This is a genomic window from Leisingera sp. ABM4_103, from assembly GCF_056158685.1.
On sequence record NZ_JBSWTU010000005.1, the window covers coordinates 905,001 to 961,296 of the forward strand.

At 60.4% G+C, this 56,296-nt stretch carries 56 protein-coding genes, 2 tRNA genes and 1 riboswitch (1 of these 59 running past the window's edge); of the genes, 22 read left to right on the forward strand and 36 right to left on the reverse strand.

The genetic code is table 11. The features are described 5' to 3' along the window. Positions 1-347: 347 nt before the first annotated feature. Both ACXAED_RS05955 and ACXAED_RS05960 read right to left on the reverse strand, forming a co-directional pair. Entirely contained in the window at positions 348-1,082 is a 735-nt protein-coding gene (locus tag ACXAED_RS05955; RefSeq protein WP_475047686.1) for an NAD(P)-binding domain-containing protein, read from the reverse strand. A gap of 1 nt (position 1,083) precedes the next feature. Then, positions 1,084-3,129, reverse strand: a complete 2,046-nt coding sequence (locus tag ACXAED_RS05960) for an oxidoreductase (RefSeq protein WP_475047689.1) — start codon at positions 3,127-3,129, stop codon at positions 1,084-1,086. A gap of 128 nt (positions 3,130-3,257) precedes the next feature. Between ACXAED_RS05960 and ACXAED_RS05965 the strand changes: the two genes are divergently transcribed. Continuing rightward, positions 3,258-3,872 carry a TetR/AcrR family transcriptional regulator gene (locus ACXAED_RS05965; RefSeq protein ID WP_475047692.1) on the forward strand — a complete coding sequence of 205 codons (615 nt, stop codon included), beginning with the start codon at positions 3,258-3,260 and terminating at the stop codon, positions 3,870-3,872. Between the two features lie 289 nt (positions 3,873-4,161). On the opposite strand, the gene fdhF is transcribed toward ACXAED_RS05965, so the two are convergent. The 8 genes from fdhF to ACXAED_RS06005 form a co-directional block, all read right to left on the reverse strand. Further along, positions 4,162-6,936: a formate dehydrogenase subunit alpha gene (fdhF, locus tag ACXAED_RS05970; RefSeq protein WP_475047694.1), complete on the reverse strand. Its 2,775-nt coding sequence runs from the start codon at positions 6,934-6,936 to the stop codon at positions 4,162-4,164. 3 nt (positions 6,937-6,939) lie between these two features. Continuing rightward, the gene (locus ACXAED_RS05975) at positions 6,940-8,628 is read right to left on the reverse strand and encodes an NAD(P)H-dependent oxidoreductase subunit E (RefSeq protein ID WP_475047696.1); all 1,689 of its coding nucleotides are present in this window, start codon (positions 8,626-8,628) and stop codon (positions 6,940-6,942) included. 95 nt (positions 8,629-8,723) lie between these two features. Next, positions 8,724-9,632, reverse strand: a complete 909-nt coding sequence (locus ACXAED_RS05980) for a LysR family transcriptional regulator (RefSeq protein WP_475047699.1) — start codon at positions 9,630-9,632, stop codon at positions 8,724-8,726. 53 nt (positions 9,633-9,685) lie between these two features. Next, positions 9,686-10,081, reverse strand: coding sequence for a winged helix DNA-binding protein (locus ACXAED_RS05985; RefSeq protein WP_475047702.1), 396 nt, complete (start codon positions 10,079-10,081; stop codon positions 9,686-9,688). A 414-nt stretch (positions 10,082-10,495) separates the two neighbouring features. Next, complete coding sequence (locus ACXAED_RS05990; protein ID WP_475047705.1) at positions 10,496-12,148, reverse strand: FAD/NAD(P)-binding protein; 1,653 nt, start codon at positions 12,146-12,148, stop codon at positions 10,496-10,498. 279 nt (positions 12,149-12,427) lie between these two features. Then, complete coding sequence (locus tag ACXAED_RS05995; RefSeq protein ID WP_475047707.1) at positions 12,428-13,177, reverse strand: amino acid ABC transporter ATP-binding protein; 750 nt, start codon at positions 13,175-13,177, stop codon at positions 12,428-12,430. Beyond that, positions 13,174-13,848 (reverse strand): amino acid ABC transporter permease, encoded by a 675-nt coding sequence (locus ACXAED_RS06000; RefSeq protein ID WP_475047710.1) that lies wholly within the window; start codon positions 13,846-13,848, stop codon positions 13,174-13,176. Before ACXAED_RS06000 ends, ACXAED_RS05995 begins: the two co-directional genes overlap by 4 nt. An 8-nt stretch (positions 13,849-13,856) precedes the next feature. Then, positions 13,857-14,612, reverse strand: coding sequence for an amino acid ABC transporter substrate-binding protein (locus ACXAED_RS06005; RefSeq protein ID WP_475047712.1), 756 nt, complete (start codon positions 14,610-14,612; stop codon positions 13,857-13,859). A 452-nt stretch (positions 14,613-15,064) separates the two neighbouring features. Between ACXAED_RS06005 and ACXAED_RS06010 the strand changes: the two genes are divergently transcribed. From ACXAED_RS06010 to ACXAED_RS06020, 3 genes are read left to right on the forward strand one after another with little or no spacing between them, the layout of a single operon-like run. Continuing rightward, positions 15,065-16,834, forward strand: a complete 1,770-nt coding sequence (locus ACXAED_RS06010; protein WP_475047715.1) for a S8 family peptidase — start codon at positions 15,065-15,067, stop codon at positions 16,832-16,834. Positions 16,835-16,867: 33 nt separating this feature from the next. Then, complete coding sequence (locus tag ACXAED_RS06015; protein WP_475047718.1) at positions 16,868-17,575, forward strand: hypothetical protein; 708 nt, start codon at positions 16,868-16,870, stop codon at positions 17,573-17,575. 24 nt (positions 17,576-17,599) lie between these two features. Next, positions 17,600-18,064, forward strand: coding sequence for a hypothetical protein (locus tag ACXAED_RS06020; RefSeq protein WP_475047721.1), 465 nt, complete (start codon positions 17,600-17,602; stop codon positions 18,062-18,064). A gap of 188 nt (positions 18,065-18,252) precedes the next feature. Here ACXAED_RS06020 and ACXAED_RS06025 read toward each other — a convergent pair whose 3' ends face one another. From ACXAED_RS06025 to ACXAED_RS06050, 6 genes are all read right to left on the reverse strand, one after another. Next, on the reverse strand, positions 18,253-18,933 hold the full coding sequence (locus ACXAED_RS06025) for an energy-coupling factor ABC transporter ATP-binding protein (protein WP_475047723.1): 681 nt from the start codon (positions 18,931-18,933) through the stop codon (positions 18,253-18,255). Beyond that, entirely contained in the window at positions 18,920-19,708 is a 789-nt protein-coding gene (gene cbiQ, locus ACXAED_RS06030) for a cobalt ECF transporter T component CbiQ (RefSeq protein ID WP_475047726.1), read from the reverse strand. Before cbiQ ends, ACXAED_RS06025 begins: the two co-directional genes overlap by 14 nt. Beyond that, a complete protein-coding gene (locus ACXAED_RS06035; protein ID WP_475047728.1) occupies positions 19,705-20,289 on the reverse strand; it encodes a cobalt ABC transporter permease in 585 nt (194 codons plus the stop codon). Before ACXAED_RS06035 ends, cbiQ begins: the two co-directional genes overlap by 4 nt. Beyond that, a complete protein-coding gene (gene cbiM, locus ACXAED_RS06040) occupies positions 20,286-20,903 on the reverse strand; it encodes a cobalt transporter CbiM (RefSeq protein ID WP_475047730.1) in 618 nt (205 codons plus the stop codon). Before cbiM ends, ACXAED_RS06035 begins: the two co-directional genes overlap by 4 nt. A 10-nt stretch (positions 20,904-20,913) precedes the next feature. Next, the gene (locus ACXAED_RS06045) at positions 20,914-21,699 is read right to left on the reverse strand and encodes a DUF4198 domain-containing protein (protein ID WP_475047733.1); all 786 of its coding nucleotides are present in this window, start codon (positions 21,697-21,699) and stop codon (positions 20,914-20,916) included. Between the two features lie 143 nt (positions 21,700-21,842). Beyond that, positions 21,843-22,057, reverse strand: a riboswitch (cobalamin riboswitch). Positions 22,058-22,626: 569 nt separating this feature from the next. Next, positions 22,627-22,703, reverse strand: a tRNA-Arg gene (locus tag ACXAED_RS06050). A 260-nt stretch (positions 22,704-22,963) separates the two neighbouring features. Between ACXAED_RS06050 and ACXAED_RS06055 the strand changes: the two genes are divergently transcribed. Next, entirely contained in the window at positions 22,964-23,614 is a 651-nt protein-coding gene (locus ACXAED_RS06055; protein ID WP_475047735.1) for a GNAT family N-acetyltransferase, read from the forward strand. Between the two features lie 49 nt (positions 23,615-23,663). Continuing rightward, positions 23,664-25,433: an adenylate/guanylate cyclase domain-containing protein gene (locus tag ACXAED_RS06060; protein WP_475047738.1), complete on the forward strand. Its 1,770-nt coding sequence runs from the start codon at positions 23,664-23,666 to the stop codon at positions 25,431-25,433. A gap of 88 nt (positions 25,434-25,521) precedes the next feature. On the opposite strand, the gene ACXAED_RS06065 is transcribed toward ACXAED_RS06060, so the two are convergent. The 5 genes from ACXAED_RS06065 to torT form a co-directional block, all read right to left on the reverse strand. Beyond that, positions 25,522-26,376 (reverse strand): hypothetical protein, encoded by an 855-nt coding sequence (locus ACXAED_RS06065; protein WP_475047741.1) that lies wholly within the window; start codon positions 26,374-26,376, stop codon positions 25,522-25,524. Positions 26,377-26,522: 146 nt separating this feature from the next. After that, positions 26,523-27,821 carry a gluzincin family metallopeptidase gene (locus ACXAED_RS06070; RefSeq protein WP_475047744.1) on the reverse strand — a complete coding sequence of 433 codons (1,299 nt, stop codon included), beginning with the start codon at positions 27,819-27,821 and terminating at the stop codon, positions 26,523-26,525. A 41-nt stretch (positions 27,822-27,862) separates the two neighbouring features. Further along, positions 27,863-29,209: a TfuA-like protein gene (locus tag ACXAED_RS06075; RefSeq protein WP_475047747.1), complete on the reverse strand. Its 1,347-nt coding sequence runs from the start codon at positions 29,207-29,209 to the stop codon at positions 27,863-27,865. Next, the gene (locus tag ACXAED_RS06080; protein WP_475047749.1) at positions 29,206-30,411 is read right to left on the reverse strand and encodes a YcaO-like family protein; all 1,206 of its coding nucleotides are present in this window, start codon (positions 30,409-30,411) and stop codon (positions 29,206-29,208) included. Before ACXAED_RS06080 ends, ACXAED_RS06075 begins: the two co-directional genes overlap by 4 nt. A gap of 144 nt (positions 30,412-30,555) precedes the next feature. Continuing rightward, positions 30,556-31,608 (reverse strand): TMAO reductase system periplasmic protein TorT, encoded by a 1,053-nt coding sequence (gene torT, locus ACXAED_RS06085; protein ID WP_475047752.1) that lies wholly within the window; start codon positions 31,606-31,608, stop codon positions 30,556-30,558. 122 nt (positions 31,609-31,730) lie between these two features. On the opposite strand from torT, the gene torS reads away from it, so the two are divergent. Next, positions 31,731-34,628: a TMAO reductase system sensor histidine kinase/response regulator TorS gene (torS, locus tag ACXAED_RS06090; protein WP_475047755.1), complete on the forward strand. Its 2,898-nt coding sequence runs from the start codon at positions 31,731-31,733 to the stop codon at positions 34,626-34,628. Here torS and ACXAED_RS06095 read toward each other — a convergent pair. Continuing rightward, entirely contained in the window at positions 34,609-35,301 is a 693-nt protein-coding gene (locus tag ACXAED_RS06095) for a response regulator (protein ID WP_475047758.1), read from the reverse strand. The genes torS and ACXAED_RS06095 overlap by 20 nt on opposite strands. A 190-nt stretch (positions 35,302-35,491) precedes the next feature. Between ACXAED_RS06095 and ACXAED_RS06100 the strand changes: the two genes are divergently transcribed. The 10 genes from ACXAED_RS06100 to ACXAED_RS06145 all read left to right on the forward strand — a co-directional run bounded on the left by ACXAED_RS06100 (position 35,492) and on the right by ACXAED_RS06145 (position 44,094). After that, on the forward strand, positions 35,492-36,439 hold the full coding sequence (locus tag ACXAED_RS06100) for an ABC transporter substrate-binding protein (RefSeq protein WP_475047760.1): 948 nt from the start codon (positions 35,492-35,494) through the stop codon (positions 36,437-36,439). 70 nt (positions 36,440-36,509) lie between these two features. After that, positions 36,510-37,541, forward strand: coding sequence for a quaternary amine ABC transporter ATP-binding protein (locus ACXAED_RS06105; protein WP_475047762.1), 1,032 nt, complete (start codon positions 36,510-36,512; stop codon positions 37,539-37,541). Then, positions 37,538-39,502, forward strand: a complete 1,965-nt coding sequence (locus tag ACXAED_RS06110; RefSeq protein WP_475047765.1) for an ABC transporter permease — start codon at positions 37,538-37,540, stop codon at positions 39,500-39,502. Before ACXAED_RS06105 ends, ACXAED_RS06110 begins: the two co-directional genes overlap by 4 nt. Before the next feature lie 4 nt (positions 39,503-39,506). Continuing rightward, positions 39,507-40,499, forward strand: a complete 993-nt coding sequence (locus tag ACXAED_RS06115) for a GlxA family transcriptional regulator (RefSeq protein WP_475047768.1) — start codon at positions 39,507-39,509, stop codon at positions 40,497-40,499. 240 nt (positions 40,500-40,739) lie between these two features. After that, the gene (locus ACXAED_RS06120) at positions 40,740-41,273 is read left to right on the forward strand and encodes a maleate cis-trans isomerase family protein (protein WP_475047771.1); all 534 of its coding nucleotides are present in this window, start codon (positions 40,740-40,742) and stop codon (positions 41,271-41,273) included. 106 nt (positions 41,274-41,379) lie between these two features. Then, positions 41,380-41,799: a MarR family winged helix-turn-helix transcriptional regulator gene (locus ACXAED_RS06125; protein ID WP_475047774.1), complete on the forward strand. Its 420-nt coding sequence runs from the start codon at positions 41,380-41,382 to the stop codon at positions 41,797-41,799. A gap of 211 nt (positions 41,800-42,010) precedes the next feature. Next, positions 42,011-42,331, forward strand: a complete 321-nt coding sequence (locus ACXAED_RS06130; RefSeq protein WP_475047777.1) for a DMT family transporter — start codon at positions 42,011-42,013, stop codon at positions 42,329-42,331. A 47-nt stretch (positions 42,332-42,378) separates the two neighbouring features. Beyond that, complete coding sequence (locus tag ACXAED_RS06135) at positions 42,379-42,759, forward strand: DMT family transporter (RefSeq protein WP_475047780.1); 381 nt, start codon at positions 42,379-42,381, stop codon at positions 42,757-42,759. Positions 42,760-43,304: 545 nt separating this feature from the next. Continuing rightward, on the forward strand, positions 43,305-43,646 hold the full coding sequence (locus ACXAED_RS06140) for a hypothetical protein (protein ID WP_475047783.1): 342 nt from the start codon (positions 43,305-43,307) through the stop codon (positions 43,644-43,646). Further along, positions 43,639-44,094 (forward strand): helix-turn-helix domain-containing protein, encoded by a 456-nt coding sequence (locus ACXAED_RS06145; RefSeq protein ID WP_475047786.1) that lies wholly within the window; start codon positions 43,639-43,641, stop codon positions 44,092-44,094. The genes ACXAED_RS06140 and ACXAED_RS06145 overlap by 8 nt, the downstream gene beginning before the upstream one ends. A gap of 104 nt (positions 44,095-44,198) precedes the next feature. On the opposite strand, the gene istB is transcribed toward ACXAED_RS06145, so the two are convergent. Together istB and istA are read right to left on the reverse strand one after the other, a co-directional pair. Next, positions 44,199-44,930, reverse strand: a complete 732-nt coding sequence (istB, locus tag ACXAED_RS06150; RefSeq protein ID WP_027234437.1) for an IS21-like element helper ATPase IstB — start codon at positions 44,928-44,930, stop codon at positions 44,199-44,201. Next, the gene (gene istA / locus ACXAED_RS06155) at positions 44,927-46,426 is read right to left on the reverse strand and encodes an IS21 family transposase (protein WP_475046390.1); all 1,500 of its coding nucleotides are present in this window, start codon (positions 46,424-46,426) and stop codon (positions 44,927-44,929) included. The genes istB and istA overlap by 4 nt, the downstream gene beginning before the upstream one ends. A gap of 133 nt (positions 46,427-46,559) precedes the next feature. Here istA and ACXAED_RS06160 point away from each other — a divergent pair, with 133 nt between their 5' ends. Both ACXAED_RS06160 and ACXAED_RS06165 read left to right on the forward strand, forming a co-directional pair. Beyond that, positions 46,560-46,994, forward strand: coding sequence for a toll/interleukin-1 receptor domain-containing protein (locus ACXAED_RS06160; protein ID WP_475047789.1), 435 nt, complete (start codon positions 46,560-46,562; stop codon positions 46,992-46,994). A gap of 552 nt (positions 46,995-47,546) precedes the next feature. Beyond that, the gene (locus ACXAED_RS06165) at positions 47,547-47,831 is read left to right on the forward strand and encodes a hypothetical protein (RefSeq protein ID WP_475047791.1); all 285 of its coding nucleotides are present in this window, start codon (positions 47,547-47,549) and stop codon (positions 47,829-47,831) included. A gap of 43 nt (positions 47,832-47,874) precedes the next feature. On the opposite strand, the gene ACXAED_RS06170 is transcribed toward ACXAED_RS06165, so the two are convergent. Together ACXAED_RS06170 and ACXAED_RS06175 are read right to left on the reverse strand one after the other, a co-directional pair. Continuing rightward, the gene (locus tag ACXAED_RS06170) at positions 47,875-48,162 is read right to left on the reverse strand and encodes a type II toxin-antitoxin system RelB/DinJ family antitoxin (RefSeq protein WP_475047793.1); all 288 of its coding nucleotides are present in this window, start codon (positions 48,160-48,162) and stop codon (positions 47,875-47,877) included. 782 nt (positions 48,163-48,944) lie between these two features. Next, positions 48,945-49,367 (reverse strand): helix-turn-helix domain-containing protein, encoded by a 423-nt coding sequence (locus ACXAED_RS06175; protein ID WP_475047796.1) that lies wholly within the window; start codon positions 49,365-49,367, stop codon positions 48,945-48,947. Positions 49,368-49,506: 139 nt separating this feature from the next. On the opposite strand from ACXAED_RS06175, the gene ACXAED_RS06180 reads away from it, so the two are divergent. The 3 genes from ACXAED_RS06180 to ACXAED_RS06190 are packed head-to-tail and all read left to right on the forward strand — an operon-like array spanning position 49,507 to position 51,094. Next, positions 49,507-49,731, forward strand: coding sequence for a hypothetical protein (locus ACXAED_RS06180; protein WP_475047799.1), 225 nt, complete (start codon positions 49,507-49,509; stop codon positions 49,729-49,731). A 14-nt stretch (positions 49,732-49,745) separates the two neighbouring features. Continuing rightward, on the forward strand, positions 49,746-49,982 hold the full coding sequence (locus tag ACXAED_RS06185; RefSeq protein WP_475047801.1) for a hypothetical protein: 237 nt from the start codon (positions 49,746-49,748) through the stop codon (positions 49,980-49,982). Continuing rightward, the gene (locus ACXAED_RS06190) at positions 49,982-51,094 is read left to right on the forward strand and encodes a tyrosine-type recombinase/integrase (RefSeq protein WP_475047803.1); all 1,113 of its coding nucleotides are present in this window, start codon (positions 49,982-49,984) and stop codon (positions 51,092-51,094) included. The genes ACXAED_RS06185 and ACXAED_RS06190 overlap by 1 nt, the downstream gene beginning before the upstream one ends. A gap of 31 nt (positions 51,095-51,125) precedes the next feature. Here ACXAED_RS06190 and ACXAED_RS06195 read toward each other — a convergent pair. The 10 genes from ACXAED_RS06195 to ACXAED_RS06240 all read right to left on the reverse strand — a co-directional run. Then, a tRNA-Phe gene (locus tag ACXAED_RS06195) sits at positions 51,126-51,200 on the reverse strand. An 80-nt stretch (positions 51,201-51,280) separates the two neighbouring features. Further along, entirely contained in the window at positions 51,281-51,484 is a 204-nt protein-coding gene (locus ACXAED_RS06200) for a DNA gyrase inhibitor YacG (protein WP_475047804.1), read from the reverse strand. Further along, complete coding sequence (locus ACXAED_RS06205; RefSeq protein WP_475047807.1) at positions 51,481-52,503, reverse strand: ribonuclease E/G; 1,023 nt, start codon at positions 52,501-52,503, stop codon at positions 51,481-51,483. The genes ACXAED_RS06200 and ACXAED_RS06205 overlap by 4 nt, the downstream gene beginning before the upstream one ends. After that, on the reverse strand, positions 52,500-53,081 hold the full coding sequence (locus ACXAED_RS06210) for a Maf family protein (RefSeq protein WP_475047810.1): 582 nt from the start codon (positions 53,079-53,081) through the stop codon (positions 52,500-52,502). The genes ACXAED_RS06205 and ACXAED_RS06210 overlap by 4 nt, the downstream gene beginning before the upstream one ends. Positions 53,082-53,258: 177 nt before the next feature. Further along, positions 53,259-53,477, reverse strand: coding sequence for a translation initiation factor IF-1 (infA, locus tag ACXAED_RS06215; RefSeq protein ID WP_005620785.1), 219 nt, complete (start codon positions 53,475-53,477; stop codon positions 53,259-53,261). An 83-nt stretch (positions 53,478-53,560) separates the two neighbouring features. Next, on the reverse strand, positions 53,561-54,439 hold the full coding sequence (locus ACXAED_RS06220) for a carbon-nitrogen hydrolase family protein (protein ID WP_475047814.1): 879 nt from the start codon (positions 54,437-54,439) through the stop codon (positions 53,561-53,563). 164 nt (positions 54,440-54,603) lie between these two features. After that, complete coding sequence (locus ACXAED_RS06225) at positions 54,604-55,191, reverse strand: GNAT family N-acetyltransferase (protein WP_475047817.1); 588 nt, start codon at positions 55,189-55,191, stop codon at positions 54,604-54,606. After that, entirely contained in the window at positions 55,188-55,586 is a 399-nt protein-coding gene (locus ACXAED_RS06230; protein WP_475047819.1) for a ketosteroid isomerase-related protein, read from the reverse strand. Before ACXAED_RS06230 ends, ACXAED_RS06225 begins: the two co-directional genes overlap by 4 nt. Beyond that, positions 55,583-56,041, reverse strand: a complete 459-nt coding sequence (locus tag ACXAED_RS06235; protein ID WP_475047821.1) for an arsenate-mycothiol transferase ArsC — start codon at positions 56,039-56,041, stop codon at positions 55,583-55,585. The genes ACXAED_RS06230 and ACXAED_RS06235 overlap by 4 nt, the downstream gene beginning before the upstream one ends. Before the next feature lie 3 nt (positions 56,042-56,044). After that, on the reverse strand, positions 56,045-56,296 hold the 3' portion of the coding sequence (locus tag ACXAED_RS06240; protein WP_475047824.1) for a UPF0262 family protein. 228 nt of this gene lie beyond the right edge of the window; only the last 252 of its 480 coding nucleotides appear in the window; its start codon lies off the right edge, out of view; the stop codon is at positions 56,045-56,047.

Here is a 56,296-nt window from a genome sequence, read left to right on the forward strand (position 1 = left end):
TTACGGATAGCCCCCAGAACCCGCAACCCCAAAATTCAGAAAATCACCAAAATCCGCTCAGAAAAATGACAGTCACAACAAAATCAATGGCTTACGATAAAACAAAGTCAGCACCCCTGACCTGTCTCACCCCTCCTCCCCGCACCGCAAACCGCCCCGGACACCGCAAATCCGCGCCCCAGGCAGCTTACCCCCAGACTCACCGACCTTATCCACAAACTCAACCGCACAGGAATCGCAAACCGCCCCCTTCCTCCTGCCCGAAATACCCCGGGGGAAATTTGGCCAAAGGACAAAGGGGGCAGAGCCACAAACAAATAGGACGGCCAAACGGCCGCCTGATCGCTTTACCGTTTGCCGCACTCAAGCATGTCCAAACCCGCAACGAGATCCCGCCCAATACCGGCGTCTTCCATATGGAGGCGCAGACGCTGGTTGTAGCCGCCGGGCGTATTCAAGGCTTCAATCAATTCTGCACAGCCAGACTTCTGCAGGCTGCTGGTGATCAGCATGCGCAGAAAAGCTTCTCCTTGCTGCCGGTCCTCGGCCCGGCCGCCCAGCCATTCGGCGGCGTCGTTCACCATGCGCGCAACCGGCGAAAGTACTGCCTGGGCACACAGGTAGGCATCAAGCTCTGCCTGGTCCTTCAGGGCAAATACAGTGTTCTCAGGACCGAATATCTGCGAGACCAAGCCAGTGTCTCCCAGAGCTATGATAGGAGAGCCGCCCTGCGCAATCCCTGGAAAGGGCATCATCACAGCCGCCGCGCGCGCCGGTGCGGCCAATTGTGCGACCCTAGCCAAACCGGCACCGGCCATGAAAGAGATCACCTGCTGATCTTCGCGAAACTCCAGCCCGGACAGGATGTCATCAGCCGCCTCTGCCATCAGACCCAGAAAAACAACTTCGCTGGCATCTGCCACCGCCTGGTTGGCAGCAGCAGTGACGTCGCCGAATTCCGCCGCCAATGCTGCCGATTGGGACCGGCTGCGCTCTGACACCGTAATCCGGTGACCCTTTCCAGCGAGTCCCCGCACCACTGCAGAGGCAATGGTGCCGCATCCGAGAAAACCAAGGCGCATGTCAGATGTCCTTCATAAGCCGCAGCGCGTCATAGATCGCCGCATGTGTGTTGCGCGCGGAAACCGCATCACCGATCCGGAACAGCAGGAACCGGCCCGCCGGGTTGGACATAGCGGCCTGCGGACGGCCTGCAATCAGTGCATCATAGACCACTTCGCCGCGGTTGGCTGACTGATCCTTCAGCGCGAAGTACAGGTCGTCCAGCGGAAGCGTGCCATAATTGACCACCACCTGATCATACTCTTCGCTATAGGTGTGACCGCTATAGTCGGTGCCGATGGCGGCAGTCAGCCTGTTGCCGCTGCGGCTGATGCCCAGCAGGCGGCGGGCGACAGTGAACCTTACGTCCTTGTCCTGCAGGGACCGCATATAGGGCACAAGGTTCATGCCCATAATGTCAGGCGCAAACGTCCGGTCGGGTGTCATCACCTCTACCCGGGCTCCAGCACCAGCCGCGGTTTCTGCCGCCATCAACCCCGGATGATCGCCGCTTTCGTCATAGATCAGGACATGCCCTGCGGGTTTCACATCGCCAGAAATGATGTCCCAGCTGGACACAGCATGCGGCACGTCTTCCCGGGCTTCATGCAGCGCCATATTCGGCATCCCGCCGGTCGCCACGATCACCACATCGGGGTCCAGGGCCATCACATCCTCCGCCTCTGCCCAAGTATTGAAGCGGAACGCAACATCCCGGGCCGCGCATTGCGCCATGCGCCAGTCGATGATGCCGATCATCTCAGCCCGGCGCGGGTTTTGCGCCGTCAGCCGCACCTGGCCGCCCGGTTCAGCAGCCGCTTCGAAGACAGTCACATCATGGCCTCGCTCTGCGGCCACCCGCGCTGCCTCCAATCCGCCGGGACCGGCGCCGACGATCACCACTTTCTTGCGCGTCTCTGCCGCTGGGATTTCGTGGGGCATCGTGAGTTCGCGCCCGGTGGCGGCGTTGTGGATGCACAGGGCCTCCCCGGCTTGGTAGATCCGGTCGAGACAGTACGTAGCGCCGACGCAGGGGCGGATGTCATCTTCCCGCCCCTCAATGATCTTCCGCACCACATGCGGATCCGCCATATGGGCGCGGGTCATGCCAACCATGTCCAGCAGGCCGCTGGCAACCGCATGGCGGGCAGTGGCCACATCGGGAATGCGGGCGGCGTGAAATGTTGGCATGCCGGTGGCCCTCTTCACTTCCCCGGCGAAATCCAGATGCGGCGCCGACTTCATGCCCTGCACCGGGATCACGTCGGTCATCGCAGGATCGGTGTGGATACGTCCTCGGATCACGTTTAGGAAATCCACCATCCCGCTGTCCGCCAGGCGCTTGGAGATTTCGATCCCTTCTTCAGGGCTGATCCCGCCTTTCTGCGCCTCATCCGCGGTGTACCGCAGGCCGACGATGAAATCCTCCCCGACGCGGTCCCGGACTGCGCGCAGGACATCGAGCGGCATGCGCATCCGGCTGTCCAGCGATTGACCGCCGTAAGGCCCGTCCAGATCATTGGTCAGCGGGGACCAGAACTGATCCAGCAAGTGGCCATAGACCTGCAGCTCGATCCCGTCCATGCCGCCCTCTTTCATCCGCTCTGCTGCATCAGCGAAATCGGAAATAATGCGGGCGATGTCCCAATCCTCGGCCAGTTTGGGAAAGGACCGGTGCGCAGGTTCGCGGTGCCGTGAAGAGCTGACGGACGGCAGCCAGTCCCCCTTATGCCAGCCTGTGCGGCGGCCCAGGTGGGTGAGCTGGATCATCACCGCTGCGCCGTGCTCATGCACCTGATCCGTCAGGTTGCGGATCCAAGGCACAACTTCGTCCTTGTAGGCCAGGATATTGTTGAACACCGGCGGGCTGTCGCGGCTGACAGCAGCCGAGCCGGCGGTCATAGTCAGCGCCACTCCGGCCTTGGCACGCTCCGCGTGATAGGCGGCATAGCGTTCCTTGGGCATGCCGCCTTCCGGATAGGCCGGTTCATGGCTGGTGGTCATGATCCGGTTGCGAAGCGTCAGATGCTTCAGCTGATAGGGCTGCAGCAGCGGGTCCTTGGACATGGCTGAATCTCCTGGAACGATGTCTGGGCTAGCCATGATACGACACCATCATGACACATGTGTCAATTTAACGATCACACCTGTCCGGAAAAGTTGCTCCCGCGCCGGGCTCTTGCTAATGCTTACGCATGACCACACAGGACATCTCCCGAGCGCGGCTGAGTGAAGAAGACTGGCTTGCCACGGCATACGACGTGCTGACCGAAAGCGGCGTGGAAGCCGTCAAAGTTATGCCGCTGGCCAAACGGCTTGCTGTGTCGCGCACCAGTTTCTACTGGCATTTCAAGGACCGCGAAGCACTGCTGGACGCGATGATCCGCCGCTGGGAGGAAAAGAACACCGGCAATCTCGTGGCCCGGACCGAAGCCTATGCCGAAACCATTGCAGAAGCGCTGTTCAACCTGTTCGACTGCTGGATTGACCCGGAGCTGTTTGATGCCCGGCTGGATCTCGCGATCCGCAACTGGGCACGCAATGACGCCGGGCTGCAGGCGCGGCTGGACAAGGCCGATGCACGTCGCGAGCAGGCAGTAAAACAGATGTTCCTGCGCTTCGGGTACAATGCGCAGGACGCGCTGATCCGCGCCCGGGCCATGATCTATACCCAGATCGGCTATATCTCGATGCAGGTTCGGGAAAGCACCGAGTACCGGATCTCGCTGATGCCAGGCTATATCGAGGTTTTCTCAGGCCAGCCGCCTGCCCAGCATGACTTGGACCGGTTTCTGGCCCGCCACAGCTGATCACTGGATGCTGCTTCAGTGCCCGCCTCTTGCCATATGGGTGTACTCCCGCCCGCCGCCCAGGCATCCAATATGCCTGCCGGACAGTTGGGCCAAGCGCCGCGCCCAAGGCGCGCAGCGCAGATCGCTTATGGCTGCGCCCGAAGCGAATAGCATCAGCAACGCTTCTGCTGAAAACTGACGAACGTTTTTTGCCACTGCCGCGCCGCGCGTCAGCGCGGCGCCACCAAAAGCACGGGCGCGGAACCAAAGGTTCCGCGCCCGCCCTGTTCAGCCTTACCTGACCGCCTTATTCCGCGGCGATCTGGCCTTCAATCTTTTCGACCTTCACCGCCGAGAACTTGAACTCGGGGATCTTGCCGTAAGGGTCCAGCGCCGGGTTGGTCAGGATGTTGGCGGCGGCCTCCACATAGGCAAAAGGCACAAACACCATGTCCTCGGCAATCGCCCGGTCGGCGCGCGCCATGATCTCGATCGAGCCGCGGCGGGTGGACAGGCGGATCATCTCACCCGGCTCGATCCCCATCAGCTTGAGCGTGCGCGGGTTGAGCGAGCAGTTCGCCTCCGGCTCCACCGCGTCCAGAACCTTGGAGCGGCGGGTCATCGACCCGGTGTGCCAATGCTCCAGCTGGCGGCCGGTGGTCATGATCATCGGGTACTCCGCATCCGGTGCCTCATCCGGCGGGATGACCGATGCCGGGGTGAAGCGGGCGCGGCCCTCGGGGCGCGGGAAGCCGTCACCGAACACAATCGCCTGACCGGGGTCGGTCTCATGCAGCGACGGGTAGGTGATGGTCTCGGTCTCCAGACGCTCCCAGGTGATGTTGTTCAGCGACTTCATGTTCAGCTTCATCTCCGCAAAGACTTCGCTGACATCCTTGTAATCCCACGGCAGACCGATGCGCTGCGCCAGCTCGACAGTGACCTGCCAGTCCTCGCGCGCCTCGCCCGGGGGCGGAACAGCCGGACGCACACGCTGCACCTGGCGGTTGGTGTTGGACACGGTGCCGTTCTTTTCATACAGCGCCGAGGCCGGCAGGATGATGTCCGCATAGTTCGCCGTCTCGGTCAGGAAGATGTCCTGAACGATCATCAGTTCCAGCTTGGCAAAGGCATCGCGTGCGTGGTCAGCATCAGGGTCGGACATCGCCGGGTTTTCACCTTGGATGTACATGCCCTTGATGTTGCCGGCATAGGCCTCGTCCACGATCTCGGTCACGGTCAGGCCCTTCTCGTTCGAGAAGTCGCCGCCGCCCCAGACATCGGTGAAGCTCTTGCGGACATCATCCGAGGTTACGGTCTGGTAGTCCGGCAGGAACATCGGGATCAAGCCTGCGTCGGAGGCACCCTGCACGTTGTTCTGGCCGCGCAGCGGGTGCAGGCCGGCACCCGGCTTGCCCACGTTGCCGGTCATCAGCGCCAGCGAGATCAGGCAGCGCGAGTTGTCGGTGCCGTGGATGTGCTGGGAAACGCCCATGCCCCAGAAGATCAGACCCGCCTTGCCGCCCGCAAAGATGCGCGCGACGCTGCGCAGCTGCTCAGGCGAGACACCGCAGATTTCCGACATCTTTTCAGGCGTGAACTGCGCCAGATGCTGCTTTTCCGCTTCCCAGTTCTCGGTGTATTTGTCGATGTATTCCTGGTCGTACAGGCCTTCCTCGACAATCACGCTCATAATCGCGTTCAGCATCGACACGTCCGCGCCGGGACGGAACTGCACCATTTCGGTGGCGAACCGGCGCAGGCCGACGCCGCGGGGGTCCATCACAATCAGCTTGCCGCCGCGCTTGGTGAACTGCTTGAAATAAGTCGCAGCCACCGGGTGGTTCTCGATCGGGTTGGAGCCGATCACAATGGCCACATCCGCGTTTTCGATCTCGTTGAAGGTCGCGGTCACAGCGCCGGAGCCAACGTTTTCGATCAGCGCCGCAACAGACGACGCGTGGCACAGACGGGTGCAGTGGTCGACGTTGTTGTGCTTGAAACCCTGGCGGATGAACTTTTGGAAGAGGTAGGCCTCTTCGTTGGTGCATTTCGCCGAGCCAAAGCCCGCAACCGATTTCGGGTTCTCATCCCGCAGCTTCATCAGGCCCTTGGCGGCCAGATCCATCGCCTCTTCCCAGGTTGCTTCGCGGAAATGGGTCGCCAGGTTGCCCGGATCGACGTTCAGCCCTTTTGCGGGCGCGTCGTCGCGGCGGATCAGCGGCTTGGTCAGGCGGTGCGGGTGGTGGATGTAGTCAAAGCCGAAACGGCCCTTAACGCACAGGCGGCCTTCGTTTGCCGGGCCGTTGATGCCCTCGACATGCTTGACTTTGCCGTCCTTGACCTTGAGCGAGACCTTGCAGCCGACACCGCAGAACGGGCAGACGCTTTCGGTTTCAGAATCATAGTCCTTGCTGTCGCCGACCTGGTTTTCGTCCAGCACGGTGGCAGGCATCAGTGCACCGGTCGGGCAGGCCTGCACGCACTCACCGCATGCGACGCAGGTGGACTGGCCCATCGGGTCGGCGATATCAAAGGTCGGGAAGGCGTTATGGCCGCGGCCAGCCATGCCGATCACGTCGTTCACCTGCACTTCGCGGCAGGCACGCACGCACAGGCCGCAGGAGATACAGGCGTCCAGGTTCACCTTCATGGCAACGTGGGAATCGTCCAGCAGCGGGATGCGACCCTCTTCCAGCTTCGGGAAGCGGCTCTCGGTGACGCCGTTCAGCTCTGCCATGTCCCACATGTGGGAGGATTTGTCGTGTGCCTCTTCCCGCTTGGGCTGGTCGGCCACCAGCAGTTCCATCACCATCTTGCGGGCATTTTCGGCGCGCGCGTTGTTGGTGGTGACAACCATGCCCTCGGAGGGTTCGCGGATACAGGAGGCCGCCAGCGTGCGCTCGCCTTCAATCTCCACCATGCAGGCGCGGCAGTTGCCGTCAGGGCGGTAGCCCGGCTGCGGCTTGTGGCACAGGTGCGGGATCTTCAGCCCGCGGCCGTTGGCGACTTCCCAAATGGTCAGACCCTTGTCCGCCGTGACCTGTTCGCCATCGAGTGTGAATGTGACTTTATCGCTCATGGCTCAGACCTCATCCGGAAAATGTTTCATGGTCAGGCGGATCGGGTTCGGCGCGGCCTGGCCCAGCCCGCAGATCGAGGCGTCCACCATTGCGGTGCTCAGCTCTTCCAACAGGCTCTGATCCCACTTCTTCTCGCTCATCAGCTTGACGGCTTTTTCGCAGCCCACCCGGCAGGGGGTGCACTGGCCGCAGCTTTCGTCCTCGAAGAAGCGCAGCATGTTCAGCGCTGCGTCACGGGCCGAGTCCTGGTCGGACAGCACCACCACGGCAGCGGACCCGATGAAGGTGCCATGCGGCTGCAGCGTGTCGAAGTCGAGCGGAATGTCATTCATCGACGCAGGCAGCAGGCCGGAGGACGGGCCGCCCGGCTGATACGCTTTGAACGCGTGACCATCCAGCATGCCGCCGCAGGCTTCGATGATGTCGGTGATGGTGGAACCGGCGGGCAGCAGATGCACGCCCGGGTTCTTCACCCGGCCCGACACCGAGTAGCTGCGCAGGCCCTTGCGGCCGTTCTTCTCAACTGAGTTCAGGCATTCTGGGCCTTCACGGCAGATCTTGGCGACCCAGTACAGGGTCTCGACATTATGGACCAAAGTCGGACGACCGAAGACACCCACCTGCGCCACAAACGGCGGACGGTGGCGCGGCTCGCCGCGCTTGCCCTCGATCGACTCGATCATCGCGCTTTCTTCACCGCAGATATAGGCCCCTGCCCCGCGGCGCAGGTCGATGTAGCCTTCCTCGACGATGCCGGCGACTTCCAGCGCCTTGATCTCGCGGCGGAGGATCTCAAGCACTGCCGGGTATTCGTCGCGCATGTAGATAAAGGCTTTCTCGGCCTCGACCGCCCAAGCGGCGATCAGCATGCCTTCGAGGAAGACGTGCGGGGTGCGCTCCAGATAGTAGCGGTCTTTGAAGGTGCCGGGCTCGCCTTCGTCGCCGTTCACGGCGAGGTAGCGCGAGCCTTGGTTGGCGCGCACAAAGCCCCATTTGGTGCCGGAGGGAAAACCAGCGCCGCCAAGGCCGCGCAGGCCTGCTTCTTTGACTTCCGCTTGAACCGCTTCCCAATCGCCGCCCACACGCAGGTCTTTCAGCGTGGCATAGCCGCCTTCTGCTTCATAGGCTGCGAAGGTTTCGTACTCGGGGATGTGCGCGTGGGTATCATCTGCCGCAATCGCCGCTTCCGCCTTCTCGACGGTCGCATGGTCGATGTGGTTGTGGCCGATTTCCAGCACTGGTGCGGTGTCGCAGCGGCCCATGCACGGCGCGCGTAAAACGCGAACCTGGGAGGCATCCAAACCGTCTTCCAGCGCCTTCTGCAGCTGCTGGGCGCCTGCCAATTCGCAGGACAGCGAGTTGCAGACGCGGATGGTCAGGGCCGGCGGCGGGGTCTCGCCTTCTTTCACCACATCGAAATGGGCATAGAAGGTGGCCACCTCATAGATCTCTGCCTGACCGGTCCGCATCTCCTCGGCCAGCGCCCGGATATGCGCGGCGCTGAGGCAGCCGTATTTGTCCTGAATCAGGTGCAGAAACTCAATCAAGAGGTCACGGTTGCGCGGGCGGTCCCCCAGCAATTCCTGAACCTCGCTCAGCGCGATGTCGTCGACCTGGCGGCCTTTGGGCGTCTTGCGGCCCTTGCCTTTGCCGGACTTCCATACGCCCTTGCTATCATCCAATGGTGCCATGGGGTCCTCCAGTCAGCACGTAATTCACTCCGAAATGCCATCAAGAATGAATATCGTCAAATCTGGAAATTGGATTGCACGATAAGCAACGCTTATCACGCCATTTGCGGCATCCCTTCGTCCACAAACGTCGCAATTACCTCTTTCAAGGCCTGAACCGTGGTCAATTCCGGTGTCCGGTCCAGAGTTGCAATGCAAATCGGCCGAGATTGCTCCGGCTCGATCAGCGAGAGAACCCGGGTTCCCCCCAGCTCTCCCAAGGCCTGCATCAATGCCCGCGGCAGAATTGTCGCCGCGGAGCCTTCGCGCGCCAGCACCATCGACGCCATAAAGCCATTGGACTCCGACACGATATCCGGCCTCAGTTCCAGGTCGGCGAATATCCGGTCCAGAATACGGCGGTTCTGCATCTGCTGGTCCAGCAGGCTCAGCGGCAATTCAGCGGCCTCGGCCCAGCTGATCGTCCCGCCACGGTCCGCCACCATCTCTTCGGGCGCCAGCAGCACATAGCTCTCTTCATACAGCGGCTGCACTGACACCAGATCCCGCCCCATGCTCTCGGCGTAGGTAATACCGGCATCAATTGTACCATCATAGAGGCGCTGCTGGATAGCCAGCGATGTCGTCACCTCGACCTGGGCCAAAATCCGCGGATAAGCCTGGTGCACCTGATCCACCAGCTGCGCGGCCCAAGCGGTGGCGGTCGGCACCACCCCCAGCACCAGCGTCCCGGTCACCTCGCCGCGCGATGCTGCGATCTCTTGTTCCAGGGCCTTGGCATCATCCAGGATAGAACGCGCCCGGCGCACGATCATCATGCCCTCTTCGGTCAGCCCCTGAAACCGGTTAGCGCGGCGCACAATGGACAGACCCAGCCGTTCCTCCAGATTGCGGATCCGCATGGAAAACGCCGGTTGCGACATACCGCAATCAGCCGCTGCCTTGGCAAAATGCTGGTGGCGGGCCAAAGCGGTCAGCAGCTGAAGATCCTTGAGCTCGATCATGCCAGCACCTTACGCCGCGGCCGTCGGCCCCTGCAATGGGCCCCGCTGAAATGTCAGCCCTTGCCGGACGTTTCTGCCTGCTGCGCGGCTTCTCCGTAGAGTTCCACCAGCTCTTCCAGCACTTCGGCCGCTCCTTGCAACCGCCCTGCTAGCTCAGTGCGCCCTTCGAGCGCCTGCATCAGCATGCGGTCTCGCAGTGAATTGAGCTCCTCCACCAGCACACGGCCCTCGTCAGTCAGGTCATAAGTAACACCCGAACGGCCAGCTCCCTGTTTGCGGGTCAGCCCCGCCGCCGCCAGCTTGCGCAGGGAATACTGAATGTTGGGTATATCGACACGGTTTGTAGAACGGGCCAGCTCCTTAATTGATTTGGACCGCCGGCCGCCGCCAATCAGACGCAACAAGGTGATCTCAGCTCCGGCCAGAGACACGTTTCCGGCCAGTTCCATACACCCGGCCTGCCACCGGATCAGGCCCTCACCGGCTCGCTGCACAGCGATTTCCAGCCGGTGAAGCCGGTCAGCAGCCGTTTCTTCAGTCAGGTATGAAAACGAGGATGAGTCCAATCTGTTATCCAAGAAACAGCTCCGATAAAAAGTTTTGGCGGCCCCAAGGGCACAGAAAACAGCAGATCAAAATTCAGGAGTTTCCAATACACCCCCGCCCAGCACCAGAAAGCGCACGGTACAAGGAGGCGCAGGCTCCTTCTTGAAAATCCATCTCAAATTACCCTCAACTTATCCTGCCAATTCCTCCGGACTTCAATACCCGGAAACTCAATATGTTAACCAAACGGAAACCGTGCAACCGTCCGCCTGCTGCTCACCCGCTGCTCTGCAAGCCGCTGAGTGGAATAGCGCGGTTCAGGATCGCTGCGCGGAAGCCGCAGCAAGAACTGCCTGCGCCCACCTGTCAGAAATGCTGCCGAAACAATCATGAATTGAGTCAGTGGCAATTGCGCTGCCCTGTGCCAGCCTGCCTGTCAGCGCGAGCCCTGCAACCGGTTCGCCGTCAGCTCCGGCCAGCGCTGCGTCCGGTGCACAGTTTGCACCCAAACCGCTGCCAAGGGGGTTCAATGCCAAGTCTTGCCGCAGCCTTGCCACAAGCGGCTCCGTCACAGATTCCACCGCGGGCTGAGGCAGAACGGCGTCAATCATGACATCGGCGGTCACCGCGTGACCGCCGGATTGCAGCCGCCAGCCCTGCGGCGTGAGCGTGATATCAGGATCATCTGCCGCACGCGGATCTACCAGCCCGATCTCAATGAGGATCTGCAGCTGACGGGCGGTTTCTACTGGCGCCCCGTAGGAATAACGCTTGAGACCGCCATCAAACTCAACAAAGTCCCGCGCAGTGCCGGCAGACACCGGGGAACTGTCAAAGACGCGGCGCAGCAACGGCTGCCACTTTCGCCAAAGCTGGCCGACCGTGTAGCCGATGGCGGGCGGCGCTTCCCCCTCGGCTTGGGCGATGCCTGCGCGCAGGGCGTCCAGAGTCCCCCGCTCTTCCTGGCTTCCCGGATGGTCCCGTTCCAGCTTCAGCCATTCCCGGACCTCGGCGGGCTGCGCTGCCCTTCCACCGGCGCGGATTATGCGCAGCGCTGCGGCCTCAAGAACGCGGCAAAGCGGTGTCAGACCGGTATCAGGCTGTTCAAACAGCCCGGCACGCATGGCTTTTTCAAATGCCGCGGTCTCTTCGTCCAGCGGATCAAAGCGCGCGTCGAGCAATGCATTGAGGGGTTTCGGGGCGGGTGCATGCCCATCCAGCGAAAAAGGCACGATCCGGGACGGTTCCCGCCCGGACGCGATATAGCGGTCACCTTCGAACCGTCCGCCAAGACCCAATGTCAGCATGCGGACAACATCAAGCGCCGAAAGCGCCATGCCGCGAATACCAACAATCTGGCCCGCCCAGCCTTGGGCCGCACTTATCAAGTCTGTCCCAGGGTAGGCCGGCATTAGGGGCAATAAATTTCGGTCCGCATGATCTTGCCAGCGCGACAGCTGCTCATCGCTCGCTGTTTCAGGCTGCCCTAGGGACAGCAGCACGTTATCGTAGGGGCCGCGGGTCAAACCCTGCGCACGCAGTTGCCAGCCCGCCTTACCGCGCTCCGCCCTGGTGACCCGCGCCGCGCAATGTCGCACCGCAATTGAGTCTGGCAGATCAGCGAGCAGTGCATTGAACCTGGCGTTCAGGTAAGCACCGAGTTTGGCCCGCGGCAGAAACGCCTCTCCATCCCCGGCGGCCTGGCCCATCCATTCGGCGAAACTGCTTTCTGCCCCGCGCGCCAGCGGCGGCGGCGGCAGGTCGATGCTGCGCAACGGCAGGTTCAGCAGGCAAGTTTCACTTTCACTTGGGTCGAAACTTGGGCCCGCCGCTGGATAGCTGGAGGGGTCGAAAACATCCACCTCCAGTGCCCTGCCTTCTTCAGAGGCACGGCGCACCAGCGCCTCCAGCGCACCAAGGCCGCGCGGCCCGAACCCAACAATGGCAACCCGGCGCAAGTCTCGCCCCATTTATGCGCTCCCTTACCCAGCACAGCCCTGCCACCTTGAGCCGCTAGCGTCCCGCGGCGCAAGCCATTTCCGCGAAAAACCGCTGAGCCGGGCGCCCCACTGTAAGTTTACTTCTTTTTGCCCCTGCGCGGACTTTATCGCGTGCCACCTGCAGAGGTACGGATTTTGTTACCGTGCCGGTTTCCAAGCGAAAATTGCGGTTGGCCTTACCGATGGCATACCGGCAGGAGATACTCAGGACATGTGGCTCACCGTTAGAACGCCCGTGCCGGATTTCACCTATCCGGATTGCTCCTCGCGGCTCACGCGTTTCAAAAACCGCTTGAGCCGATCATCCCGTGGCGCATCGAAAATCTGCCGCGGCGGGCCGGATTCGACGATCTTGCCGCCATCCATGAACACGATCCGGTCCGCGATTTCACGTGCGAACTGCATCTCGTGGGTGACGATAATCATGGTCTGGCTTTTCTCGGCAACCCGCCGCATCAGGTCCAGCACCTCGCCCACCCACTCCGGGTCCAGCGCCGACGTCGGCTCGTCGAACAGCAAGACGTCTGCACCAAGCGCCATTGCACGGCCGATACCCACGCGCTGCTGCTGCCCCCCGGACAAGGCCGCCGGGTAGCTGTCCGCCTTCTCTGCCAGCCCGGTTTCACGCAGCACCGAAAGCGCGCGCTCCTCGGCCTCGGCGCGGGGCCGTTTCTGGACGGTGACGAGTGCTTCCATGATGTTCTCTTTCGCCGTCTTGTTGGCAAAGAGCGCATAGTTCTGAAATACAAATCCCGTGCGGCGGCGCAGAGCCAGGATTTCGGATTTCGACGCCCGCGCGGCATCAATGGTCAGATCGCCAACCTTGATTTGCCCCGCATCGGGCACATCAAGGAAGTTGAGGCTCCGCAAGAGAGTCGATTTCCCTGTGCCGGACGGACCGATCACAACGACCTTTTCGCCGTCTTCGATGTCAAGGTCGATCTCGCGCAGCACCGGTGCGCCGCGGAACGACTTGGTAAGTCCCCGGATAGAAATCATCGCGCAAAAGCCTTGTTCAAACGGGTTTCCAGCAGGCCCTGGACCTGGCTCAGCGCCTCGACCATCACCCAGTAGATGACCGCGACAACCAGAAACGCTTCGAAATAGAGGAAGCTGCCAGCCGCCTCCTTCTGCGCTGCGCCCATCATTTCGGTGACCCCAAGCGTAAAGGCCAGCGACGTGCCTTTAATCATATCGATGAAGTAATTCACCAGCGTCGGCGCCGCGATCCGCGTCGCTTGCGGGAGTATGATGCGGCGCATCATCTGGACCTGCGTCATACCGATGGACTGCGCCGCCTCCCATTGGCTGCGGTCGACCCCGGCGATTGCGGCGCGGATGCTCTCAGCCATGTAGGCGGCGAAATGAAGCGTAAGCCCCATGATCGCGGCGGTCACGCCGTTGATATTGGCAAGCGCGGGCAACAGCTGCGGCAGGCCGAAATAGAACAGAAACAGCTGTACCAGCAGAGGGGTGCCGCGAAAAAAGCTGATGAACAGGACAACCAGATTGTCCAGCACCGGCACCTTGATGACCCGTTCCACAGCAAGGAAGGAAGCCAGGATCAGCGCCAGCACCATGGACGCGACGGCCATGGCCAGGGTAATCGGAACGTAGGACAGGATGACGGGCACCAGCCCGAGCATGTAATCGAAGTCAAGCGCCCGCATCGTCAATCCTATTGTGCAACAGTGATGTCAGAACCGAACCACTTCGTGGAGATTTCGGTCAAAGTACCATCAGCCCGCAGCGTGTCCAGTGCCGCATCGATACGGTCGCGCAGCTCGCGCCCTTCCTCGGTATCAGCAAAAGGCAGAGCATTGCGGATCTCAGAAAACGGTGCTCCTGCCAGCTGCAGCGGCAGCGGGCTTTCTTTGATGAGCTGGACCGAAGACACGCGGTCCATCACGAATGCATCGACGCGGCCAAGCGCAGTGTCCTGGGCGATATTGCTCTCGTAGGTGCGGATGTCGATCTCTGAAGCGTATGGCAGCTCGTGCAGCAACTGCTCGAAATTCGACCCGAGGTTGACCGCGACCGACCGGCCGCGCAGATCTTCGACCGATCCAACCTCTTCGTTGCCCTTGCGCACAACAACTTGCGCTCCGTCGATCACATACGGCTGGCTGAAAGCGAACTTTTCCTCGCGCTCAGGCGTGATCGTGATCTGGTTCGCAATAGTGTCGATCCTTCCGGATTCCAGCGCCCCGACCAGCCCTGAAAAAGTCATGGTCTCATAAATGATGTCCAGACCGGCCACGTCTCCGACCGCGTCCATCACATCGACTTCGAACCCTTGCAGCTGGTCCTGCTTCACAAAGGTGAAGGGGAAATAGCCTCCTGACATGCCAACCCGCAGCTCTTCAGTCTCGGCAATGGCGGCGGTACCCAGCACGGCGGCGGCAAACGCGCCAAGAGTAAGGGATTTTAGCATAAGTCTGTTCCTGTCTGATTGGTCCGCCCTAAAGTGAGGGTCCTAAAGAATGTTTCAACCATTTGGTCAAATGAAAAACAGCTCTTGGACGTGGGGAGCAAACGGGAAACCAGCATTCTAAGGCAAGCCGAGACCCGCGAAAACATTTTGTGCAGCATGCGCTTCAAGGAACATCCTCCTCCCAATGCAGCCGTTCTTCAGGGCCAGGTGCAGGAATCTGCAATGGCGTCACCACCCCGTCATGGTGACAGAGCCGGCAAGACTCCGCTTCAGGCGATCCCTAGCCGGTTAGCTGCGTGTGACCCGGGCCTCGGGCAGTTTTCCAATCCCGCGGCAGTGGTTCGGCCTTTCTATTTTTCGCAACTCAAGTGCCTGTGCTAAAGTGACGTATGGTAAAGGTAGAGTACTTTGCGGGAGGAAAACTGCGCGCAGGGAAACGTCTGAGAACAGCCATGGTTGTCCCCGTCGATCCCGAACGCGGCGCGGTGTCGCTGCCAGGGTGGCGCAATGTGCCGCTGGGCAGCAACCGGTTCCAATTGGTCGTCAACGGTGAACTTATCGATGAACGTGCCACAGAGCTGCGGCGGATCGAGGACCTGATCCCCGCTCTGCGCGAGGCAGAGGCTATACTCGGGGCAGAGGACGAAAACCGTGCAGAGCGCTCGCTTCGGGCAGTGTTCGGCGAACGCGCCTTCCCGGCGGTGCTGGACGAGTCAGGCGCGCTTTTGCTGCCTACCGGTGAGGTCGCGGTAGGGTTTGAAACGGACATCTCCGAAGACACCGCCCTGGCCGTTCTGGCTGGCTATAGCGCCAAGATACTGCGCCGGCTGCCGCTTTCGGCACCAAGCTGGCTCATCACAGTACCTGAAGAGGACGGCATTGCGCTTGCTTTGAGTCTGGCCGGCGAGCCCGGTGTGCGCTTTGCGTCACCCAATTTCATCGAAGAGGTTCCCGAACGCCGTGCCGAAGCACCACCCAACGCCCTCTTCACCGAACAATGGCACCTTGAAAACACTGGCCAAGGTGGCGGTCTGCCTGGCGCCGACATAAATGCACGTGCCGCTTGGTGTATCACTCGCGGCTCGCCGGAAATCATCGTTTGCGTAATCGACAGCGGTGTCGAGCTTGCTCATCCGTCGTTTTCGGCTCCGGGAAAAATCGTGGCGCCCTTTGACGCGGCCGATGGCGATGATGTTCCAGCGCCCACGGTATCCTCCCACGGAACCTCCTGCGCGGGTGTGGCGGTGGCCGGATGGGGCACAGGCGACGTTGTCGGTGTCGCGCCCAATTGCCGGTTGATGCCAATACGCCGGGCGGATATCAGCGAACACGTCAGGATGGCCGAGGCCTTTTCCTGGGCCTGGCAGCAGGGCGCAGATGTGATTTCTTGCAGTTTTGGCTACGATGGGCGGCCCTGGATCTTGCCCGACGTGGTCCGCGCAGCAATGGAAGAAGCCATCACACTCGGCCGGCAAGGGCGTGGCGCAGTGATCGTCTGGGCAGCGGGCAATGGCAATGAGGCCGTCTCGGACGATGAATGGGCGAGCCACCCCGAGACGCTTGCCGTTGCCGCCTCTACCGATAGCGACAGGCGCGCCGGTTACAGCGATTTCGGCCCCGAGATCGACGTCTGCGCACCCAGCAGCGGAGGCTTCCGGTCGATCACCACCTCGTCTAACGGGGGCTACACCAGCTTCTTTGGCGGAACCTCTTCGGCTGCGCCGCTGGTGGCGGGTGTCGCCGCGCTTATGCTGTCCGTCTGTCCGTCGCTGACCGGAGCCGAGGTGCGCGCCATCCTGAGGTCAACCGCCCTCCAGATCGATTTTGAAGAAGGAGAATACGACAATACCGGTCATAGCCGGTTCTACGGGTACGGACGGGTCGACGCGGCCCGGGCGCTTGAGGGTATTTCGCCTCTTATCGAAGCGCTGCGCGACAGCCCTGCCTTGGCCGACATCGAACAGATCGACGCCTTTACCGCCGCCTATCTTGCGTCCAGTTCCGCGGGTCAGGCCATCATCTCATTTCTCAGCACACGGCGTTTCATAATCCTGGCGCTGCTAAAAAGCGATATCGCGTTCCGGCAAAGGGCGCAGACCGTCCTCGAAACCATCATTCAATTCATGAAAGGAGGAGAACATCCTGGCGACATCACCGACGCCGCAGTGCTTGCTCTGACAGGTGCAGCGCAAGACCTCATCGATGCGTCCATATCTAGTTGAAGTTTTAAGTTCCTTAAAAAAGGAGGTCTATTCATGTCCCGCACATATTCTGACCCGCGCGGTAAGCGCAGTTCGAAAACCAAGACATCCTCAGGCGAAAGATCGCAATCGGGCGAACGCTCGGTCGAGGACGTTTTGTCAGAATTGGTCGCCATGCTGGAAAACTCCGGTGCTACTTCGGGCTCAGGCACAGGCAGCAACAGCGCGCCAGCTACGCCGGGAACCGGAAATGGCACGCCCTCGTCCGCGACTGCATCAGCAAACCGGTCCAGCCGGTCGCTGGGCGATACAAAGGCGCCGCCGCTTGATGCGTTCTCCATGATTGATCTCGACCGCGGGTGCATTCTTCTGCCCGATTGGCTGAAGAACCTTAAGAAGATGCCTTATGCACAAGGGCAGATCGACAAGGCCATCGCAGGTGCCGGCGAGCCCGGGAGCTCCACCAACGATGATGAGCGCGCGGTCTGGTTTCTGGCCCCCTGGGTGGTTGCCGGCGGTGTTTGGCTGGCCGGAGAGCTGATCGAGGACGACGAGGACGACGATCGCGCCATCCTTCCGCCATTGCCCATTATCCTGCCGATCATCATCCAGAATGCCATCATCGAAAAGCTGATCGACAAATTCTCTTCCGACGACGGCGAACGCTTCGTCCCTGCGTTCATCGCCGTCACCGGCCTTTTTGCGGCGGGCCTCGCCACGGGAAGCACCGGCAAGAAGCTGTGGAAAAAATACGTCGACTAATTCATTCCGATCCGGAGAAAAGCAATGTCTGCGAAACTCGATCCGACCAAGACAATCTTCTTCCCTCCTCCCACCTTTCCACCCGTTCCCGGCCCGTTCGATCCCTGGCCCGGCGGCCCATTCGGTCCGCCGCCGATCACGACCTCGCCGCGCACGACCCACGGCCCCGGCGAACGCACCGCCGGCGATCCTGCCGCACTCGACGCGCTGTTAGCCCGGCTCGTCGAACTGCTGTCCGATGCGCTTGAGCGGCAAGATTACGATGCCGTCATCAAGGCCTATGGCCCGGTGATTCAGAAGCAGCTCGAAAGCGACCCTGACGCCATGGCCGCTTTTCGCGCTCTGTTCGAACGCTACGGGATCGACCTCGATCAATTCAACCTGCCCGCCACTGATGAGCGCGAACCCGTAACAATCGGGATTTCCGTGACTGTGGCGCTGATCGCATTTGGCAGCGGTGCAGTGATCGGCTGGTTAGCCGAAGACTGAGCACTGTCCAAATTGGGCCGCGGAACTTCCCGGCCCAATCAGCTACCGCAGAAACAACCAAGAGATAACGCAGCATGGGTTGCTGAACAGGCCGAGTGATCCGGGCTGCGGCAAGTCAGGTCGCTAAGGAAAACCCACCGGCACGCCAGGTTCCCAGCCCCCGGAAGGCTAATTGCTGCCAAGCAAGCTCACTGCCTTGCCCGGCCCGGAATGCGGCCTGGCACCCTTGTGAGTTTCCGCTCACTCAATTGATACCCTTCCGGAGCAATCCGTTCACGGAACTCAGGATCATGGCTGACCAGAAGAACCGCCTGATCCAGCCCCTCCAGGATCTCTGCCAGCCGCGTGTAATTTTCGGGGTCCAGCGCGTTGGTCGGCTCATCAAGGATGAGCACGTCCGGCTCCATCGCCAGCACCGTGGCCAGTGTCACCAGCCGCTTCTCACCACCCGAAAGCTTGTGCGTGACCCGCTCGCGCAGATGCATCAGCCCCAGACGGTTCAGCACGCTGTCGACGATGGCCAGCGCCTCCTGTTTAGTTTTTCCCAGGTTGAGCGGGCCAAAGGCCACATCCTCGGCCACAGTCGGGCAAAAAAGCTGGTCGTCAGCGTCCTGGAAGACGAAGCCGACGCGGCGGCGCATTTCGTGGAAATCCGCTTCCTCAGCGCAGGTTTTGCCAAAGGCTTTGACCGTACCTCTGGTGGGGGTCAGCAGCCCCATGATAACTTTCAGGAGTGTCGACTTCCCGGCGCCGTTTGGCCCGACAATCGACAGACGTTCACCCGCGTTAAGCTGCATCGACGCGCCTTCCAGAACCGGATCAAGTCCGGGGTAGGAGAAGTGAATGTTATTCAAGTCAAGAAGCTGCATAGATGGCCTCAGCCCAAATCAAGGCGGCAAGGGCGGCGGTAACGGCCGCGGCAAAAAACAGGTCGGCCCTGCTAAAGCGGAAGTCTTCCAGCAGAATAATGCGGCCGGAGAACCCCCGGCATTTCATCGCAGCCAGAATGCGTTCCGACCGTTCGATAGCACGCACCAGCATCATGCCGACCAGATAGCCATAACTGCGGTAGGTGTGCCAATTGGTCCCGGGACGGAATCCGCGCAGCTTCATCGAGGTGCGCAGGCGCTGGTATTCCTCGCGCAGGACGTCGATGTAGCGGATTGTGAACATCATCAGATGCACCAGCCGTTCAGGGGTTTTGAGCGCAAACAGCGCGTGTCCCATCGTCACAGGTTCCATGGACCCAACCAGCGTCATGACCGCAAGAATGACTGCATTTGCGGTGAGGGCGATTTCTACCGCACGCCACAGTCCCTCCCAACTCGCCTCTAGGCCCCAAATGGAAAAGACAGGAGTTCCCGGGACAGTGAAGGGCAGCAGTACCAGCATGAAGACGATGAAACTGTCCATCATCGCCATTCTTTTCAGTGTTTTCCGGGGCGGCAAACCGGAAAACGCCAAGAGTGACATTGACAAGCCCAGCGCAACCGACAGCACCCAGAGATTGCTGAGAGAGACAACGACAACGGCATAAGCCGCGCTCATCACGATGCGCATCCGAGGATCAAGCGTGGTGACCTTGGCGCGGAAAACGCCGATGCCGCTGAGCGGTTTTTCAGCGCCGGTCAGAACATAGGTCATGAGCTGCCGCCAATCTTGCGCTGCGCGGCGATGTAGAAGCCCAGCCCGAACAAGCCAAAGATATAGCCGATGCCGCCAAGGATAGACTGAAAGTCCGACTTGTTCTTGAACGCGGTCAGTTCCTGCCGGAGCGGGCGCAGTTCGTTGCAAATCATGGCGGCCAGCTCAGCGCGGGCCTCACCGGACAGGCCGGCAGCCGCGGCGGATGAGGGGGCTTCAGTTGTGCCGCCGGCCGCAGGCATTAGCCTGCGCGGGTTTTGACCCAGGATCTGCGCGACCTCTGCCGCATCCATGATCACTTCCGCAACGTGGCCAGCGCCAAGGTCGCCGCGAAACACATGCGTTACCGGCTCCGACGGTGTGAACAGGAAAAAGCCGTCGGAGTCCGTATTGGTTTCACCCAGCTTGCTCCCAGCTTCGTCAAAGACTTCGATCAGCAAGTCCGGAGCCATTGCACCATTGGAAAAGCCAACCTCGCCCTCGATATCCGAGCCGGAGGGGAATACTGCAGAGATCACATTGTGGGCCAATGCCGGCAGTGGTGCGAGAAGAGCAAGAATCAGAACACAGGACCGGATCACGTCAGGCTGCCTTTCGTGTCAAAGAACAGCTCAGGTTTCACCCGCCGGGCCAGGAAGATTGCGGCGCCTGACAGAAGCGCTTCGATAACCATCACAGGTATATGCGAGAAGAAGACAAGCTTGGCGGCTAGAATGAACTCATCGCCGGACAGCATTAGCGAGAAGGCTACGGCCAATGTCGTTGCCGCTATCGCAGCTCCGCCTCCGATACCGCCCCAGATCGCGCCGTGCAGCGGCGAGCCGCGAGCCACCAGCGGGCGGAAAGCCAGTCCCACCAGAACAGCGGGCAAGGCGATATTCACGGCATTCACGCCCAGCACGGTCAGCCCGCCAAAGCCAAAGAACACCGCCTGCAACAACAACCCGACAAACAGTGCCGGAAACGCGGCCCATCCCAGAACCAGCCCGGCCAGCCCGTTCAGGATCAGGTGAACCGAACTGGGCCCGATCGGGACATGTATCAGTGAAGCCACGAAGAAACTGGCCGAAAGAACCCCTGCCGCCGGAATGCGCTCCAGCGGCAGGCTGCGCAGACCCATGGCGATACCGCCGGCTGCAGCAACAGCGCCGCCAATCACTACCGGGTTTGACAGAGCGCCGTCTACGATATGCATCGGTCTGCTTTCACTTCAGCTCTTCAGCGTGGATCCACAGCACAGCATCCTGGCTGAGTTCCTTGCCGTCGTGCTCGGTTACCGGGCCGGACCCCAGAGCGGCAAAACCCCAGTAGCCTGCTTTCGGGATGCCGAAGGAAAACACGCCGTTCTGGTCCGCGATAGCAACGATCGCTCCGCCCGGCATCTCACCCACGGTGGGATCGGTGGCCGAAAACGCTTTGAGGTCAGGCTCGGCCGCCATGAACTCGATCTCGATTTCAGCACCGGGGACCGGCGCGCCGCCCGCCAGAACCTGACCGGAAAAGGTGGATCCGACGATCACGTTGTAAGGCTTGTTCAACGGCAGAATTTCGGTGGCCAGACCAACCGGCTTATCCCAGTCGGTCGGCAAAGTGTTTCGGTTCAGCACGACTTTTGAGATCTGTTGAATATAGATATCTTCGCTTTCCTCGTAGTAGGGCGAAGGCACGGTCACCACGACATAGTCGCCGGAGCGTTTCACCGGGACGGACGCCTTGTAGGCCGAAGCTTCGTTTTCAGCGCCCTTGAAAGTGGCGGGTTCAAGGCGATCCGAAAGGTCGGTCTTTTCGCCTTTGTGGATCATGAAGAATTCTTCCGGCGCGCCCATGTCCATAGCGTATCCGTTTGACATGGGATGCCAGAAAACCAGGCCCATCGGCACGTCACCGGGCTTCTCGATCAGCGCTCTTTCGGTGTAATTCAGCTGGAAATGCGCCGACGCGGCGGCAGGCAGGGAAACGGCCAGTGCTGCGGCCAGATAGTTCAGTTTCATTTCGTCCTCATTCGACGATGCAGGCGCACCTGCAATCAGGAATGAACAACGGGGAGTATTGGCACGGAGTTGCCGGAACGGCCGTCGCGCCAGACGCTCACCCCGGCGTCCGGTGGAAAAGGGCAGAAACTCCGCAAGCGGGGCCTCGGTCCTTGCGTCCGGCAGGTCTCCTGACTCGCGGGTCCTGGTTCGGCTGGCCTTCCCGGGGATGATCCCAGTGGCGTCTTCAGCGTCACTCACCGCTCACAGTTGCGGGGGCAGTCACGGATTTGGTCCCTTTTGGGTACGCCGCACCGTGTTCCCTATTTCTTCCGCTGCGCATTGAAACACTTGCGGAACCGGTCACACTGGTTGAATGGCAAAACCGAATTTCTGAGTCAAGCGTCTTGCCTTCTGCTCAGTCACGGGATTGGCACTGCAGATGACTGTTTCCGGACTTCAACGGCCAGCTGGCAAGCCTGAGTGATGCGCGCAAACGGTGGCCGGTTGCCAACGGCGTTCCTTTCGTGTGCCCCGGTTTGGCAGGCTAAGACCACCACCGGATTGTTGATTGCCCGAGCCCGGCAGAGATAGTCCAAAGCACAGTACGTTCTGCCGGTATTGGGTTTTCCTTGCCCCTTGTTCGATCAGGATTTGGGGCTCTTCTGACCTGCAGAAGGCTTCCCGTTTAGAATCTCGCCTCGCAACCCGGCGTTAAAACCCTCGCGGCCCCGGTCCCCAGAGTGATACCAGTTCGCTTCAAGCGGCAACAACTGCGCTCCCACCCTGTATTGCCCTCTCTGCGACACGAGGTCTTCCGAAGGTAAAATCAGGGAACGCTTGACCACTAGCGGAACAGGAGGCGCGAACAGGACAGTTGGAGACACGCAAAAGGAAAGGTTCTGTCGCAAATGGCAGAACTATGTGTCGCGCGACAAGAGGGGGAAGTGGCGGACCGAGGAGGATTCGAACCCCCGACCCCTTAATTCGTAGTCAAGTACTCTATCCAGCTGAGCTATCGGTCCACTGCGGCGGGGTTTACTGATAGCATCGCAGAGTCGCAACCCTAAAAGACGGCTGTTTCCGTTTTTCTTCACCAGCAGCTTCCGTGCAAACCTCGGCGGACGGCCGGACCCAATGGCGTGCCCCCGTTCGGCCGCTTTGACATCCGGCCGCTCTTCGCCCCAAGACCGGCCGGAATTGTGGTATAAGTCTGAAGCCATGTCTTCCCCGCCAGGCTTGGCGCCGGGGAAGGCGCGTACCGCAAACCGAAAGGGGGCGGCGGATGCCGGACCGGAACTCAGCAGGTTTTCAGCTCAGGCCGCTTGAAACAGCGGACCTCGCCACAGCCGCAGGCTGGCTTCAGAACATTGCTGACATGGCATGTTTTGATCGCTCGAACCGCGTGCCGCTCAGCGCACAGGGGCTGGAGCAGTCATGGGAGCTATTGTCCGATACAAAGGCAAACGCGAATAAGTGCTGGTTCGCACTTACCACGGAGTCCAGTGAGCTGTGCGGTATCACCGGGCTGGATAGCATCTCAGCGGTGAACCGTGATGCCGTCATTGCCATGTTTATCGAAGAATCCAAGCGCAGGCAGGGTGTGGGGATACGCGCCCTGGCGCTGCTTCTGGACTTTGCCTTCCGGCAGATCGGGCTAAATCGCGTTACATCATACTACCGTGCCGACAATACCCGCAGCAAGCACCTGACCGCGCGTGCCGGCTTTGCGACCGAAGGCAGAATGCGGGCCGCATGGTTTGCAGAAGGCCGGTTCTTTGACATGGTCACTGTCGGCCTCCTGCGCGAGGAATGGGACGCCAGCCGCAAAGCGCTGGCGCAGGAGCTTGGCGCGGGCCCGCGCGTAAGTTTCCGCGGCGCAGAAGCCGCTGGCTGGGTCTGGCCGCCCGGCCCGGACAACCCGCTAGAAGGATGAGCGCGAATACCAGCGGCCCCAGCCCGCACTCACAGGAGGAGGACAGCTTGTGAGCGGCCAAAAAAAGACAACAAGAGTCCGCCGCCAGCTTGGTGCGGTGCTGTTTGCCGATGTCGTCGGCTATGCCCGGCTTATGGGCAATGATGAAATCGATACCTACAGTGCCCTGAAATCCCTCTTGGAACAGCTGGAAGCGGCTTGCCAGGCACATGAGGGGCAAGTGGTGGCGGTCCGCGGCGATGGGGTTCTGGCGCTGTTTGAGACAGCCACGCATGCTGTGGAGTTTGGCGTCGAGCTGCACCGTATTGCCGAGATAAACAACCGTGCACGGCCGGACGATCAGCACCTCCGGTTTCGCGCCGGTGTGCATATGGGCGAAATTCTGGTCGATGACCGAGGTATCCATGGCGACAACGTCAACATTGCCGCCCGGCTGCAGGAGATCGCCGAACCGGGCCGGGTTTTTGTGAGTGCGTCCGTCTACGAGCAGATCCGCAACCGGCTGCGCTTTGGCTTCGAGTTCCTCGGCCCGCAGCAGCTCAAGAACATCACGGAGCCTGTCGCGGCCTATTGTGTCCGCAGCGAAGTCGCGGGCGCAACGATGGCGGCAACCCGGCGGCCGGAAACACGGCCCGCGCACCGCCCGCCGCCTGGGATCCCTTCGGTTGCCGTGCTGCCATTTGGCAGTCTGGGCGGCGAGCCGTCCGACAGCTGGTTTGCCGACGGGCTGACCGAGGACATCATCCTCAACCTGTCCAAGTTCAAAAACCTTTTTGTCATTGCCCGCAACTCAGCCTTCTTTTTCAAAGCCAGCACCATGCCGCCTCAGGATGCCGCGCGGGAACTGGGGGTGCGCTACGTCGCGCGCGGCAGCGTCCGGAGAGCCGCCGCGCGGGTCCGGATTGCAATTGAGCTGATCGACGCGGAGACCGGCCGCACCATCTGGGGGGAACGGTACGACCGAAATATTGATGACATCTTTGCCATCCAGGACGAGGTAACTGACGCTATCGTGGCTTCTACGGCCGTTCTGATTGAGGCGCAGGAACGCAAGCGTATGGCGCAGACGGCACCCGCCGACCTTGCCGCATACGGGTATGTCCTGCGCGGGCAGCAGTATATCTTCCGCTATACAAGGCAGGACAACCACGAAGCGCAGACCCTGTATGAGCGCGCCCTCGCCCGCGACCAGGACTATGCCCGGGCCTCTGCCGCGATCTCCCGGACCATGAATATCGACTGGCGCTACTCCTGGGCCAAGGATGCCGAGCACGCGCTGGATACGGCGTTGTCTTATGCGCAACGGGCCGTGGAGCTGGATCCGACCGACGCCCGCGGCTTTGGCGAGCTTGGTTTTGTGCATTTGTACCGGAAGGAGCACGATGCCGCGCTCGGCGCCTACCGCCGTGCTCTGGCGCTGAACCCCAACGATGCGGACCTCCTGTCGGACTATGCCGATGCGCTGGCCCATTCCGGCGATAACGAAGCCGCAATCGGAAACCTGCAGCAGGCCATGCGGCTAAACCCCTATTTTCCGGACCAGTACCTTTGGCACCTGGGCGGGGCCTATTACAATCTCAAGGAATATGATGCGGTGATCGGCACGCTGACGAAGATGAACAACCCGACAGAGGGCCAGCGTATGCTTGCCGCCAGCTATGCGCAGCTGGGCCAGATGGAACAGGCCCGCAGCATGGCAGACAGGCACCGCGAAGCGCATCCCAACTTTTCGCTGGAACGCTGGGCCAAGGTGCAGCCTGACCGGCTGGAAGAAGACACCCAGCACTTTGTCGAAGGGTTGAAGAAGGCAGGGTTCTGACCCCGTTGACCCGACCGGCGGTCAAGTTCGCGCCCGAGGCGCGGAGACCCTACGCTCTTTAGCGTGCAAACATTTACCGAACACGGAATCAGTCGCCGGAACCGCGGGCCTTGGCACCGCTTACCTTGGCACCACTGACCTTCGCACCGCTGACTTTAGCTCCGCTCACCTTTGCACCGCTGACCTTGGCGCCGCTCACCTTGGCACCGCTTATGTCAGGACCACCGCCGCCAAAGTAGACATCCAGCAGAACCTGTTCCAGCATACCGGTCATAACATCCATCCGGATTGTGTAATCGGCCTTATCATAGTCCCACACCCGGATATCGTTTGCGATCTGGTATTCAGCTGAGGCAACGCCGGTCTTGGAAGGATCAAGTGGAGCACGGGCAGCCTGATCCCCGGGTTTGTTACTGTCTGTCGCACTTTCGCCGTCGCCATGCACCAGGAAGATCACTGGCTCTGGAAGCTCAAAATACGTGCCCTCGTATGAAAATCCGTAGATCCGCGCGAGATTGGCATCTTCACTCAGCTGATCAGCCAACAGGTTATTGCGCCCACGGCCCTTTTTCTGCCGTTTTCCGGCCCGGGAAAACTCCTGCTCTCCGGCACTGAAATTGCCGACTTGTCTCCACAGCCCTTGACGCGGGCCGTGGGCAATTTCGACAATAGCCCCTACAGGGAATTGCTGCTGACCTTCCCATGGGTTGTTCTCTCCCGCTCCAACTTTGTAGAGGCCGTTTTGCCCCTTGTTGGTCTGAGCCATCACCAGAACCTTGTCACCCGGCACGAGTGTTTCACCGTTGACTGCCGTACCTCTCAAGTTCTGCTCATTTTTGACCGTGCCAACAATGGCCCCCGCAAATTTGGGAACAATCTTGATGTCGTCGATCAAACGTCCAAATAACAGCACTTCGGAAAAACTCAGTAAAAACTCGGCCACCGTACACACTCCCGTGGCTATGGAACAACACTAGAAGACCTTTTCGCGTTTCCGCGGCCGCAATCAGCGCTAACCCGATTTTTCGGAAAAGTCCCCCTGCGGATGAAAGTAGCACAAAAACGATAGAAATTACAGACAATAGGCAATCATTCGTCAGGCACCCGTGTCCGCACCGAATGCGCGTGGCTGTCCTCATCCCCTTCTGAGACACGCGGCCCGGCCTCGAACAGCCCGACACCGCGCATCCTGAAGTTGCCTTCAATGATCGTTTGAAATGCGCCGCCGGTTGTTGCACGGTCAACTGCAAGCAGCGCCTCCCCCACCGCCGCATAGGTGAGGGTTTCCGCATCCAGCATGCTCCAGGCCGCCGCCAGATAGGCGCCCAGAAAGTCACGCGCCTCCAGCAGCGCGATACGAAATCCTTCAGGATCAGCCGCATAGCTCTCGTCAAACAGCGCCTGCATGACATCGCTGTAGTAGGGCGACTCCTCCAGATGGTCGGACAGATCCTCCATTTCAGGCGTGATCAGCCGATGCACCAGTAGACGCTCATGAAAGATATCGACCAGGATATCAAACATTGCACCGGTCAGCGGCTCCGAAAGCGCATGCTCGCTGCTCCAGCCGCGGGCGAATTCCTGCAATGTTCTGGTATTTGCTGCCATCCGGATTTGCTCATTTCCGGCTAGCTCGGCAAAGCGGTTCAACTGGTTGAAGGTGTATAGATTGCCCCGGGTGTTCTCCAGCAGCTCCTCGACCACCGAACCAAAATGAAGCGAGGCGATCAGCGCCACCATGTCCGCCGCAAATTCGTGGAACCCGTAATACTCTCCCGGCACGTCCTCAGACACCGGCATCCCAACAACGCTATAGATGATGGCATGGCCGACCTCATGCGCGACGACGTCAAAATTCAAGCTGTAGGCGCGGTACTCGCCTCCATGCTCGCTAGTGCCGCCGGTTTCCAGAAAGCCCCAGCCGATATGGGCGTTGTCCAAACTCGGCAGCAGGGACAATTCCAGCCGGTCATAGTCGCGCGCGAAGTGCCAGGGGATCGGATGCCCAAAGTATTCCTCCCACACATCCAGGGTGAAATGGGCGGAGGCAAACAGATGCGCTGCCTCGAAGCCGGGGTCCGACGGCGAGATATGGATAAAGTGCCCGTCTTCATCCGGTTCCGGCGGCGGATGCACCTCGCCATGCCAAGGCGGCAGATACATGCCGGGCCCGTAAGGCCCCGGGACGATGGCGCCAAAAGGAATGGTCTTGCCTGCCGGGTTGACCACGTACATCCGCGGACCCGACGGTCCCGGCCCAAGCGAGCCAGGAGGCGCGGATATTTCGACCAGCTCCAGCTGCGGTTCGGACATCCGGAAAGGCGACTGCGGAAACAGCAGAAAACGCGTTCCCGGCGCTTCCTCCACAAATTCCAAAGGGTCGTGCATGCGGTCCTCCCATCCTGCGGAGGCCTTGTCCTTTGCCCTGCCTACTTCCGGCCTTCTGCCGCTGGCCGTGTTTTGCACTTCTGATGATACATGAATTCGCGCCGGATCAGCTCAAAGAATTCATCCCGGCTGCGGCAGCCAATTGATTCCACGTATTCGCCGAGCTTGTCCGGAACGTCCCCCTGCAACAGCGTCTCAAAATACCAAGCCGTCAGCTGCAAACGCTCTGCATCGCTCAAGGGGCCGGGCAGCGGCTCCTGCGTCTCCAGATACTGCTCCTTTGACCGCGCCCGCATTTTCAATCCTGCGTAGACGCCTGCCCGCCGCAATTCTGCCAAGAGGTGCGAGGCCAGCTTACCGTTCAGGCTGTCCGCCACGCTCCCGGCAAGGGCTGCTTCCCCCAGCCAATCTTCATAAGCCGACGCGGTCAGTCCATTGTCATCCAGCCACTTGCGCAGGCTTTTGCTGCTGTACAAGCCCAGCGCCTCGCGATGCGCTGCCATCTGCGCAGTCAGTGTTTCCCGCTTTACCGTGCGGCCGTTCTGTCTGGCGTCCTGCAGGGCCAATTGGCGGAGCAGGGCGCGGGCGCGGAAGTCCTCATAGCGGTCGGGTTCCAGCCGCAGTTCATCCAGAACCTGCCAGTCTTCCGCCTGCAAACGCTGCGCTTCCGCTTCGACACGCCGGGTCAGGGTTTGCCAGGCAAGCGTGCGTTCAACCTTTTGAGGCGGCGCTTGGCCGGAACCGCCCCCTTCTTCCAAGTACGCCGCCATGCGCACCAGCATCTCGCGCGCATCGTCCCGCTTGGCATCCACCCGCCCGGAGTTTAGCCAGACCTTGAACCCATCGCACCAGGCCTCTCCCTGGAAATCCGCCAGAATCTGATCCCAGACCCGGTGCTGGTAAAACCGTGCCTTTGCGGCACCCAGCAAGGCCGCCGCCTGATCCGCGCCCAGCACCCCTTCGTTCCCGGCCCGCGCAACCGTGGCCCGGATGGAGACCATCGGCTCACTCAGCGGGGCAAAACCCAGCTCCGCCGGGCTGTGCAGCACCGCGACCTCATCATCGTCAATTATCGCGCCAACGGTGTAGGCCTCATAAATCCGGCCGACACCCACCATGCCGAAAGCGGACAGCTCAGCCGCTCTCAGCGCCCCCATGCTGGCGCTGCCGAAGACAGCGATCCCCTGCTCCATCGCCCAAAGGATTTCTTTGTGCCAGACAGAGGGCACACCTTGGAAATACCCGTCGATCAGGCCAATGGCCTTGGCCCCTTGCCGGGCAGCCCTGTAAATGTCGCCTTGGCCGGCCGGAGGCAGGACCGTTGCCTCGAGATACGCCCCCACCTCTTCTGCCCCTATGGTCGGGCCGGCAAAAACCACTGCCGTCATAGCCCGGCCTCCGAGGCTGCGAGCGCCCGCGGTCCCGCTAAAAAATCAGGATCGTCATGCGGTGCCTCCAACCCCGGGATCACTGCGCGCACCACGGCGATACCCAAACCGGGACGTGACAGGTCGACTGTCAGAACCTGCCGCATACTTGCCGCAGCCAGCCTGTCCAGAAGCCAGGACAAATCCTCCTCGAAAGACGGTGATGAAAAGCCCGGGCACTCCTCAAATCGAGCGGTTTCCGAAGTCTGCTCCAGCAACCGCCGGACATATCGCGTTCGTTCGGCAGACGCCTGCGGCGTAAATTCCTCCGGCTCCAGGTCATCGCGGGCACCGGAGATATAGGTCAGCCGCGTCTGCGCCGCCTCCGTCAGCGCCCGCAGCAGGGCAATGCCCCGGTCCGGGTGGCAGCCGCTGCCTATCCCGATGTGCCCAGGCCGGGCGCCGTCCTCGCAGATCATGCAGTGAAACGCTGGAACGCCAATGTCAGAAGTGATGTCCCAGATGCCTGCCTGCAAACCTGCATTCTCAAACCGCTCCAGCGCTTCGCGGCAGCGCGGGTCCCCGATTGCAGCGTGGTTGATCCGAGGGCCGGGCGGCGCGTGATGCCATAAAGTGATCGCATCCCGCTCGATCAATTCGCAGACGGCGTGGCACGTGGCCTCCGCTACGCTGTTACCTGAGGCAAGCCCGTTAGTCGTGCGCGGAAAGGCCCCCTGCCCGCCGCAAGGCCGCGCGGTGTAGTCGGTGTCCACCATTTCAAAGGGCAGCCAATGCGGCTGCCCTGAGACTAGGTCTGTGCCCTCCACCCACAACATCGGGCCATAGGGATCAAAACTGCCGCCTGTCACCCGCGGCAGGCGCTCCGCATCAGCGACCAGGGCCTCCCGCTGCAGGTCAGCGTAACTCGCCACCCGCAGCGGCCGCGTGATCCGCTCGGCGTGCCAGGTTTCAACCGCCTCCATCACACCAGAGGCCTGCGCCGCCTCCAGCGTCAGACCCTTGCCCAGCGCCACCGCGACAGAGCGGGAGTTAGGCCTGGCCACCATCACCGTTGGCAGGCCAACCCGGTCCAGGCCAGTCAGATTTGCGATACGAGTGATGCCCATCCCGGCCAGGTGCGGCTTGACGGCTTCCAGCGTCTGCGCCGGATCGCACAGCCGGTGAGTGTCCAGCACGTATCCTTTCTGCTGCGCCTTCGGCATGGGGCAGGCCTCTTTTTTCATGACCGCCACGGATGATCTGCCGGCGGCAACCAAGCAGCCGGCACGCTTTGCCCAAGGATGCGGGATCACGCGCTGCTGGTCAACAAAACCGCACTTCCAGCCGCTTGGCGCCTCACAGCGAAGTCACTGCGGCGGCCGAAAATCAAAAACCGGCACAAAGCTTGCAGGGGCCAAGGACTGCTCCAGCAGATCAGCCCCGATCGTGCTCTGATCGAAAACCATAATCTCAGGCCCTGCATGTTTCACACGCAGCGTTCCCTCAATCGCCCGCACCGCCATTTCGACCGCCAGCCGCCCTTGCAGCACGGGAAAATCCGTCGGTGCCGCTATGATACGCTCGCGCAGCACACCCCGGTAAACAGCGTGGGTCATGTAGTCCGAAACCACCTGCACCCTGCCTTGCAACCCCCGTGCACGCAGGACCGAGACAGCGGCCTGGGCTGCCGGTGCAGAACCGGCGATGTAATCAATGCCCTCGGCCTCATCCAGCGCCTCCTCAACCAGCCGTACCTGAATTTCCCGGCCTGTATCTCCGTATTTCGTCACCGCAACCACTGCCGAACTATCCTGCAGCGCCGTGCGAAACCCCTGTTCCACAAATTTCACCCAGCCCGCGTTTTCGGGCCCCGGAAACCAAGCGACTTTCACAGGCGCCCCGCCCTTGGGGTGCCGCGCGGCGATGACCCGCCCCGCCACGGCCCCCATTTCCGTCCAGGACACCCCCACCTTGGCGGTGATCCCCGTATCGGCAATGTCGTTGACCGCAGCAATCACCGGCACCGCCTCTGATATCCGCTCGACCGTGCTGGTGAGCCCGCCGTAGGACACCGTGCCAAGGATCAGCGCGTCCGCCCCAGCGGCCACGCAGTCTTCCACCTGACGGATCTGCCGCCGCAGATTGGGATAGCCGCCGGCCTCGACCAGCTGGAAGGAAACTCCCAGCCGGGCCGCCTCAGCCACCATGCCGTAATTGACGCTGAGCCAGTAAGCATCCTTAAGATGCGGATAGGCGACGCACAACCGCCACGCCCGAGAGGCCGTTTCCAATGGCTGGTAATCGGCCGCGGCATATCCGCTTTCGTAGTCAAATGGGATTCGGGGGACTTGCAGGCGCCAGGTTTCCGCCGCAGCGGGCGTGCAAAACACCGCAAGTAAAAACGACCAGACTGCGCGCATGAGTTCCCCTTCCTGCCGCCGAAGATAGGCAGAGCTAGGAAAAAGGGAAATTCAAAATTGCGCCGCACTCAAATGCGCGCGACAGTTCAGGAATGTTAGGAAAGCTCGGTCTCGGCGGTAAATTGAGCCTCGCATTCATAGTCATTGCGGGTCTTCCGGCCCTTGCCGGCATCCTTGGCCTGGTCGAGCTCAGAACACTTGCACGCCGCCAGGCAGAGGTGATCAGCCAGACAATTCCCGCCATAGCAGAGGTGCGCGGCATGGCCGAAGAGAGCACCCGCATCATCGCAATTGCCCCCGAACTGGCCGCCGTAACCTCTCAATCCGAACGGAAGAACCGTGCCCGCTTTCTCGCGGACCAGGTAGACGCCCTGACCCGCCGGCTTGACGCGCTGGAGCAGGCTGGGGGAGTGGGGTCGGCGCGGCTGCGGGCGACCGTTACGGATGCGGCCCGCGTGCTCGCCCTGCTGGACGGCCTGGTTGAGGACCGTATTTCGCTGCGCAAGGAATTCAAACAGCTCGCCGAACGCAACCTGACGGCTGCAAGCAGTCTTCTGAGCATGGCGGATACTCTGGTGGCCAATGCCGAGATGGGTACCACCGCGGTGATCTCGAGCCTTTACGGCCCCGGTGCATCTCCAATAGAGGAACAAGCCCGCACGGACACTCTTGACAAGCTGATTGAGGTCGACCTGTTCCAACTGGGCCTGATGTTCGAGTTGAGGTCGCAGACAGCGGAAATCGGGCTGCTGATCAACCGGATTGAAGACGCTGGCAACGAAATCGAGCTGGGGGAAATCGAAGCTTCGCTTATCAGCCGCCTGCGGATCGTCTCGCGCCGGGTCAAAGCCATTCGCGACCCTGGGCGGCGCCAGCAGGCCGAAAGCTACGCTGCGCAGTTGCAAAGTGTCCCGGACCCTGATGCAGGTCTCTTTGTGCTGCGTGACCGGATCCTCGCCACCGAAAACCGCATAACCGCCCTCAAGCAGGAACTACAGAACACCGCGCTGCGTCTTGGCGACGAAGCCGCCTCCGTGGCAGATCAGGCGCAGGCCCGGGCAATCCGGTCCGGCCATAATGCCGCATTGGACGTGCAGCAGGCGCAACTGCGCAACGGCTTCGCTGCGGCTGCCGGCTTTGTGCTGTCGCTGGCGGTGCTGTGGTTCTATGTGCGCGGCAGCATCACCCGCCGCCTCAACCGGCTCTCCGGCACTATGGCGGCGCTGATGCGCGGTCAGCTGGACCATCCGGTGCGGCCTAGGGGCAAGGATGAGATCGCCCGCATGGAGGGGGCCGTCGAAGTCTTCCGCCAGCAAGCCATCGAAAAGCTGGAACTGGAACGGATGCGGGACCGCAACGAACAAGAGCTTAGGGAGCACCGCAACAACCTGCAGAACCTGGTGAATGAGCAAACTGAACGGCTGCAGGAGGAGGTCGAAGCCCACGACGAGGCGCGGCAGAAGGCTGAAGCTGCTGATCAGGCGAAATCCGAATTCCTTGCCATGATGAGCCACGAAATCCGCACCCCGATGAATGGCGTGCTGGGGATGCTGCGCAGCCTGTCGGACGATGGCCTGCCGCCCCGGCAGATGGAGCGGCTGCGGGCAGCGCTGACTTCCGGCCAGAACCTGCTGAAGATTCTGAACGACATCCTGGACTATTCAAAAATTGAAAGCGGTGCTCTAAAGCCCGAGATTACAACCTTTTCGCTGCGCGAACTGGTGACTGACATCGTTGTTCTGTTGCGGCCCGGTGCCGATGCCAAGGGCGTCCACCTGTGGCTTGACGCACCGGAGGGAGGGGCCGACGTTGTACAGGGCGACGCCGCCAAGCTACGGCAGATACTGTTTAACCTCCTGTCCAACGCACTGAAATTCACCGATGAAGGCGAGGTGATCCTGCGGGTCAGGTCCAATGGGGAGACCGACGGGCGGCACCGGGTGACGTTTGAAGTCAGCGACACCGGCCGGGGCATCTCAGACGAGGCAAAGCGCAGGGTTTTCGAGGCCTTCGAGCAGGAAGACACCGACACCGCCCGAAAATTCGGCGGCACCGGATTGGGGCTGGCGATCAGCAGGCATTTTGCCGACGCCATAGGTGCCCGGTTGTCGCTGGAAAGCACCAAAGGCGTAGGCTCGGTGTTCACGCTTTCCCTTGAGATGGAGCCCGGCAATCCGGCTGACCTCTCACCAGAGGAGCCGCGATCCCCGGTGGCGCGGGCGGAAACCGCTTTGTCCGTGCTGGTCGTGGAAGACAATGAGATCAACCAGATGGTCGCCCAAGGCTATTTGGAGCGCATGGGCCACCGGTGCCATTGCGTTGGCAGTGCGGAGGAGGCGCTGGAGCTGCTGCCGGGCTCCCGGTTCGACCTCGTGCTGATGGATGTGAGCTTGCCTGGGATCAGCGGTACTGAGGCCACCCGCCGCTTGCGTTCGCTGCCGGATTCGCGGCTTGCCAAGCTGCCGGTCATCGGGATCTCAGCGCATGTTCAAGAGGAACAGATCGAAACCCACCTGCAGGCTGGCATGAACGGATTTGTCGCCAAACCAGTCTCGCCAGAACGCCTGGCTAGGGCGATGAAAAGCGTTATGCAGGGCCGCGACGGCGCGATTTATCTGTCTGCGCGGCACACGGACCCGGACCAAATGGACCGCCACGCCAGCCTGCGGCGGAAGATGCAGGAAAACATGCAGGACCTAGGCGCGGCGCAGGCCCTTGACATCGCACGGATGTTCGAACGCGAGCTGCCGCACAGCCTGACCCGTATGAGCGACGCGCTGGAAGCCAAGGACTTTGCGGCCCTGGCAAGAGACGCGCACCGTGCCAAGGGGGCTGCCGGGACATTCGGCCAGCAGGAACTGGCGGCGCTGCTGTCTGAACTCGAGAAACAGGCGTCCAATGGAAATCTGTCCGGAGCAAGGGTTCAGCTGGATGCGCTGAACCGCCTGGCGCCGCAGCTATTGGACGCGCTGGCAACGGTGCTGCGCGATTGCGAAGACGTCAGCTCAAAGGCGCCGTGAAGACATAACCCTCGCCGTGAACGGTGGTGATGACCCGCGGGTTGCCCGGATCCTCCTCCAGCTTGCCGCGCAGACGCCGGATCAGCACATCCACGGTACGGGGATTGCCGCCGTACTGCCGGTGGGTGACCCGGCTCATCAGCGCATCGCGCGAGGCTACCTCTCCCGCACGGCTGACCAGCATATCCAGCACTTCGAACTCGGCCCGGGTCAGCGGGATGCTGTTACCTTCAACGGTCTGCAAATGCCGGGCCGCCACGTCGAACTGGAACTTGCCGAATTTGTAGATCCGCCGGGACAGGCGGCGGATGTCCTCAGTCCGCCGCAGCAGGTTCTTGATCCGCGCCAGCAGCTCACGCCGGTTGAAAGGCTTACAGACATAATCATCCGCACCAAGCTCCAGCCCGACAATTCGGTCGATCTCATCATCCCGGCCGGTTACCAGAATGATCCCGATCTCTGACTTTGCCCGCTGCTCACGCGTGATCTGCAACCCATCCTTGCCCGGCAGGTTGATATCGACCAGCAGCAGATCAACCTCCTGCTCCTCCAGAATTTTCTCCGCGTCTTCTGCAGTTTCGGCCTGCGAAACTTCATACCCTTGCGCATCCAGATAACTGGCGAGAGTGGCCCGGGTGACCGGCTCGTCCTCGATGATCAGAATATGCGCCATGAACGCGGTGCCCCACTGCGAAACTTTCCTATCGGTTAACAAATTTTAACAAAACAAGCCAGCCTGTTCATTCCATCGGGCTGACCTGTTCACATCCGCTGCCTAGCCTCCCCTCCCGAAAGCCAGGCTTTCACACCGCAAAAAAGGCTCAGGCCATCAGGACCCGGGCTGCGACAACAGGGAGACACACATGAACTACCGGCAATACCTTTTGGCCACTGCAGCGGCCATGACCATGGCAGCCCCGATGGCACTGGCGGAAGACTCCTCAGACCCGATCATTATTCCCGTCCACAACTGGTCAAGCCAGATCGTGATGAGCCACGTTGTCGGCCAGATTTTCGAATCGATGGGCAACAATGTCGAATATGTCTCGACCGACAGCCAGGCGGTCTATGAATCCGTGCGCCTGGGCGATGTGACGCTGGAGCTGGAGGTTTGGGAAGGCGCTTTTGGCAAGTCCTTCAACGAAGCGCTGGCCAAGGGCGGCCTGCATGACGCAGGCGACCACAACGCCGTCACCCGCGAGGATTGGTGGTATCCGGCCTGGACCAAGGAAGCCTGCCCCGGCCTGCCGGACTGGCAAGCACTGAACGAATGCGCTGCCGTTTTTGCCACGCCTGAGACCGGCGACAAGGGCCGCTTCCTGGGCGGTCCCGTCGATTGGCTCAAACATGATGCAGAGCGGGTAGAAGCTCTGGACATGAACTTTACCGTGGTGAATGCGGGCTCAGCTTCCGCACTCTGGGCCGAAGTGGCCGCGGCGGAAAAGACCAAAAGGCCGGTGGTGATCTTCAACTGGACCCCAAACTTTGCCGAGGCCGTCTGGCCTGGCGAATTTGTTGAGTTCCCCCAATGGGTCGAAGGCTGTGACAAGGACCCCGCTGTCGGCCCGAACCCCGACGCCACTTATGACTGCGGCAACCCGGCGAACGGCTACCTGAAGAAGGCCGCCTGGGACGGCATGAAGGACAAGTGGCCAGCGGCGTATGAAACCCTGACCCAGATCAGCTTCACTAACCCGCAGATCGCCGAGATGGCCAAGCTGGTCGACATTGACGAGATGGAACCCGAGGACGCAGCCGCCGAATGGCTGGAGGCCAACGAGGATCTCTGGAAACCCTGGACCGGTTCCTGATTTCCGCACCTTCCGCCAACCATCCGGGGCGGTTCGCTGCCCCGGTGTCTTTGCTAAAGAAAGTTAAGCCATGACCGCCGCCACCCCCGTCATTTCCTGCAAGAACGTCTGGAAGCTGTTTGGCGCCAATCCGGAACAGTATTTGAAATCGCTGACCGGCAACCCGGACTTTGATGAAATCCGCCAGGCCGGCTACATCGCGGCGGTCCGGGACGTGTCGCTGGACATTGCCAAGGGTGAGATGCTGGTGATCATGGGGCTGTCAGGCTCCGGCAAATCGACCTTTGTCCGCTGCCTGTCCCGCCTCATTGATATCACCGGCGGCGAGGTCCGGGTCGAAGGCCAGAACATCGGCGAAATGTCCGAGAAAGAGCTGATTGATCTGCGCCGTAACAAGATGGGCATGGTGTTCCAAAGCTTCGGCCTGCTGCCCCACCGCACCGTGCTGGACAACGTCGCCTTCCCGCTGGAAATGCGCGGCCAGGACCGCCACGAGCGCCGCGCCCGCGCGCTGGAAGTCATTGAGCTGGTCGGCCTCTCGGGCCGCGAGGATTATTTCCCGCGGGAACTGTCCGGTGGCCAGCAGCAACGTGTCGGTATCGCCCGCAGCCTGGCGATCGAACCTGACATCTGGTTCCTGGATGAGCCCTTCTCGGCGCTGGACCCGCTGATCCGCCGCGAAATGCAGGACGAATTCCTCCGCCTGCAGGAAATGCTGGGCAAGACCATCGTCTTCATTACCCACGACTTTGACGAAGCCCTTCGCCTTGCCGACCGCATCGCCATCATGAAGGACGGCGTGGTCGAGCAATGCGACACTCCCGACCAGATTGTGCTGAACCCGGCCACTGAATATGTCGCCAAATTCACTGAAGAAATCGAGAAGGCCCGCGTTGTCCACGCCGGCGTGCTGGCCCGCGAGGTGAACGGCCACAGCCTGACCGGAACGGCGATCGGAGAAAAACAAACCATCTCCGAACTGGCCCGCCTGCTGATCAATGACAACCGCGACTTTCTGCCTGTTGCCAACAGCGCCGGCAGCCTGGTCGGCGCCATGAACCGCCAGGAGGCGCTCGACGTGCTGCTGGGAGAGGCATCATGACGGACCAGGCGATGATACTTTCCGATAGAAACCACGGTTGGACACGCGCCAAGACCGGCTGGGCGATCTTCGCCGCGGCTTGCCTGCTGGCCGCTGGCAACTCTGTGCTGCCCGCCGGGCTTGTGCGGCCGCCAGAATGGCTGGTGCTGCCCTTTGCCGACTGGATCAATGCGGTTTTCGCATTTCTTCGCGACGATCTAGGCCTCCTCTACCTGACACGTGCCTTTGCCGATGGTGTCGAATGGCTGCTCGATGTGACCGCCAATCTGCTCTATGGCAAAAACCGCTGGCCGCGCATCGGCCCCATTCCGTGGACTGTGATCGCCAGCATTGGATTTGTCATCGGCTATGCCCTGCAAGGCTGGCGGCTGTCGCTTCTGACCGGCGGCACCTTTGTCTGGATCGCTGTTATGGGGCAGTGGAAATGGGCGATGGAGACCCTCTCGGTTATCGTCGTCGCCGCCCCCTTCTCTATCCTCTTCGGCCTCGTCATGGGCATCTTCGCCTGGCGTTCCAAAACCTTTGAACGGATCCTGAATCCGATTCTGAACATTGCGCAAAGCCTGCCGCATTTCGCCTATATGATCCCGGTCGTGGTGTTCATCGGCGTCGGCCCCAAGGCAGGCGCCATCGTCACCATCATCTTCTCGGTGCCGCCAATGATCCGCATGTCTCTGCTCGGCTTGCGCAAGGTGCCGCATGAGGTGATCGAAAGCGGCCATATGTGCGGCTCCACCCGCTGGCAACTGTTGCGCCACGTGCGCATTCCCACCGCCCGGACAGAGATCCTGGTCGGCGTGAACCAGGTGATCATGCAGTGCCTGGCCATGGTGGTTCTGGCCAGCTTCATCGGTATGCCGGGCTTGGGCCAGAAACTGCTGCAACTGTTACAGGCGCTGAAGATCGGCCGCTCCGTTGAGATCGGAATCACCATCGTTCTGCTGGCCGTCATGCTCGACCGCTGCACCAAGGCCTGGGCCACCAAACAGCCCGAACATTTCGAGAAGGGAACCTCCTTTGCCGTCCGCAACAAGTTCCTGCTACTGGGCCTTGGCCTGTCTCTAGCCTGCCTCGTGCTGGCACAGTTCATCCCGCTGATGGACCAGATCGGCCGCCGCGACGCCTTCACCATCTCCAAACCGATTGACGCGGTTGCAGACTGGTTCATCGTGCTGATCGACCCGGTCACCCAATGGCTGCGCTGGTTCCTGATCACTTGGGTGCTGATCCCAATCCGCGATGCCTTTCTGTGGATGCCCTATGCCGCGGTGCTCGCACTGCTGGCCGCGGCCGGCTGGGCCATCGGCGGTTTGCGCTCGGCCCTGGTGTGCCTCGCCTTCTTTGGCCTCATCGCCATGTCCGGCTGGTGGGACCGCGCAATGATCACGGTCTATACCGTCGTGGTTGCCGTCTCGATTGCCGCCGTGATCGGCTTCCCGCTGGGCATCTGGGGATCGTTCCACGAAAAGCGCGCCGCCCTTGCCCTGCTGATTTGCGACACGCTGCAGACTTTCCCCAGCTTCATCTACCTTATCCCGGTGGTCATGCTGTTCGGCGTGAATGACGTGGCAGTGATTGGCGCGGTTGTCCTTTTCGCCGCCGTGCCGCTGGTGCGATACACCATCGAAGGGCTGCGCCAGGTGCCGGAAACCCTGATTGAGGCCGCCGACATGTCCGGCGCCACACGGTTGCAGACCTTGTGGAAGGTCCGCCTGCCGATGGCCCTGCCCACCATCATGGTCGGGGTGAACCAATCGGTCATGTTCTCTCTGTTCATGGTGATCATCGCCGCCTTCATCGGCACTCAGGACCTGGGCCAGGAGATGCAGCGCGCCCTGTCCTCCACCGATGTCGGCAAGGGGCTGGTTCTGGGTCTCGCCGTCGCCTTCATGGGGCTGATGGTGGACCACCTTGTCACCACTTGGGCCAAGTCCAGGAAAGACGCGCTGGGACTGGAGTAAGACCGTGACCATCCATTCAAACGACTTCGGCCCTGCGCCCCACACCCGCATAGGCTTCCTGCTGTTTCCAGGCTTTCCCATGGCCTGCCTGACCTCGGCAATGGAGCCGCTGCGTGCCGCCAATGAAATCGCCGGGCACCAGGTTTTTTCCTGGTCCCTGGTGACGGAAACCGGCGCGGATGCAGCGGCTTCTGCCGGGGTCCTTTTTCCAGCAGATACCAGCCTGGCAGAAGCCGAGGGGCTAGATTGCCTATTCATCCTGTCAGGCCCCGAAGCGGAATTCGAAGACCCGGTCTCAGGCCCTGGGCGGCTCCGCTACCTGGCCCGGCATGGGGTTGCCATGGGCGCGGTTTCCGGCGGCATCTTCCCGCTGGCCCGCAGCGGCCTTCTGACCGGGCGGCGCTGCGCCGTGCACTGGTGCTACCGCAGCGCCTTTCAGGCGGCCTTCCCCGATTGCACCGGCCTGGACCGGCTGATCGTGCGCGACAGCAATGTCCACACGGTCTCCGGCGCCAGCGCCATGTTCGACCTGTCGCTGGACCTGATCGGCAGCGCCCTCGGTGCAGATGCCATGAATGAGGTCGCTTGCCTGTTCCAGCATCCCGTCATCCGCAACGGCAGCACGCGGCAAAAGATCCCGGTTCTGCAAAGCGACCGGACAGTTGACCAAATGCCGCCCGCCGTGAAGGAGGTGATGTCGATTTTCTCAGAAAACTTCGAGACACCTGTCAGCATTAGGGATGCAGCGCGATTGGCCGGGATTTCCCCGCGCCAGCTTGAGCGCAGCTTCCGTGCCGCCACCGGCCTCAGCCCCGGAGAGTACTACCGGCGCCAGCGCCTGAAAGCAGCCCGGCAGATGGTGCTCTATTCGTGGGATTCGGTCTCCGAAATTGCCCACGCGGTCGGATATGCCAGTTCCTCAACCTTAACCCTGCACTACCGCAAATTCTACGGCGTCACACCTGTTCAGGACCGCAAGCAATGCTTTGCCTCCTAAAGCCTGAACCGTTTGAAGGGGGCGTCTTCCGCCAAGTGGAACTCCCCTTATCCGGGCCGGCTTCATGCGACCGCTCGGGCTTCTTTCAATTGGACCGCAAATACCCTTGGCATCATGTTTCCGGGCGAAGAATGCCGTCTGATTTCGTCGCAGCGGGCTTTCCAATCGTTGATCCGTATGCGGTCGTCATCCATGGGCAGCAACCGTGATGCACGAAGGCATTTCTGACGCAGCCCGCTGTTGACGGCTTTTTTATCAGCATTAGGTCTGGCACTTACAAGTTCCGCCTACAAGTACGGCCCGGAAGGTGAACGCGCACTGGTGGAGCGTCTGCGCCCCCGTCTGCGGGGGATCCCGGTGGTCACCACTTTCCTCGCTGCCGAAACCGCTCTGCGCAGCCTTGGCGTTAAACGGCTGGCGATCGTCAACCCGGCCTGGTTTGACGAAGACCTTGCTGCGCCCGGCGCCCGCTACTTCGAGGCTGCGGGCTTTGATGTGGTTCACCACGCGCCTTGCGGGCTGAAAAGCGGTCAGAAGTACGTGTCCCCGCCTGCGCTCTCGGATTGGATCAAGACAACAGTCGCCCCTTCCGGCGCGGACGCGGTTTTTGTGGGCAGCAACGGTCAGCGGGCCATTGGCGCCATTGATGCCGTCGAAAGCCAGTTGGGTAGGAAAATGATAACCGCAAACCAGGTTTTGTTCTGGGGCGCCCTGCAAGCAGCCGGTGTTCAGCCCTCCATAGAAGGATATGGGACGCTTTTTCCAACAATGTAACGCCCATGTGACTTCTAAGTCTGGCAAGTGGCGCGCAGAAGCCATATCGTTGTTTGCAAAAGCAAACGTGTACAGCGCACCACTTGCAGGACCAAGGAGCCACGCAATGAAGCTAGATGTTTGGGATCAGATTTCTGCCTTGTTCTACGGAATCGAAAACCAGCTGACGGAAGAGCTGCGCAGATCCAGCGACCTGGGCCTCAGCGAGTTCCGGACCCTCAAACATCTTTCAGAACAGCCCGACCTGGAACTGCGCATGCAGGAACTGGCGGAAACCCTGATGCTGACCCAGAGCTCGACCACGCGTGTGGTCGAGCGTCTGGAGAAAAGGGGGTTTGTGTTCCGGGACAGCTGCCCCAGCGACAAGCGGGGCAAGTACTGCGTCTTGAACGAGCAAGGCAAGAAATACATCGAGGAGGCCGCCCCGGTTTTCCAAGACTGCCTGGCGCGCGTTCTGAAGAAAACCTTTGAACAAAAGAAAGCGCGCGACTCCGCCCGCGCGCTTTGCGCCCTGACAGAGGTTTGAAGAAACCTGGGCGGAGGTCTGCCTCCGCCGGCGCACAACCTGAGAAGCCACTCAACCAAAATAGGTGCATGCACAAATAAGTTAATTGACAGACGCGAAACCCTCTCATTATGTTGCATGTGCAAGTAAATAAATAAACCTCCCGTTCGCGGAGGGCCCATCAAAATTTCCCGTGCCTCGCAAGAACGGGTTCAACCTGAAAGGAACAGTAATGCACTGGATTTACCTGATGATCGCAGTTGCTTTTGAAATTTCCGTGGCCATCGCGGCCGGGAAATCGGAAGGCTTCAAGAACGTCAAATGGACCACGATCACGCTTCTCAGCGGTGTGATTGCGACCATCTTCCTCAGCCTCGCCCTGCTGACCTTTGACGTCGGCGTCGGTTACTCGATGTGGACCGCGCTCGCCGGGGTCGGGATCGTGGCGCTTGGCGCGATGTTTTTTAACCAGCGCCTGAGCTTTTCCAAAGGCATCGGCATCCTGATCGTGATCGGCGGCGTCGTCGGCTTGCGGATGAGCGGAGCGGCCTGACCCAATCCGCTTCCCAATTCCCTGATTCAGACAGAAAGGAATACACAATGACTGACACACAAACTTCTGCGTTTTCTCCATCAGAGTCCGGCAGCAAGGGCGCCTGGGGTGCCCTGCTTCTGGCTGGTGCCTTCGAAGTCGGCTACGCCCTGAGCGTCGGCGGCAGCCAGGCCTTCACCGTCCTGACCTGGTCTGCCTCGGCCATCGTATTTTTCTTGCTGACCCTCTATTTCCTCAGCGTCGCGCTCAAGTCTATCGACGTAGGCATTGGATACGCCGTCTGGGCCGGCATCGGGTCGATCGGAGCGGCCGTTCTGGGTGCCGTGCTGCTGGACCAGCCGTTAACCCTCGCGCAATCCATCTGGCTGGCAGTCATTATCGCCGGAGTGATTTGGCTGAAACTGGCGGACAGTCCGAAGCTCAATTAGAGCTGTGCCCCCGCCCGTGGTGGGGCGACACTGTGCATTGGCTTCTGCAGCCCTGCAGCAGCCGCAGGTCTATGCACCCACCACCCGCCGCAGCCTGGTATTCCGTCAAGGTTGGTCATTGACCCCATGCGGCCCTTTCAGGATGCAGGTGCCAGGGGCCGGCTAAAAACTCCGCAGCAAACCCCGGGGCGGGGCCTCAACCGCTTTCACTACGGGTGGGGGGGAACTCGCCCCCCACCTTAGCGTCAAGGGATCTTCGGCGGCACCCGGCCCTCCTGCAGTCGCTGGAGCAGCCGTGAAAGCCCATGACGGAGAGGGTGCTTGCCGGGGAGTTCGGCGCCCTGGGTCCGCAGGCGTATCGTTACTCATCCAGCTTTAAGCCTGTACAGCCCGCGCTCGCTGCGGCTTCCGGGTATAATCTGGTTCTCTACCAGTAGGAGGTTCTGGCAGTTGGATAATGCTTCCGAAGATCTGCCGGGACTCGCCGATTTAAGCCATAGATGCCCTTTTTCACGAAGACATGCTGGGAGGACTTGCACTTAAAAATGTACTACGCCTCGCCTTGCTCGTTGCAAAAGCTGATGCGGCACAATGGCTTAGGCTTGGGAAGTGGTGCCCGGGGGCGGAATCGAACCACCGACACGAGGATTTTCAATCCAAAACTAAGTCATTATTTTCAATGGATTAATTCAGAGCAGGCTGTCAAACCGGCTACCAAACTTCAAAGACTTAGCCACCGTTTGTCAAACCTATCCACGAGGCAATCCGGCCAAAGAAAAACCGCTGAGGGGGCGGCCACCCACCTCAACGGCATTGCAAATCTTTCTGCTCAAACAGCTTATCAAATTGACAGCCTGACCGCAATTGCGGGAGGTGCATATGCCTAAACTTAACCGCTTTGAATGGCTGAAAGCCGTTCTGCAATGTGCCGACCTCAATTCATCGACAAAGGCGGTTGCGTCAGCGCTTTCAGTGCAGTTCGCGAATGATAAGACAGGCCAGCTCAATCCTTCGTTGAAAACGCTGGATGAGTTCCTGGCTGGTATGTCTCTGGCGACAATCAAACGTTGCCTCAGACAGCTTGTTGAATTCGGTTGGCTGCTTCGGACAGAAGGACGGGGAGCCGGAAATCACACTGAGTACGACCTTCGCGCCCCGTGTAAAATTATCCCCTTCCGCCCTAAGAAAAAGGGCGCACCGGTGAACCTTTCAAAGCGCCAAAAGGGTGCGCCCATGACTGGTAAGAGGGTCACTGGTGATCTTTCCTATATAAAGGAAAAACAATCAAAAGAACAAAATCCCACACTTGAGCTGTCAATGAGCGTTCAAAACTGACCCGGTTTCAGCGTTTGAATTTGACCCACCCCTTGTGGCGCAAAGGCCCCAGGCGGGCCGCCCTCATATAGCGAGTCCGACTGGGGGCTTTGCTTGCGCGACGTTTATGTTTTTCTGCGTCGCTTGCTCTGTGCGAACCGGTATGACGTGTTGCCTGTCTCGATGATTGCGCAGTGATGGGTTACGCGATCCAGAAGCGCGGTTGTCATCTTGGCGTCACCGAAGACCGAGACCCATTCGCCGAACTCCAGGTTCGTCGTGATGATGACACTGGTCTTCTCATAGAGCTTGCTGATCAGATGGAACAGCAACGCGCCGCCGGACTTGGGGAACGGGATGTAGCCCAGCTCGTCGATGATGACGCAGTCCAGGGCCGAGAGCTGCCGGATGATCTTCCCGGCATTGCCCTCGGCCTGTTCCTTGATCAGGGCGTTGATCAGGTCGACGGCGTTGAAGAAGCGCGCCTTCTTGCCGTTGCTGATCAGGGTGGTTCCAAGCGCGATGGCGATGTGGGTTTTGCCGGTGCCGGTTCCGCCCACCAGGATGAGATTATGTGCCTCTTCTGTGAATTGGCCTGAGCAGAACGGCTCGATTTGGGGCTGGGTGACGGCGGCCGCGCTGTAATCGAAGGTGGCGAAGTCCTTGTGGTGGGGGAACTTCGCAATCCTCATTTGATACTGGATGGAGCGCACCCGCCGCTCTACAGTCTCAGCGTCGATCAGTTGCTTTATCGCTGTGGTCAGACTTGGTGGCTTGCGCGCGGACAGCAAATCATGGGCGCAAGCTGCCATCCCGTGCAGCCTCAGGGCGGTCAGTTGGTCGATGAGGGCGTTCATGCGGCAGCCTCCTCAGCCGAGCACAGCGTCTCATAGCGCTTGCAATCGGCCTCGGGCCGCAAGGTCAGCTGCGGATAGGTATAGGCGTCGCTGAGCGGCGTGATGACCGGCTCCACCAACTGGTTAATCAGGTTGATGATGGCGGGCAGGCGCAGGGTGTTTTGTTCCACCGCCAGTTCGCAAGCCGTCTCGACCACCTCGACCCCGTGATCCTGGGCCAGCAGAAGCAGATCGACGAACTCCCGATCCCCGCCTTTGCCGGCCATGTAGTGCTCCCTGATCTGATGCATGGCCTCAGGCAGTTGCCAGTCCACAAAGGGGGCGCCGTCGCGCAGGGCGCCGGGCTTGCGATCCAGCAGCGGCACGTAGTGCCAAGGTTCAAAATAGCTGACATTGCGGGTGAAGCGACGCTTGTGCTCGGCGATGACATCCTGGCCCGACACCAGCACGATCCGGCCTGCATAGGCGCGCAGCGACACATGTTGCCCCGCGAACCGGGACGGCACGCTGTAGCGATTGCTGGCATATTGAACCAGGCAGGTGGAGCGAACACGAACGGTCTTTTCCACGTATCCGTCAAATGCTCGCCCCAGAGGGCGCAGTTCGGCGCGTTCGTCTTCGAACAGCTCTGCAATCGTGCGATCCGATTGCTCGGGATGGGGCCGGTTTGCCAGCTCTTCACAGCGCAGGCGCAGCCAATCGTTCAGCGCATCGAGATCATCAAAGGCAGGTTTGGGCACAAACAACCGGCCGCGCAAAAACTGGACCTGGTTCTCGACCTGTCCCTTCTCCCAGCCCGCAGCCGGGGTGCAGGCCACCGGCTCCATAACGTAATGGTTCATCAAGGCAAGGAACCGGGGATGGAATATCCGGTCCTTGGAGCGGGAGACATAGGTCACCATGGTCTTGGGGTTGTCGATGATCACCCGGCGTGGAACCCCGCCATAGAAAGACAGCGCCTGCGCAAAGGCATCCAGCACCATCTCCTGGGCTTCGCCGGGATAGGCGACGACAAAGGGCTTGCGGCTGTGGCACAGGCGGAAATGGGCAACCTTCACCTTCTGCTCGATACCGCCCAGGACAACCCGTTCTTCGCTCCAGTCAAATTGCAGCGCATCGCCTGCCGCAAAATGCAGCGGGATAAAGGCCTCGCCCGAACCGGCACCGGCCCGCCTCAGATCGCGGACAAATCGCTGAACTGGCGAATAGGAACCGGTGTAGCCTTCCACCACGAGCTGCTCATAGAGCTTCTGGGCCGTCCGCCGCTCCCGGCGTGGTCGCTTCTGGTCCTGATCGAACAGCTCCTGAAGCCGAAGATCAAACCCGTTGCACAGTTTGTGCCGAACCGGCGGGGCCTGGCGCTGGTAGCTCGGCGGGCTCTCATCCTTCAGATACTTCTTGATCGTGTTCCGCGATAATCCCGTCGCCCGCGCAACAGACCGGATGCTGCGTCCCTCAACCAATACCCATCGTCGGATCTTCGACACGCTTTCCATCAGTAACACCTGCTCTTTCCTCCGCACTTTTTGTGCGGATGTTAACGAAAACAGGTGGGTCAATTTTACTCGCTCATAACCCACCCAAGTGGGTCAATTTTGCACGCCGATTCACACGCCTGTTAGGGAAAACGTGGAGAATCTAGCTGTTTCGCAGCCTGACCTTCGAGATGTGTTTCTTTGCCACGCGTGGGATGACAGGCAGGGCTCCGCAAAAGAGCTGCATGATTTGCTAGAAGCTCAAGGTGTCCGCGTGTGGTTCAGCGAGAAGGATCTTGGCCTCGGGGTTCCGATGATGCGTGCAATCGACAAGGGTTTAGTGAATTCGCGCGTCGGTATCGTCCTGGTGACACCGGCTATGCTGCAACGCCTGCCCGCGGAAGGCGTCGCGGACAAAGAGCTGTCTGCACTCCTTCGTCGCGAGCGACTCGTTCCGGTCGTTCATGGGGCGACATATGAGGAGCTTGAGCAGGTCAGCCTCCTGCTGGCTTCCAGAGCTGGCCTGAGCACGGCCGAAGAGACAATGGCCGAAGTCGCGATCAAAATCGCCGAACTGGTAGCCGCTTAATCGCGCTGCAGGTTGGGGTGAGCGCTGTCCGCTCGGCGAACTGAGCTTCACAAATCGACCGCTCCGCTCGCCGGGCGGGCATTACCCCACTTTGGGCGTGATGGCTGCAGCTGGCGGTCGCGGCCCCTGATGGACTCCGTCAGCACCCGCACTGGATTGTCGACCCTGAGGTCTGCGAACTAGCGGACAGTGCTACACACACTCAATCGACTGGCGCTCGGATCGGATCAAGAGCGGGAATTGGGTCAAGCCCACCCGGATCGCAGTTGCTCTGAGGGGGTCGAGGGTTGGCCGAAATCGGTGCGAGGGCTGTTCATTGAGGCGCATCCGCCCAGAACCAGCCAGATCACCACATTTCACCCGATTTAAGAATATTCTCCACACCTAAAGAAAGTGCTTGACTCGTTAACGATATTGACTATAATCGTTAACGGGTTCAATTGCCCGCACTTCATCCGTCAGGCGGCGATACCGTCCAGAACCTGAGTACGACATACTCAAAACCGGATCAAGTGTTTTCTTAATAAAAATGCCCAAGAGGAAAGGAAGCATATGAAAAATAAGGAAGTTTTTTGGAATGAATTTGGTTTGGAAGATTACATTGATCGCTTGGAGGAATTGCCTGGGCACCGCGCCGAACGCACCGATACGATCGTGAAGGAAGCATTTTCTCGTTTGCCCCATGTAGTTCGTCAAAACCCTTACCACGACAAGGGACGTGGCATTCGGAAGATGAACCACAAGGGAGAAGTCATCCTTTATCAGGAACTTGAAACTCAGATTGAGGTCTTGGGAGCCTTCTCTGAGCGCTCAAATTGGATGAATGCTCGCATCTGATTACAGCATAGTAGATAGCAGGGGGCAGGTGCCCCCTGCTATCTTATTTTTTTCGCTCAAGGACCGCGCGGATTCTCTCATCTGCGTCTGCTTGGGATACCAGGGGGCGCTTGTCCTCAAGCGCTTTTTCGATTCTTTCGTTGATCCAACGATCATAGGTTTCAGGATCTGAGCCAATGCCGATTGGCATACCTTTGTCCCGCACTACACCGTGAAGGAACACCCGAACCGCCTCGGACAAGGAAAGACCCACGCCTTCCAAGGCCTTCTCAGCACTTCTCTTCAGGTCTGGATTGACACGCACGTGGATCATCTGAGTGGTCGTAGGCATGAGGTACCTCCTGTAATCGCAAGTCAAGTTTGTATCTCACATGAGATACAAGGTCAAGAAATAGTTTTCCGCAAACACAAGACGGCAATTTAGATAGAGACACAATTCCTGCACCTAATCACAGATAGAGCGCTCCACTGTGTGGGGATTTTTAACCAGACTTCCGCAACTCCGTGATCCCACGTTCTAGATCGGACTAGATGGTTGGCTTCTTGGGGTTCGCCTGTCCGCGGGATTGGCGCCGAGAAGCCAATCCCGAAGTCGCCAGCCACCTACTTGCGCGGCAGACCGTTGGAGCTGTTTCTGCCTGAAACTCCTCAGTGGGTCGTGATGTAATCTGCGCTCTCCTTAGCGGCACAATAGGCGATCAACGGAGCCACGCAAATCCGTGCCAGGTCCACAGGCCGTGAACGCGCTTGTCGCAATACTGCACTTGCAGCGAATATCCGGAAGGTCTTGAGATCCTTGTTTGACCTTCGGAAATGCTGCGCGATGCACGAATGGCGGCAATGCGAAAGCTGCGCTGCGGCGTTCGGCCAGGTGTAAGGCGGAACCATATTCTTTGCAGGATTTTGCAAACTCCACTTCCTGAGTATCGCGGCCCGTGGTGCAGTCCGCAGCATTGAGGGTGGTCCGCCAGGTGCGGTGAGTGGCCGCTCTCGGTGAGCTAGACGTAAGATACTGTACCGGCAGCGTCATTGGCACGTTACTCCATGTCCAAAACCGCATTGACCTGTCTGCGACCCCTTGCTTTATCAGCAGCACCTTAGGGTATCCAAAGTCTATTCCCTGACCAGTTCAATCCATGTGTGCACGTCATCGAAGGCCACATCGCGCCCCTCGACATGCGATTGATACCAACGGGCAACAATAGCTCCCCGCTTTTCGCTTTTTATCCTGATGTTATGTTCGTTCAGATACCGATCCAGCGAGGCCTCGAATTCCTGGAGCGCCCCGATGTCATGCGCGACACGCACTGATTTGGCACCGAGCAACAGCCAGGCAACATCGATGTCAAACTTGTCGCCCATGGTGACCAGCGCTTCGACCGGGATGCCCCGCTTACCTTTCTCATAGCTGTGGTAGGCACGGTGCGACACGCCAATGGCCTCGGCCATCGCTGCCTGTGACAGCCCGATTTCGCTCCGGGTAATTGCAAGCCGCGCCCCCATGGCTACGAAAATATCCGATGTGTCTCGCGTCATCCACGTTTTCCGATTGACGATACGGTCATTATTGTCAATTATCGCACAAAATGACGTATTTTTACATTTTGGACTATCTGAACACGTCAGATGGTGCATAACAAGCGATTCCATGCGTAATAAGCGGCGGAGGCCTAAAGTGAATCAAGAACGTCTTCTTTCTCCCAAGCAGCTTGGAAACATCGTCGGTTTGAGCGCCACTCAAATCCGCGCGTTGATGAACGACGGGCGGCTGGAGTTTGTGGAGATTTCGTCGAAGACCAAGATGCTGACGATGAGCGGCTGGGAACGGTTTCAAAAGAACGCAACCAAGATCAAAGCGCCGGAGAGCGAGAGTCCCGGTGCGGCTTCTGGTGTGAACTAAAGGAGGGCGAAACGATGGCTACGACCAATCTCAATATCATCGTGGTCGACAAGCGGATGCTGAAGCAATCAGAAGCGGCCAGCTACACCGGGTTGCCGGTCAAGCAGTTCAAAGCTTCGTGTCCTGTTCGCCCCGTCGAACTGAAACAAGGGACCCTTCTTTGGGATCGCAGGGACATCGACCTTTGGATTGATGATGTTAAATCCGGAACCGTGACGGACACGCGGGAAGACATACTGGATCGCCTTTGATGACCAAGGTGCGCGTTAGAGGGTTCAAGATATTCAAGGATCGACACGGACGGCAGCGCTGTTATCACCGCGAGACAGGGCACAAGATCGATCTTCAGAAGGCACCGTTGGGGTCTGCCGAGTTCCTTGCCGAGTGTGAGGCCATTCGCGCCATCGGCAATGCACAAAAGGCCAAAGCCGCAAAGGCAGGCACGCTTGGCGGGCTGATCAAGTCTTACTTCGAGACCGAGCACTACCAGAACCTAGCCGAGGCCACACGCCGTGATTATCGGAAGTGTGCCGATTTCCTTGAGCCGATCAAGGACACACCGATCCACGTGATCGATACGCCGCTGGTTGCAGGGATCCACGATAAGGCGGCAAAGAAGATAGGTTGGAGGCGTGCAAACATGGTGCGGACGCTGCTGAGCGAAGTCTTTCGATACAACATCCCCAAGGGATTGATCGCGGCCAATTACGCCAAGGATGTGATCCCCAAGCGCCGCCCCCGCGAGCAGGCCTACGCCAACCGCCCCTGGAGCATTGAAGAGCGAGATATCGTGCTGTCACGAGCCAAGGCGCATGTGCGGGCTGCGCTGGCGCTGATGATGAATACCGGCCTCGATCCTTCCGATGCTCTGAAACTGCGAAAGGACCAAATCGACGGTGATACTATCTGGGGTGTACGTGGGAAGACAGGCGTAGAAGTGGCGATCCCTGTCAGCCCAACTCTACAGACCGCGCTCGACCGTATCCCTAAGCATGAAGCCGAGACGGTTCTCAGTAGCTCACGCGGTGAAGCGTGGACCTACAACGGGTTTTCGACAGTATGGCACCGTTTCAAGACCGCTCTAGAGAAGGAAGGGGTGATCGCGTCCGGCCTTACGCTCAAGGGACTGCGGCACACCGTAGCGACCACCTTACGCGAAGCAGGTTTGGATGAGCGTCGTATTGCGGACCTTCTGGGGCAGAAGACACCGTCGATGGCGCGGCACTATTCGCGGTCGGCGAATCTTGCGGACAAAAACCGCGAGACTATGGCGACACTGGAAAGAGAAATCGAAAGACGCACGAAGACTGTCAAACCTTCGGAGAAAAGCGTCAAACCTGACCAGAAAGAGAATAAGGCATGAGAGATAAACCTAACAAATACATATTGTTAAGTGGTGCCCGGGGGCGGAATCGAACCACCGACACGAGGATTTTCAATCCACTGCTCTACCCCTGAGCTACCCGGGCACGGGAAGGCTGTTCGCCTTGGGTGGGGGCCTTCTATGCTCTGGGCGCGGCGGTGTCCAGAGGGTTTTTCAAGAAAATCACTAATGGCGGGTCTGAGGCTGTTTTTCTTTCTCAGCCAGCGAAAGCTCTGCTTCTTCCAAAGCGTTTTCAATGTCTTCCGGGTCCTGGCTGGGCACTGCATAAGAGCCGTTCAACCACTTGCCGAGGTCAATATCCGCGCAGCGCTTAGAACAGAAAGGCCGGTAACTCTTTTGCGGGTCCCCGCCGCAGATCGGACAACTCATTTCAGAACCTCCCGCAGCGCAATGCGGCCGCGCTTGCGCTGCAGCTCGTAATGGCCAAGGTTGGTCCAGCCCGCCAGAACCGTCTCCTCGGAATCGGCACGGAAGGCGGCCCTCAGCGCGCTCTCGAACCCGCGCCGGTCCTTTTTCGGCATCGGTGCAAGGTCCAGCACAATCTGCCCGCCCAGCCCGCGAACACGCAAGGCGCGCGGCAAAGCCTTGGCTGCGGCCATATTGGCTTTGATACCTGCCGCCAGCGAGGTGTCGGAACCGGTGTTCACATCCACAGCAACCAGAGCGCGGGTCGGTTCGATGAACAGAAACCCGCCGCCAGGCAGCGGCTCGCGGATACCTTGGGCTGTGTCCAGCGCATCCAGCACCCCCAGGCGCTCGAACCCGCCGGGATCGCGTTCCACATCCGCAGGCTCCACCCAGTCGCGCCAGGCCAGCAAATGCGGGCCGTCGCCTTCGGCCAGGACCTCGGCTTCGCCGCCTTCGTCCTGCATCACCTGCGCCGCCAAGGCCGCCATCGCCGCCACATCCTCGGCGATCTCCTCACTGTCCGCACCGGCGCAGGCGGAGCGCAGGATCAGCCCGTAACCTGACTCCCCCATCTCTTCATGCGCAATCTCCAGCAGCCGGTCGCGCTCGTCCTCGTCACGGATGCTGCGGGAAATGTTCAGCCCCGGCGCCTCTGGTGTCACAATGGCGTAGCGGCTTTTGCACAAGAGCTTCTGGGTCACCGGGATGGCCTTGCCCGGCTCGGCATAACCGGAGACCTGGACTAGGATCATCTGCCCCGGCGCCAGCCCCTTGACCTGGCGCAAAAAGGCCGGGCCGTCAGGCGTGGTCAGGAACATGCCGCCCTGCCCCTTTACCGGCCGGTCGGCGCGGGCGCGGTAGATGGTGCCGGGCGCCGGCGCGTTGCTTTCGATCAGGAAGTCTTCCAGCTTGCCGTCCACCATCAGCGCGGCGGCTTCACGGTCCTGGATGTGGTCGAGGATGATGGTGCGGCCCTTCATGCGGCGGCCTCCTGATAAAGCGGCAGCCCGGCGGCGCGCAAAAGATTTGCAGTCTCGGACAACGGCAGCCCGACAATCCCGGTAAAGGAGCCGCTGATCCATGGAATGAACGCCCCGGCGGGTCCCTGGATGGCATAGGCACCGGCCTTGCCTTCCCAATCGCCTGTGGCGAGGTAGGCGTTCAGCTCTTCATCGGACAGGTTCTTCATCTTCACCTGGCTCACCACATCCTTCTCCCAGATCCTATCGCCGCGGCGCACGGCAACTGCAGTGATCACCCGGTGACGGCGTCCTGACAGGGCCAGCAGAAACTCCGCCGCCTCGCCCGCGTCGCGCGGCTTGCCGAGGATGCGGCGGCCCAGAGCAACTGTGGTGTCGGCACACAGGACAATATCGTCTGTCCCCGCGGGGACAGCCTGGGTTTTTTCCCGCGTCACCCGGGTGCAATAATCCCGCGGCAGCTCGCCTTTGCGCGGCGTCTCGTCGGTTTCCGGCGGCCGCACCGCGTCGGGATGCACCCCAAGCTGCGCCAAAAGCTGCAGCCGCCGCGGACTGCCCGATCCCAGAATGAATGCCATGCCTTGGCCCTCTCTTTCCGTTCAAGTCGTCTTAATGGCTTTTCCCAGCCTGTGGAAGCCGCCCCCGCCTCTTCATCTTTCGGAAAATACTCCCGCCGGAGGCAGCGGCTGCAAAGCCGCAGAAAAACAAAAGCCCGGCGCGATGCCGGGCTTTGTTTGTCTTGGCAGATCAACAGCTTACTTAAAGCGATAGTTGATCCGGCCCTTGGTGAGGTCGTAAGGTGTCATTTCCACCTGGACCCGGTCGCCAGCCAGAACACGGATGCGGTTCTTGCGCATCTTGCCTGCCGTATGAGCGATGATTTCATGGCCGTTTTCCAGCTCGACCCGAAACGTCGCGTTAGGCAGGAGTTCCTTCACGACACCGGGAAATTCGAGCGTATCTTCCTTGGCCATGTTGTCTCCATCATTGGGTTTACCCGCAAACTGCGGGACGTGCGCTTAAATGGGGGCATTTTCCCAATATTTCAAGGCCTCAATCAGGATAACACGGCTTTTGTGACCGATTTCACCCGCGGCATTTGCTCCTCCCAATGAAGGCGGTTCAGCACCCCGCCATCGGCGCGCACATGGGCAATTGTGTCCAGATCAGCCTCGCCATAGGTCCAGCCTGGCTGGTTCAGCACACCTTCGGCCAGCACACCGGTTCCGGGGAAGCCCTTGTCCGGCGGGCCGAAAATGCCGCCCATGCCGGTGTTCGTGTCCACCGCTTCGGACCATGCATTGTTGCCCACAATGGAGGCCATGGCCGTGACGCACTGGTTTTCCAGTGCCCGCGACATCGCGCCGATGCGCACCCGCCAGTAGCCGGCCAGCGCCTCGGTGCAGGAGGGGACGAGAATCACATCCGCCTCCGCCAGGGCACGGCCCAGCAGCGGGAACTCGCTGTCATAGCATATCAGCACACCGATTCTTCCCAAGCTGGTCTCGAAGATCTTGAGCGGCCCGCCCCCGGTGATGCCCCAGGGATCGCGCTCGAACCGGGTCATGATCTGCTTATCCTGGTGATCGCGGCCGCCGCCGGGCGTGTAGAACTCCGCCCGGTTCACCGGCTGCTCCAGACAGCTGTTCACTGGTGCGGATGCTCCCAGAATATGCACCCCGTATTCGGCGGCCAGCTTCAGGTGCAATACCGCCGCATCCTCCATTTTTTCGGAAACCGAATGGATAGATTGCGCCAGATCCCCGGCCACTGCCGCCCCGTCTAGGGTGGACAGCTCCATCGCGCCGTATTCCGGGAACACCAGCAGCTCTGCCCCGTTGCCGGCAGCTTCCGCCACCCAGGCGGCCAGCTTGTCTTCATACTGCGCCCAGCTGTCGAGCCAGTCGAGCGGATAGGCGGCGGTGGCGATTTTCATCCTGTATTCCCCTTGTTCAAATGCGGCTCACAGATACCTCCGGTTGCCCTCCGCGGCCGCCGGAAACGGGGGGAGTGGCATCCGTGCACCCCCTGGGCACCACCTGTACACCCCTCGTGAAGCGGCTTGGCAGAAAGAGCTTCGGCCAAACCGTTCCGGCATTTCTACAAGTCCCGGATCCAGAACTGCAGCGGCTTCTTTGTCTCTTCCGCCTGATCCACGTCTTTCCAGGAGAAATGCGCGATGGCACCTTCCAGCGGCTGGTAACCGCGTTTGCGCCAGAATGGATCCAGCGGCGCGTAACCAGCCGGGCGGAGCGGATGGTCAGCCGGACGCTGCACGCCGCAGAACGCGCATTTGCTGAAGCCGTGCTTGCGGGCATGCGTTTCGCGCGCATCAAAGAAGCCGTGACCCACGCCGTGGCCGCGGTATTCCGGCAGCAGCACGGATTCGGCACAGTAGAAGACGTCTTGCAGATCAATGCCGGTGCCGTCAAAGGCCGCCGCAAAATCATCCGCGTGATCGGCCAGCGGCGCACCGGTGGAGGCACCCACCAGCACATCGCCGTCAAAAGCGCCAACCACCACAGCCCGTTCGCTCTCGCGGTAGCTTTGCAGGTACTCCCGCTCATACCCCAGATCACCGTCATAGAGATACGGCCAGGCGCGGAACACCTTGATCCGCAGGCGCGCCACATCGTCCAGCGCGGCCTCCAGCGCCGCGCCAGTCATCGCTTCGACCCGGATCGTCATCCGGCAGACACCTGAGCGATCCAGTCCGCTAGGTTGTAATAGGTGGTGACGCGGGAAATCTTGCCGTCCTTCAGCTCAAAGAACGAGCCGCCCGGCAGGCGGTAGGTCTGGCCCTTGGCCTCCGGCAGCCCCTCGTCGGTTTGCAGATAGGTACCGTTCACAATGAACTCTGCGGCGGCACGGGTGCCGTCGCCATTGGAAAAGATCACCATGTCGGTCAGCTCTTCCTTGTAGCTGCGGCTCATATGGGCGCAGAACTCTGCGAATTTCTCCTTGCCGACGCGGATTTTGCCCTCGTTCACGTGGTGGGCGATCTGGTCGTCCACGCAGGCCAGCATGGTGTCCGTGTCGCCTGCGTTGAAGGCTGCAAAGTAGCGCGCGATGGTGTCGGTCATGTTCTCTCCGTCGGTTCGCCCCAGCGGTTTTTCAGGTGCTGGATGATTTGGTCCCGTGTTTGCCGGTACACGTCTAGCTTGGCAGCCCGCGTCTCGCCGAGCCCGGTTGGGTCCATAATCGGCCAATATTCGACATCAAGGTGAAAAAAACGGGTGAGTTCGAGCGCCCGGCGCTGGCTGGCTGGCGACAGCGCCACAACCAGATCGAACGACGACAGATCATCCCCCCAACGCTCCATCTCGTCAAAGGAACGCGAGCGGTGGCGCGACAGCTCGACGTCGATTTCCTGGCAGACCGCGATGGAGAAGCCGTCGATTTCCATGTCGTTCTTGACACCGGCGGACTGCACATAGGTGCCGGTGCCATAGAATTTCTTCATGATGCCCTCCGCCATCGGAGAGCGGACCGAATTGTGGTCGCAACAGAACAGAACGGACTGCGGCAGCTCCTCCACCCGTCAGCCTCCGAAATGCAGGACGCAGATCAGGGTGAACAGGCGGCGGGCGGTGTCGGTGTCGACCTCGGCTTTGCCTTCCAGCCGCTCCTGCAGCACCCGGCTGCCCTCGTTGTGGATGCCGCGCCGGGCCATGTCGATGGTCTCAATCTGGCTCGGCGGCATGGTCTTTACCGCGGTGAAATAGCTCTCGCAGATCTGGTAATAATCCTTCACCACCTGCCGGAACGGCGACAGCGACAGGTGGAACTCCGC

Coding starts and splice junctions, on each gene's coding strand:
- ACXAED_RS05955 (WP_475047686.1), bottom strand. CDS start 1,082: ATGCGCCTTGGTTTTCTCGGATGCGGCACCATTGCCTCTGCAGTGGTG.
- ACXAED_RS05960 (WP_475047689.1), bottom strand. CDS start 3,129: ATGTCCAAGGACCCGCTGCTGCAGCCCTATCAGCTGAAGCATCTGACG.
- ACXAED_RS05965 (WP_475047692.1), top strand. CDS start 3,258: ATGACCACACAGGACATCTCCCGAGCGCGGCTGAGTGAAGAAGACTGG.
- fdhF (WP_475047694.1), bottom strand. CDS start 6,936: ATGAGCGATAAAGTCACATTCACACTCGATGGCGAACAGGTCACGGCG.
- ACXAED_RS05975 (WP_475047696.1), bottom strand. CDS start 8,628: ATGGCACCATTGGATGATAGCAAGGGCGTATGGAAGTCCGGCAAAGGC.
- ACXAED_RS05980 (WP_475047699.1), bottom strand. CDS start 9,632: ATGATCGAGCTCAAGGATCTTCAGCTGCTGACCGCTTTGGCCCGCCAC.
- ACXAED_RS05985 (WP_475047702.1), bottom strand. CDS start 10,081: ATGGAACTGGCCGGAAACGTGTCTCTGGCCGGAGCTGAGATCACCTTG.
- ACXAED_RS05990 (WP_475047705.1), bottom strand. CDS start 12,148: ATGGGGCGAGACTTGCGCCGGGTTGCCATTGTTGGGTTCGGGCCGCGC.
- ACXAED_RS05995 (WP_475047707.1), bottom strand. CDS start 13,177: ATGATTTCTATCCGGGGACTTACCAAGTCGTTCCGCGGCGCACCGGTG.
- ACXAED_RS06000 (WP_475047710.1), bottom strand. CDS start 13,848: ATGCGGGCGCTTGACTTCGATTACATGCTCGGGCTGGTGCCCGTCATC.
- ACXAED_RS06005 (WP_475047712.1), bottom strand. CDS start 14,612: ATGCTAAAATCCCTTACTCTTGGCGCGTTTGCCGCCGCCGTGCTGGGT.
- ACXAED_RS06010 (WP_475047715.1), top strand. CDS start 15,065: ATGGTTGTCCCCGTCGATCCCGAACGCGGCGCGGTGTCGCTGCCAGGG.
- ACXAED_RS06015 (WP_475047718.1), top strand. CDS start 16,868: ATGTCCCGCACATATTCTGACCCGCGCGGTAAGCGCAGTTCGAAAACC.
- ACXAED_RS06020 (WP_475047721.1), top strand. CDS start 17,600: ATGTCTGCGAAACTCGATCCGACCAAGACAATCTTCTTCCCTCCTCCC.
- ACXAED_RS06025 (WP_475047723.1), bottom strand. CDS start 18,933: ATGCAGCTTCTTGACTTGAATAACATTCACTTCTCCTACCCCGGACTT.
- cbiQ (WP_475047726.1), bottom strand. CDS start 19,708: ATGACCTATGTTCTGACCGGCGCTGAAAAACCGCTCAGCGGCATCGGC.
- cbiM (WP_475047730.1), bottom strand. CDS start 20,903: ATGCATATCGTAGACGGCGCTCTGTCAAACCCGGTAGTGATTGGCGGC.
- ACXAED_RS06045 (WP_475047733.1), bottom strand. CDS start 21,699: ATGAAACTGAACTATCTGGCCGCAGCACTGGCCGTTTCCCTGCCTGCC.
- ACXAED_RS06055 (WP_475047735.1), top strand. CDS start 22,964: ATGCCGGACCGGAACTCAGCAGGTTTTCAGCTCAGGCCGCTTGAAACA.
- ACXAED_RS06070 (WP_475047744.1), bottom strand. CDS start 27,821: ATGCACGACCCTTTGGAATTTGTGGAGGAAGCGCCGGGAACGCGTTTT.
- ACXAED_RS06075 (WP_475047747.1), bottom strand. CDS start 29,209: ATGACGGCAGTGGTTTTTGCCGGCCCGACCATAGGGGCAGAAGAGGTG.
- ACXAED_RS06080 (WP_475047749.1), bottom strand. CDS start 30,411: ATGCCGAAGGCGCAGCAGAAAGGATACGTGCTGGACACTCACCGGCTG.
- torT (WP_475047752.1), bottom strand. CDS start 31,608: ATGCGCGCAGTCTGGTCGTTTTTACTTGCGGTGTTTTGCACGCCCGCT.
- ACXAED_RS06095 (WP_475047758.1), bottom strand. CDS start 35,301: ATGGCGCATATTCTGATCATCGAGGACGAGCCGGTCACCCGGGCCACT.
- ACXAED_RS06100 (WP_475047760.1), top strand. CDS start 35,492: ATGAACTACCGGCAATACCTTTTGGCCACTGCAGCGGCCATGACCATG.
- ACXAED_RS06105 (WP_475047762.1), top strand. CDS start 36,510: ATGACCGCCGCCACCCCCGTCATTTCCTGCAAGAACGTCTGGAAGCTG.
- ACXAED_RS06110 (WP_475047765.1), top strand. CDS start 37,538: ATGACGGACCAGGCGATGATACTTTCCGATAGAAACCACGGTTGGACA.
- ACXAED_RS06125 (WP_475047774.1), top strand. CDS start 41,380: ATGAAGCTAGATGTTTGGGATCAGATTTCTGCCTTGTTCTACGGAATC.
- ACXAED_RS06130 (WP_475047777.1), top strand. CDS start 42,011: ATGCACTGGATTTACCTGATGATCGCAGTTGCTTTTGAAATTTCCGTG.
- ACXAED_RS06135 (WP_475047780.1), top strand. CDS start 42,379: ATGACTGACACACAAACTTCTGCGTTTTCTCCATCAGAGTCCGGCAGC.
- ACXAED_RS06140 (WP_475047783.1), top strand. CDS start 43,305: ATGTACTACGCCTCGCCTTGCTCGTTGCAAAAGCTGATGCGGCACAAT.
- ACXAED_RS06145 (WP_475047786.1), top strand. CDS start 43,639: ATGCCTAAACTTAACCGCTTTGAATGGCTGAAAGCCGTTCTGCAATGT.
- istB (WP_027234437.1), bottom strand. CDS start 44,930: ATGAACGCCCTCATCGACCAACTGACCGCCCTGAGGCTGCACGGGATG.
- istA (WP_475046390.1), bottom strand. CDS start 46,426: ATGGAAAGCGTGTCGAAGATCCGACGATGGGTATTGGTTGAGGGACGC.
- ACXAED_RS06165 (WP_475047791.1), top strand. CDS start 47,547: ATGAAAAATAAGGAAGTTTTTTGGAATGAATTTGGTTTGGAAGATTAC.
- ACXAED_RS06170 (WP_475047793.1), bottom strand. CDS start 48,162: ATGCCTACGACCACTCAGATGATCCACGTGCGTGTCAATCCAGACCTG.
- ACXAED_RS06175 (WP_475047796.1), bottom strand. CDS start 49,367: ATGACGCGAGACACATCGGATATTTTCGTAGCCATGGGGGCGCGGCTT.
- ACXAED_RS06185 (WP_475047801.1), top strand. CDS start 49,746: ATGGCTACGACCAATCTCAATATCATCGTGGTCGACAAGCGGATGCTG.
- ACXAED_RS06190 (WP_475047803.1), top strand. CDS start 49,982: ATGACCAAGGTGCGCGTTAGAGGGTTCAAGATATTCAAGGATCGACAC.
- ACXAED_RS06200 (WP_475047804.1), bottom strand. CDS start 51,484: ATGAGTTGTCCGATCTGCGGCGGGGACCCGCAAAAGAGTTACCGGCCT.
- ACXAED_RS06205 (WP_475047807.1), bottom strand. CDS start 52,503: ATGAAGGGCCGCACCATCATCCTCGACCACATCCAGGACCGTGAAGCC.
- ACXAED_RS06210 (WP_475047810.1), bottom strand. CDS start 53,081: ATGGCATTCATTCTGGGATCGGGCAGTCCGCGGCGGCTGCAGCTTTTG.
- infA (WP_005620785.1), bottom strand. CDS start 53,477: ATGGCCAAGGAAGATACGCTCGAATTTCCCGGTGTCGTGAAGGAACTC.
- ACXAED_RS06220 (WP_475047814.1), bottom strand. CDS start 54,439: ATGAAAATCGCCACCGCCGCCTATCCGCTCGACTGGCTCGACAGCTGG.
- ACXAED_RS06225 (WP_475047817.1), bottom strand. CDS start 55,191: ATGACGATCCGGGTCGAAGCGATGACTGGCGCGGCGCTGGAGGCCGCG.
- ACXAED_RS06230 (WP_475047819.1), bottom strand. CDS start 55,586: ATGACCGACACCATCGCGCGCTACTTTGCAGCCTTCAACGCAGGCGAC.